We start from the raw sequence: 56,998 nt of genomic DNA, 5'->3' as shown, positions 1-56,998 counted from the left end.
AACGTCGTGCTGGTCGGCCACAGCATGGGTGGCGTCGTCGCGCTCGAGGTCGCGCAGCATCTGTACGAGGACAGCGACGTCCGCGTGACCGGAATCGTGTTGGACTGCACGCCCCTCGACCTGCACGCCGTGCGCGCAGGCAGTCGAGACGCAGGTGAGAACCTGTTGCGGTGGATCGGCTGGCTGCCGGGAGCGCGTGAGAGTCGCACGCTACGCACCGTCGTCGAGATGGCCGCTCGCTCCGAGAGATTCGTCGACCTGCATTCGTCGTGGTACCCGAGAATCCACTGGGACGACGCCGTCGACGCGTTCGACGAAGTCATGCGGGACAAGATCCTGAACCCCTCGGCCGCGAGCAACGGTTTCATCGAGTCGCAGTTCAGGACCATCGTCGCGTCCGGCGCACTCGACAACCTCGATGCGCTGAACCGCCCGGTCGACGGAAAGCCCAGTCCGGCAATCGTCTTCATGCGTCCCTCGATCGGACGCGCGGACGGCGTCGTCGACGTCGACTATTCGCAGTCGATCCTGTTCGACCGGGTAGGTGGATCCGACGGGCAACTACGTGTCGTCCGCATGCCGGGAACCGGTCATGCGAATCCGCGCCAGGAACCTCAGCGGTACAACGATGCCGTCGTCGACCGTGTACTGCCGTTTCTCGAACCACGCGTGTTCTCGTCGGGCCGCTCGGCGCTCCCGGTGAGCGGCGACGTCACTCGTCGGACGACGTCGCCGGGGTGACCGACGCTGCGGCGGCCCGCGACGCTATGTTCATGACGGACACCCAGCGTGGATCCATCCGAAACCCCTCAGGAGTTATCCGATGCCCCACCCGTATCCGGTGCGCGAAATCGCGAGGCAAGCCGGCGTCAGCGAGGCGACCGTCGATCGCGTCCTGCACAAACGCCCAGGTGTGCGTGCCGGTACCGTCCTGCAGGTGGAACAGGCGATCGCCGACCTCGATCGTCAGCGCACGCAACTGAGGCTCTCCGGCCGGACGTTCATGGTCGACGTCGTGATGGACACACCCAATCGATTCTCCCGTCTCGTGCGCGAGTCCCTCGAGGCCGAGCTTCCGGGCTTGCGGCCCGCGGCCATCCGCGCACGGTTTCATCTGAAGGAGGGTTGGCCGGTCGACGACCTCGTCGCGACCCTGGACTCCGTCGCCGCGAAGGGCAGCCACGGCGTCATCCTGAAAGCTCCGGACACACCTGCCGTGGCTGCGGCGATCGATCGAGTGACGGCCGCGGGCGTTCCGGTTCTGACGCTCGTGACGGACGTACCCGCGAGCAATCGGATCGCGTACGTCGGGATGGACAACCGCGCCGCGGGAAGCACTGCGGCATATCTGGTGTCGCAGTGGCTACGGCAGTCCGACGCGGCCGTCCTGGTCATGACGAGCCGCAACTTCTTCCGCGGCGAGGAAGAACGAGAGATGGGCTTTCGTGCCGCGATGCGAGCACGAGACCCAGGTCGCCGCATCGTGGAGATCTCGGACACCGACGGCCTGGACGACACGTCTCGGGTTCTCGTCGCAGCCGAGTTGCAGCGAGGCCAGGACGTCCGCGCTGTCTATTCCATAGGTGGCGGCAATTCCGGTGTGATCGACGCATTTTCGGCTGCCGGACGCGAGTGCGAGGTTTTCGTCGGACACGACCTGGCCCAGGAGAACCGCGCACTTCTGCACACCGGCCACCTGACGGCGGTGTTGCACCACGACCTGCGCGAGGACATGCGGCACGCGGCCCGGTCCATCATGACGTTCCACGGGGCGCTCCCCGGCTCGGTCCGTACCGTCCGCTCCAAGATCGACGTCATCACCCCGCACAACATGCCGGGGCGATGACGCGTTCGGTGTCAGTTGTTCTCGGGGAGACCGCTGATCCAGGACGTGCTGCGGACACCGTCGGTGATCGCGAGGACATCGGCGAGCAATTCTTCGTCGATGGGCGCCGAGACGGCGTCGACCGCTGCAGCGAGGTTCTTGGCTTTGGTCGTACCGATTACCGTTGTCGCACAACCGGATCGCTGTATCGAGAACTGGTTGGCGAGGAAGGACACGTCCACGCCGCGGGTAGCGCACAGTTCCGAAACCGCGCGTGCTGCGTCGAGGATCTCTTGTGGAGCCGGCAGATCGATCTTCAGCCCTGCCGGCGTCAGCAGACCGAGACCGACTGCGGCCGCGTTGATCACAGCGGTGTCGTTGTCGCGGCATACCGGAGCCAGTATCGTCTCGAGTTCGGTGTTCAGCAACGTGAAGTGGGCGTAGGAAAGAATGACGTCGAGGTCCGTCTCGGTCACCGCGCGGGTCAGCGTGTGCATCGGATACCCGGTCATGCCGATGTACCGGCACTTGCCTTCGTCGCGCAGAGAGGCGAGTTCCGCGTAGGCGTCGCCGAACACGCCGTCGAGCGAGACGAACTCGATGTCGTGAAGTTGAAAGACGTCGACATAGTCGGTGCCCAGTAGCTCGAGGCTGCGCTCGAGGCTCGTGCGAATCCCGCTGGGCGAGAAGTCGAAATCGTTCGCACCGTTACGTCCTGCCTTGGTGCCGATCAATACCTCGTCGCGTATTCCGGCGACGGCGCGACCGAGCCGGCGTTCGGCCAGCCCCTGTCCGTAGTACGGGGACGAGTCGAAGAAGTTGATGCCGGCGTCTACTGCGCGATGAACGGCATCGAGCGCCGCCGTTTCGTCGGCATTTCCGAACATGTCGCCGAGGGGCGCCGTTCCGAACGAAACGGCGGAGACCTTCAGCCCGGTGCTACCGAGAGTGTTGTACTGCATGGATTTTCGCGACTCCAGTCAGGTGAGGTGGTGCACCCGATTATTCAGGGCGCGTGGCGGCTCCGACAAGCGACCTTCCCATCAATTGTCCCTCGAGGTCACGAGAGCACCGTTGCGGCGCTCGAAGCCCTTGCGGTCGTAGAGGCGAACGACGACGAGACCGACCAGAAGACCGATCGCCATACCGATCGACGTCATGGTCACTCCGTGTCCGAGGCCTGCGTCCCATCGGGCGTCGAAGTATAGGATCGCGCGCACCGCGAGGTAGACCTGGTGCATCGGCTCGAACTGTGCAAGCCATCCGAAGATCCTCGGTGCGGCGCTGATCGGGACGGTTGCGCCCGCCGACGGTAGCCCCAGAACGACGAACAGGATCAGGTTGATCAAGAGGCCCAGCGTGCCGAACACCGACACGATGGACACCGCCGTCACGCCGACCGCGGTGATGGCCAACGCCCCGTACATCCACAGCAGCAGCGAATGCGACGACGGCATACCCAGCGCGTGGGAGATCAGCAGATACAAGGCCGACACCACCAGGCCGACGATGGCCATGAGCGCCCACTTGATCAGCATGGTCTGCAGGCGGGATATGGGCGCGGCCGCCGTGTGACGGAAGAACGGCCCGTACTCGGTCGGCGTGAATCCCAGGACGCTGTCGACCAGAGAGCTGACGACCATCGCGCCCGTGAAGCCGGCGAGAAGGAGCAACAGCGCATAGTAGAACGCAGAAAGGCCGAGGCCGGTTCCGTCCGGGAGTGGATCGTGCGGAGTGACGATGATGTCGATCGGCTCGGCGAGCGTCAGTGCAGCGGCGCCCGAGATCGGCGACGCTTCGGTCGCACCGAGCTGTGCCTGCACCTGCTCCGTGAGCTGTTGTCCGACCTTGGCATTGGCTTCACCGAGCGCCTGATCGCCGATCGCGCTGAACAACGACGAGCCGAGGGTTCCTGCGCGCGGGTTCGTGTAGACGGTGATGACAGGCTTGTCGACGTCGCCTGCAACGACACTGGCCTGCGCCAGTATGGACAGGCGTTTCGTGAAGTCGCTCGGAATGACGATGGCGCCGAACACGTCTCCACTGTCGAGTTGGTCGTGCGCCTGCGCGATCCCCATCTGCCTGAGGTCGACGGTGTTCGGGTCGATCCCTGCAACCAGTCCATCGCGAATCTGGTTGCCGAAATTCGCCAGTTCACCCGTCGGCAGAACGTCCCCTTCATCGCTGACGACGAGAGCGATCGGGAAGTCGTGCAAGCTCTTCTTCGGATCGAGGATGCCACCCATGTACACCGCAGCCAGCACGGACATCAGCACCGACACCACGAGGATAGGTGCGATCCACAGCCGAGGCCCGCGAAGCGCACCTGCACCGGATCGCTCGTGCTGCCCGTGCTCGGGCTTCTCGTCTGTCATCCACGACTCCTCGAACGCAGTGAGAGGTCCGTCGCGTGCACCACGCGGCAAACCCTTGCCGGTCGGCGACACCGATCGCCGATCACCGGAAGCCTACTTCCGCCCCTCGTAGAGCGGGTGCGCCCAGGGTCGTCGTCCACGACGGCACATCCTCCGGAGCGACGCCTCCTGCTTCGCCGTAGATCACGGCGAGCGTGTCGCGTTCGAAGTCCGAGCCTTCGTAGGCACTCGGCAGTGCAGCGTCGGACACCGCGGGTACCGCGGAGTACTGCGGCGCCGGCAACTCCGGAACATCCTGCGGCCCCGGGTTTCTCGACGGGACCTGGTACGAACCGTCGTTCACGGAACCGCCCGGGTACTGGCCGAAGAATTCACCGGCGGCGGTATCGGCAGGTTCGAAGCACCGGGGCCCGCGGTTGTCGAGGAACCGCGGCTCGTCCTGGTTCGGCAGGTAGCGGCCCTTGGGGTTCACGATCGGCATCGTGACGTTGATGCCGCGGTATTCGTCGCCCACGCCGATGACTTTCTGCGCCTCGGCAACTGTCGGAACGAACTGCGCGAACGTACATCCGAAGGAAGGCGAGTACTCGGCCAGAAGCTCGAGCGCTTGACGGGAGTCCGCAGCGATGCCGACGAGGTTGTCCGAATTCGCTTGCAGGAAGTCCGAAGTCGTGCCGCCCGTCGAGGTGAGTGTTGCGATCAGTGTGTCCACCGCAGGTCGCTGTTCGACCACCGTGTTCCCTGTCACAGCGAGATTGTCGAGGGCGTCCACCAACTGCGGGGCCGCGTCCGCATAGGTCTGCGACAGATCCGCGAGGCCACGCAGATCGTCCTGAATGGTGGGCAATTCGGTGTCGAGAGCGGCGAAGATGCGCTCGAGTCGGTCGATCGTCAACCCGAGATCGCTGCCGCGCCCGGTCAATCCCTGCGCCAGCGCTCCGAGCGTGTTCGCGAGGTCCTGTGGCGGAACGGCTTCGAGCAACGGAAGCAGGTTGTCCAGCAGCTGGCCCACCTCGACAGCTGCACCGCTCGTGTCCTGCTTCAGCACGGAGCCGTTCGTGATCGGCTCTCCCCCCGCGCCTTCTGGCACGATCAGCGACACGAAACGCTCGCCGAACAACGTCTTCGGCAAGAGACGAGCCGTCGTGTCCGACGGGATGAGGTCGGCCTTGTCCGGATCGATGGCCAGACGGGCGGTGACCACACCGTCGGCCGTCGACGTGGATCGCACTTCCCCCACGATCAAGCCACGAACCTTCACGTCGGCGTTGGCGGGCAGTGCGTTTCCGACGGAGTCGGTGACCAGATCGACGTCGACGACCGTCTTGAACGTCTTGGTGTACGACGTGATCGACCACGCGACGAACACGATGATCATGAGGAACAGGAGCATGCCGAGCAGTCGCCGCTTCAGCGGTGACGGAGATTCGATCATGCGGCGACGCCCGGCCGCGACCCGATTCCGACCGAGCGTCGTGCGGACCGACAGGACGACACGAGGAGAGGGTGTTCGCTCATTCCGCGAATCTTAATGTAACGCTGGGTCACAGTTACAAGAGAATGTGACGCACACGATCACCCGTCGGCTGTCACTCCACGCGACGTCCGGTGACCAACAGATACTCCCATTCCATCGACGTTCCGTCGTAGAACTGCTCGGCCAGTTCCCGCAGGGCTGCGTCCAGTGCCCGAACCTTGTCCGGCTCGGCCTCGATGCGGGAGTACACCGCGATGGTCGGACCGTACTTGGCCTTGAAGTAGTCGAGGAAGCCGTCGGGCTCCGCGAACATGTCGACGACCAACTTCTTCCTCGTGCACTGCAGGTCGGCGACTCGATCTCCGAACAACTCTCGCACGTGAGCCTCGTCACCCCACAGGGGCGGAGGCTGCGCTCCGGGCGGGGGCGGTGCCGCGTACGGCTTCAGTGCGGCGAACATGCGGCCGATGAAGCCCGTGGGGGTCCAGTTGACCATCCCTATCGACGCGCCTGGCCGGGCGACGCGAATCATCTCGTCGGCTCCCGCTCGATGGTGCGGCGCGAACATCACCCCGATGCACGACAGCACCGCATCGAACTCGCCGTCCTTCCACGGCAGCGCCTCGGCGTCGGCCTCACGCCACTCGATGTCGGTGAGTCCGCGTTCTGCCGCGAGTCGCCGTCCTTCGTCGAACAATTCCGGTGTCAGGTCCGAAGCCACGACGTGCGCGCCGCATGCCGCAGCGGCAAGCGCCACGTTGCCACTGCCCGCAGCCACGTCCAGTACTCGTTGTCCTGGCGATATCGAACACGCATGGACGAGCATCGGTCCCAGTTCGCCCACTACCTCGGCTGCAATGGCCGGGTAGTCACCCATCGCCCACATCGAGCGATGAGCCGCCTTCAGCGCACGGTCGGCGGCGATGGTGTCGATCGAGTCGGTCATGACATCCTCCTCTCGCGATTCGTTACCTCGACATGCTGTCTTCGAATGGTAAAAGCACTGCTCCCACTGCCTCCAGTACTGAATCTGTACCGCCTCGGGCTTCGGGCGAACAGGACCGGACGACTCTGTCGGTCCCGGCCGACCCGTCGTAACATCCGGCACATGGGGGCGACCTACCACCAGTTGTGTCCCGCGGCGAAAGCGATGGAACTGTTCGACGAGCGCTGGACACTCCTCGTCGTCCGCGAACTCGTTCTGGGAAGCAAGCGGTTCAACGAACTTCGACGGCAACTTCCGACTATGTCGCCGACGCTGCTGTCCAAACGACTGCATCGGTTGTCCATTGCCGGGATCGTCGAGAAATGCGTCGTCGACGACGACGTCCACTACGCACTCACCGAGTCCGGGCGAGATCTGCGCACGGTCGTCGACGCGCTGGGAGCATGGGGTGCACGCTGGCTCGACACTGCCGACGATGCGCACGCGCTGACGTGACGACACCTCGCACTGCACCGCGCGCGCTGACCCGTTTTCTCGGCTGCGTACGGAATGATCGGGATGGTGTCCGCATCGGTGCGGGCGGTGACGTGACTTCTGGAGGTATGGGTGGCCGAGCATCGGGTGTTCGATGTGTCCGTTCGCGGCGACGAGGAGGACGCCCGGCAACTACTGAACGACCCCACCATCGCGGTTCTCGACACCGTCGACCAGCAGCGGCGATCGCTGGCAGAGCTGCTCCCGAGGCCGGTGACCGAGCTCGAGGAGCAGGCGCGCTGGGTGCACTACCCGTGGCGCCGGACCGTCGCGCGAGTTCTCGGCCCCGACGGTTTCCACCGGCTTCGCTTGGACCGCAACCGGGACAAGATCACTCTCGACGAACAACGGACGTTTCGGGGTCTGAAGATCGGAGTCGTGGGGCTGAGCGTCGGGCACGCGATCGCCCATACTCTCGCTCTCGAGGGGTTGTGCGGTGAGCTGCGGCTGGCCGACTTCGACGAACTCGATCTGTCCAACCTCAATCGGGTTCCGGCGTCGGTGTTCGATCTCGGCGTCAACAAGTCCGTTCTCGCCGCCCGTCGCATCGCCGAGATCGACCCTTACCTGCCGGTTGTGGTGTTCACCGACGGCATCACCGAAGCGTCGATCGACGAGTTCGTCGACGGGCTCGATCTGGTGATCGAGGAATGCGACTCGTTGGAAGTGAAGCTACTCGTCCGCGAGCACGCACGCCGACGGCGTATCCCGGTGGTCATGGAAACCAGCGACGGCGGAGTGCTCGACGTCGAGAGGTTCGATCTCGACCCGGACCGACCGCTGCTGCACGGACTTCTGCCGGATCTCGGACCCGCCCGGTTCTCGGCCATGACTACCGAGGAGAAGACGGCAGTAGCTGCATCGATCCTCGACCCCGCGAAGATCACCGCCCGGATGGCGGCATCGGTACCGCAGATCGGATCGACTCTGTCCGCGTGGCCGCAGCTCGGCGGCGATGTCGCGCTCGGCGGGGCGGCCGTGGCCGCGGCAGTACGGACGTTCGGACGCGGTGAGTCACTCCCGTCCGGTCGCAGACGTATCGATCTCGACGCACTGCTGCGCGCCGGTGAGGATCCGCTGGCCCGACAACGTGATTCCGCGGCACGCGCCGCCGTGCCGTCGCAGTCCGCATCGGGTGACGACGCCGACACCGCGTAGCGGACTAACTTCGTGCGTGTGATCTCTAGGTAGTGTTCGTTCGGTCCACTTCCCGATTCGAGGGTTTCGACGATGAATGTGTTTGCCCGGTTGCGCCCGCGTTCGTGGGTGAGCTCGTGGCGTTCGCATGTCGACACCCGCACGTCGATGGTGATCCTCAGCGCGACCGGCGCCGTGCCGCTTCTGGTCATCGCGATGATCTCGCCGACGTTCCTGCGACCGAATGCCTTTCCGCTTCTGATCGGTGTGCTCCTCTTCACCGCGGTGACAGTGCTGTTCGCGGCACGGGTGGGGCGGCTGACCGAACAGCAGTTCGCCGTGCTGGGTTTCGGCGGGATGGCCGGTGTCGCAGTGTGCGCCTACCTCATCGCCGACCCGGCGGGCATGCGGGCAGTGACGTCGATGTTGGCGATCGTGCCTGCCATCGCGGCGTCGGGGTCGCCGCCGCGCGTGACCATTGCCTTGACCGCGGTGTCGGTCGCCATGGCCACGGCGTTGTCGATCGAGGGCATGGGGTCGTCGGGCTGGGCGGTCACCGCTGTGGCGATCGGTGCTGCCGCAACCGCTGTGCTGGTTCCCGTCGTCCTCATCACCGGTCTTCGCCGTGCCCTGCATGTGATCAACGAACAGCTGCGAGTACTGGCGAGCACCGACCCGCTGACCGGGTTGGTCAATCGCCGTGGGTTGCTCACGCTCACCGAGGAATTGCTGGACACGGCCGCCCGACACGACTTCCCGGTGTCTGCATTGGTGGTGGACATCGACCTGTTCAAGACCGTCAACGACACCGACGGGCACGCGGCCGGTGACCGCGCTCTGACTGCAGTCGCGCAAGCCCTCGTCGATGCCGCGGACGACGCCGGAACACCGAACGCGATCGTCGCGAGAATCGGCGGAGAGGAGTTCCTCGTCCTCGCCCCGAGTCGACCTGGTACGAACCTGGCGGACAAGGTGCTGCACCGGGTTCGGTCCGACTGCACGGTCACCGTCAGCGTCGGAGCTCTCACCGTCGACCTGCAGCAGGCCTCCCCCGGCACGAAACCTCGCCCACCACGGTCGAGCGGCACCGAACGGGATATCGACGCGGTCCTCGACCAGGTGGTCCGTGCGGCCGACATCGCTCTGTACGCAGCGAAGAGCGCCGGCCGCGACCACGCCTGCCACGCAGGTGTCCTGCGCATTCCCTGGGGAGCCGACTCGGTGCGCGGCACACGCATCAGAGCGTCCGCCGACTCTCGTACTGCGACCGGTGAGAGATCACGCGGCGACGGCAGCCGCAGAGTGTCGTAGGGCCCGCGCGTCGCGATACATGCGGGACAGCACGTCGGGCCGAGCGTCGACCTGGATGCTCCGGCGATCCCACCACATGATGCGGGTGCGGTACCGCTCGTCTGGATACGCGGCGTAGGGCACGTGCTCTGCGACGCGGCCACCCGACGACTCCCACCGTCGCAGAACGTGTTCCGCTGCGGTCGCCATGATCCATCGCACGTTCATCGCATCCATCGTCGGCACCGCGACGCGAGCGAGCGCACCTGCGACGGCGCCTGCGTCGGCGAAATCGGCGTTTACCCAGGCAGTTTTCATCTCGACGACGCCGTCGCGCAGCCTCGAGTCGATCATGTCGCGGACCTGTTCGCGGCCGATGTTTCCCGCCCACTCCGTCATCGCATGCGACTGGTCGGCACTCGTGTATGCGCCCTGGCCGCGAACTCCGCCGACGACGGCGCCGGTTCCGTCGATCGACACGAAGAACAACGCCGTTTCGGATGCAAGGTGCCGCGAGTCGGCATCCAGGACGACCTCGACGCCATGCTTCGCGTACGAGATGTGCGCCCCGCGGAGGTATTCGGACCACAGGTCCGGGTCGTCGAGAGGTGTCGTGCGGACGAGGGTGAGACCGGTGAGGGCGTCGTGCACCTCGGCGCGCCCGACGTACCGCCAGGAGCGAGCAGGTGCTGTGTCGACTGTCGAGAAACTCATCTGTGGACCTTTCGAGGAACCGCTCCGAGCGGATCGGTGGGAAAAACGTGTGAATGTCGGTGCTTGCCCATGAAAACAGGCACCGCGGTCAATTCTCTGTGCCGGGACCACCTTGTACAACGTGCGCGCGCAAGATGCCTGTCCATCGAGTATCCGCAGAACGGGTACGAGAGGCCGATTTTCGCCGGTGCCGGTCCCGAGGCCGCACGAATCGCATTGCTGTTCAGGGTATTCCGACCCCGCCGCGCGAGCGCCGGCGCTAGACTCTCGCATTGTCGGAGTCTCGTGTCACCGCACCCCACCAGGTCCGACCCGGAAAGGGCGCCATGGGCATGCAGGACACAGACGGGGCTGTCTCCCAGCGCAAGCCGTGGCGAGCTGCGTCGATCGCCCTGCTCGTGGTCGCGCTGTACGTGGTCGTGGTGACGATCTACGGTCTCGGAGACCGCGCGCGAGCGCTCGATACCCGAGAACCTTCCGCGTCGGGCGCCCTCGTGTATCTCGACTTCGTCGGGGTGGACGGCGCGAATTTCTCGATCGACGCCAGAGTGACCGTCTATCCGGGACAGGATCTCGTGGACGACGACGGTTACCTGAAAGACGACCTCGTCGTCGACGTCTCGCCGCTTGCCGCGGGTGATCGGCTCGAGTACGTCGCGGGAACGACGCCGGGGGCTGGACCGGTGACGCTGTACGCGGACGGTGACATCACTCGGTGGCCGTTCGACGTTCACGACGCCGCCGACGTCGCAGTTCGGGTGACCAGCGAATCCGTCCGCGGCAGCATTCCGATCGCCACCGACGTCGCGGTCACCGATTCGCTGTCCGGATGGAATGTTCGAGCGGACGATCCCGATCGGTTGTCCCCGCAGTCGTTCGGCGTCACGGCGAACAGGACCGCAGGCTCGGTGATCTTCGCCCTCGCGCTGTGCGTCGTTCTACTCGTGCTGCCGGTGTGCGCGTTGTTCGTGACCGTGCAGACCGTCCGTGAACGCAAGAAGTTCCAGCCGCCGATGGTGACCTGGTTCGCGGTCATGTTGTTCGCGGTTCTGCCGCTGCGCAACCTGTTTCCCGGTAGTCCGCCGATCGGATCGTGGGTGGACTACACGGTGGTGCTGTGGGTCGTCGCAGGTCTCGTCACCGCGATGGGCATGTACGTACTCGCGTGGTGGCGTCAGGCTCCCTAGATCACGCCCGGCTCGGCGCCGGTGCCTACTGTGGACCGCAAGGCAAAGCATCGACCCGTTTCACGGCTTGGGAGGGTGAATGGTTGCGTCAGCGAACCTCGAGACTCTGACGGCGATCGAACGACGCGTCCTGTGGTTGTCGACATCGATGATCCATCACGCCAACCGCATTCGACCCAATCCGTCCGGCATGAAGGTGGGCGGGCATCAGGCGTCGTGCGCGTCCATGGTCACCATCATGACGACGTTGTGGTTCGAGCAGCTGGGTCCCGGCGATCGGGTGTCGGTCAAACCGCACGCGTCGCCGGTGTTGCATGCCATCAACTACCTGCTCGGCGACCTCGACGAGAAGTACTTGACGACGTTGCGCCAGTTCGGCGGTCTGCAGTCGTACCCCAGCAGGATCAAGGATCCCGATCCCGTGGACTACTCGACGGGTTCCGTCGGAATCGGTGCCACTGCACCGATCTGGGGCGCGATCGCGCGTCGCTACGTCGACACGGCGTTCGGCGACACCGGCAGTGGACGGCAGTACTCGCTCGTCGGAGACGCAGAACTCGACGAAGGCGCGATCTGGGAAGCGGTGATGGACACCTCGGTGGCCGAGCTCGGCGAGATCGTGTGGATCGTCGACCTCAACCGGCAGTCTCTCGATCGCGTCGTCCCCAACATCGCGGCCGACCGGCTGAGCCGCATGTTCGACGCGGCGGGCTGGCAGGTGATCGTCGTGAAGTTCGGTGCGCTGTTGGAGTCGCTGTTCCAGCGGCCGGGAGGTGATGCGCTGCGGACTCGCATCCTCGACATGCCCAACCCCGAGTACCAGCGTCTGCTGCGCTGCACGGCCGAACAGGTCCGTCAGCGACTCCCCGGCGCGGGTGCCGATGCAACCGACATCGAGAAACTGATCGTCGATCTGGACGACGACACGCTGCTCCGCGCGATTCGCAATCTCGGTGGCCATGACATCGATGCGATGAGGCTCGCCTACTCGCAGATCGACGACACTCGGCCGACCGTCGTCATCGCGTACACCATCAAAGGGCATGCACTGCCGACCGAGGGTCACCCGCAGAACCACTCGTCGCTGCTCACCGTCGAACAGTACGACGATCTGGCACGCGAACTCGGCACAGACGTCTCCGATCCGTGGCGGCGCTTCGACGACGGCAGCGACGCGGCCGCGCTCTGCACCGCCCGTGCGCAGACCCTGCGACGGGACGACGTTCGCCCGACTCCCCCGCCCTCGGTGCCCGTCGACATGGGGAGGACTCCGTCGGGCACCTCGACCACACAGGCGGCGTTGGGCCGAGCGCTGCTGGATCTGACGCGCGAGGCCCCCGACGTCGCCCAGCGGGTGGTGACGGTCAGCCCCGACGTCACCTCGACGACCAACCTGGCGGGGTGGCTGAACAAGGTCGGGGTCTGGTCACCCACCGAGCGACGTGACTGGTTCGACGACGACGCGGAGACGATCATGCATTGGCGCGAGAATCCGACGGGCCGACACATGGAACTCGGAATCGCCGAGACGAACCTCGTCGGACTGATCGGCGAGCTGGGTGCCACATGGAGCCGATGGGGTCAGCCGCTGTTTCCGATCGGCGTGCTGTACGACCCGTTCGTCGAACGCGCGCTCGAACCGTGGTCGTACGGTATCTACGCCGGAGGACAGTCGATCCTCGTCGGGACGCCTTCGGGCGTCACTCTCGCTGCCGAGGGCGGCGCGCATCAGTCCATCACCACGCCGTCGATCGGGCTCGAGCAACCAGGTTGCATCAGCTACGAACCCGCGTTCGCCATCGACACGGAATGGACGTTGTTCGCGAGCATCTCGCGACTCGGCCGTCCGGACGGCATCTCGTCGTACCTGAGACTGTCGACGCGTCCGGTGGATCAGACACTGGCAGCGGTGCCGACCGACCGCGCGGCCCGCGAGCGACGACGGCGCCACGTCGTCGCAGGCGCATACGTGCTGCGGCACAGTCCCGATCCCGCGGTCGTCCTCGTCGGAATGGGCGCGATGATGACCGAAACCCTCGTCGCTGCAGATCGTCTCGCCGAGATGGGAAAGGCGGCCTGCGTCGTGTGCGTCACGAGTCCAGGGCTGCTGTTCGACGCCGTTCAGGCTCGGCGCGGGCTGTCGGACGCGCCGACGTGGATCCTGGACCAGGTCTTCCCCGCGTCGCGACAGGCCCCGATGGTGACGGTCCTCGACGGCCACCCGCACACGCTCGCGTTCCTCTTCGGCATCGGCGGAGTGCGCGGAACGTCGTTGGGTGTGACCGGCTTCGGCCAGGTCGGATCGCTCGACGATGTCTACCGCTACCACGGGATCGACGCCGACGGCATCGTCGGCGCCGCTCTGGACCTCGTCGGCTGAGAACTACGCGTTCACTCAGTGGACGGAACGGAGGCAGCAGACCACGGCATGAGCAGAATGCCGACCAAGTAGGTACTGCCCTACCCCTGCGTGGCATCCAGTGCCACACTGGGTGGCTACGAACACAGTTGGACATCCATCTTTTCTGGAGGAGATTTCGTGACTACATCTGTCATCGTCGCCGGTGCTCGCACTCCGGTCGGTCGACTGTCCGGAGCGCTCAAGGATCTGTCCGGATCCGACCTGGGCGGCATTGCCATCAAGGGCGCCCTCGACAAGGCAGGTGTCGCACCCGAATCCGTCGAGTACGTCATCATGGGCCAGGTCCTCACCGCGGGTGCGGGCCAGATCCCCGCCCGCCAGGCCGCCGTCGCCGCCGGTATCCCGATGGATGTTCCGGCGCTGACCATCAACAAGGTGTGCCTGTCCGGCGTCGACGCGATCGCACTCGCCGACCAGCTGATTCGCGCCGGTGAATTCGAGGTCGTCGTCGCAGGCGGCCAGGAATCGATGACGCAGGCTCCGCACATGCTCGAGAAGAGCCGCGCCGGCTTCAAGTACGGCGACGTCACGATGAAGGACCACCTCGCCTACGACGGGCTGTACGACATCTTCACCGACCAGGCGATGGGCGGGCTCACCGAATCCCGCAACGACGGCCCGACCGCGTCGACGCGCGAGGAGCAGGACGCGTTCGCCGCGGCATCGCACCAGCGGGCGGCGTCGGCATGGAAGAACGGCGTGTTCGACGACGAGGTCGTGCCGGTGTCGATCCCGCAGCGCAAAGGCGATCCGATCGTCTTCTCCGAGGACGAGGGCATCCGCGCCGACACCACGACCGAGACGTTGGCGAAGCTGCGCCCCGCGTTCAGCAAGGACGGCACCATCACGGCAGGCAACGCCTCGACCATCAACGACGGCGCTGCAGCGGTGATCGTGATGAGCAAGGACAAGGCCGAGAGCCTCGGACTGTCGTGGATCGCCGAGATCGGTGCACACGGCGTAGTCGCAGGCCCGGATTCGTCGCTGCAGTCCCAGCCCGCCCGCGCGATCGTCAAGGCGTGCGCCAAGGAAGGCATCGATCCGGGGGATCTCGACCTGATCGAGATCAACGAGGCGTTCGCTGCCGTCGGGATCGCGTCGACGCGCGAACTGGGCATCGACGAGTCCAAGGTCAACGTCAACGGAGGCGCCATCGCGATCGGGCACCCGCTCGGCATGTCGGGTGCACGCATCGCTCTGCACCTGGCGCTCGAACTGAAGCGTCGCGGCGGCGGCGTCGGCGCGGCGGCACTGTGCGGTGGCGGTGGCCAGGGCGACGCCCTGATCGTCCGAGTCCCGAAGCAGTAACCACCCTCGAACGACTCGAACGAGCGGCGCGAACCGGAATGGTCGCGCCGCTCGTTCGCGTTGCACCCGAGGTACATGTATCGAGGGAAAGGCGTTCGTATGACAGAGAAGGTGTGGTTCATCACCGGCACGTCACGCGGTTTCGGTCGAGAGTGGGCGATCGCTGCGCTCGACCGAGGTGACAAGGTTGCGGCTACGGCACGCGACACGTCGACGCTGTCCGATCTCGTCGACCGATACGGCGACTCCGTGTTGCCGATTCAGCTCGACGTCACCGACAGGGCAGCCGATTTCGCGGCAGTGAAGCAGGCACACGACCATTTCGGGCGTCTCGACATCGTGGTCAACAACGCGGGCTACGGCTTGTTCGGTTTCGTCGAGGAGGTGAGCGAACTCGAGGCCCGAGATCAGTTGGAGACCAATGTGTTCGGCGCGTTGTGGGTCACTCAGGCCGCGCTGTCGTTCATGCGTGAGCAGCGGAGCGGACACATCCTCCAGGTTTCGTCCATCGGCGGCATCAGCGCGTTCCAGAATGTCGGGCTGTACCACGCGTCGAAGTGGGCATTGGAAGGATTCTCGCAGTCCCTTGCGCAAGAGGTGGAGTCGTTCGGCATCCACGTCACGTTGATCGAGCCGGGTGGTTTCACGACGGACTGGGCTGGTTCCTCCTCCAAGCGGGCGACGGAGCTTCCCGCGTACGCCGACGTGCACGAAGCGGCGAACGCTGCACGCGCACAGCGCACGTCGAAATCGGGAGACCCGAAAGCATCGGCCCGCGCGCTCATGAAGGTCGTCGATGCAGAAAAGCCCCCGCTTCGGGTGTTCTTCGGTGAAGCGCCGCTGGCCATCGCGAAGGCCGACTACGAAAGCCGCCTCGCACTCTGGGAGGAATGGCAGCCGGTGTCGATCGAGGCCCAGGGCTGATGCGGGGACTAAGATCGGCGATCGATGTGGATTGGATGGATTGAACTCGATTTTCTACTCGGTGACGTGCACTCCTTGAAGGAGAAGCGCTCGGTGGTACGTCCTATCGTCGCCGAAATGCAGCGCAAGTTCTCGGTATCGGCGGCCGAGGTCGATCATCTCGACTTGCACCGCCGCGCGTCCGTCGGAGCGTCCGTGGTGGCAGCCGATGCGGCGCACGTGTCCGAGATCCTCGACCGGCTCGAACGGCAGGGGGCGGCTCGGCCGGAAGTGCAACTCGTCGGCGCTCGTCGGCGCGTCATTCGCGCCGACGACATCTGAGGACGCGGACCCCGACGAAAATGGCGCCCAGTGCAGATGCACTGGGCGCCATCGTGTTTCGATCGGATCAGATGGACGAACGCGACACCATCTCGACCGCGACGCGCTCACCGGTCTCGAGCGACTTCACACCGGCTTCACAGACGGCGGCAGCAGCGTATCCGTCCCAAGCACCGGGCCCGTCGATGTAGTTTCCGGTTTCGGCGCCGGCGACCACCGCGTTGACCCAGCGCTGGATCTCCGTGTCGTAGGCCTGTCCGAAACGCTCTTTGAACGACGGCGTGATCGTGCCGCCCCACGAGCCCGGCTTGCTCTTGCGAACCAGGCCGACGTCCAGACCGATCTGAGCGCTGCCGAGTTCGGCGACGACCTCGGTGCGTACCTCGTAGGCGACGCCGGTGGTCACGAAGACCTCGGCGTCGACGTGGCGGCCCGACTCGGTCGCGAAAATCGCGATCTGCGGATCCTGCAGCCCTTCGGGCGCGTTGGCGTTCGCCGACGGCTTGATGATCTGGACCGACGTGATTTCCTCGTCGAGCAGGAAGCGGGTGACGTCGACCTCGTGAACGAGCGAGTCCTTGACGATCATCTCGCTGCTGAAGTTCGGCGGAACCGCAGGATTGCGGTGTGCGCAGTGGACGACGAGCGGACGGCCGATGTCACCGGAATCGATGAGCGCCTTGAGCTCGGCGTACTCGTTGTCGAAGCGGCGCATGAAGCCGACCTGAATGAGCGTCTTGCCCAACGCGGCTTCGGCCTTGACGACGGCGAGCGACGTCTCGACCTCGGTGGTCAGTGGCTTCTCGCACAGGACCGGCTTGCCGTGCTCGAGGCAGGCGAGAAGCTGCTTCTCGTGCGTCGGGCCGGGGGTGGCCAGGAGGACCGCGTCGACCTCGGGATCGGCGATGGCCTCGAAGGGATCGGCGATGGCGCGGCAACCGGGGATCGTCGCGGCAAGTTCTTCGGCCTTCTCGGCGAAGAAATCGTTGACGACGGCGACGCGGGCGCCTGCGATCTTGCTGGTGATACGGGCGACGTGGTCGGCGCCCATCATTCCGACGCCGAGTACGGCGATACGGAGGTCGTTCGACATGTGCAAGGCCTCTTTACTTGAAGGTGACGGACGGGATGCCACAGGAGCTGAGGTACTTCTGGGTGCGCTGTGCGATCGGCAGCGGCACATCGGGGGCGCAGGGGTACATGTCCTGCTCGACGATCGCGAAGATGTCGGCGGTCAGCTTGCCCTCGTCGGCGAGGCGCTCGATGGTGCCGAGCAGCGGAGGCATGTCCGGGATGCCCAGCGGCGGCTCGGTCATGGCGCCGAGCTTGCATGCCTCACCGAACGGCAGATCCTCGGCTTCGACCTTGGCGCGAACCTCGACGTTGACCTGCTTCAGGTGCAGGTACCCGATCCGCTCGGGGGCGCGCTCGATGATGGCGATGTTGTCGCCGCCGCAGTAGCTGATGTGCCCGGTGTCGAGGCACAGGTTGACGAACTCGCTCGACGTGCCGTCGAGGAAGCGGTACACGTTCTCCTCGGTGTCGACGTGGCTGTCGGCGTGCGGGTGGTACTGCGCCTTGACGCCGTACTGCTCGAACATGCGCTTGCCGAGTTCGTTCATGCCCTCGGTCTTCTTGCGCCACTGGTCGGCAGTGAGGTTGCGGTCCTCGAGGACCGCACCGGTGGCGGGGTCACGCCACATCTCGGGGATGACGACGACGTGCTTGCCGCCGACCGCTGCGGTCAGCTTGGCGACGTCCTCGATCTGCGTCCAGACGGCGTCCCACGCGTCGTCCTGGTGCAGGTGCTCGAACACCGTGCCGGCGGACAGTTTCAGGTTGTGGGCGGCGAGTTCGTCCGAGAGCTGCTTCGGATCGGTGGGCAGGTAGCCGTAGGGACCGAGTTCGATCCACTCGTAACCCGACGCCGAGACCTCGTCGAGGAATCGGGTGTACGGCGTCTGCTGTGGGTCCTCCGGGAACCACACGCCCCACGAATCCGGTGCAGATCCAACGCGGATCACGCTCATGGCCAGTCCTTTCGACGGTCTCGGAATGTGCACACGATCGGTCGTCGGTGCCCGAGCAGTTATAGAGTCTGACGCGCGTTACTGACGCGCTTCAGTCGCATACTATTGTGACTCGATGTGTGATTGTCAAGACAATCTGTCGGGTCGCTGATGACGATCACGCACGACAGGGAGGGCACGTGCAGAAATCCACCGAACCACCTGAATTGTCTCCTCGACGACGTGCCACGATGGCCGACGTCGCCGAGCGTGCGGGGGTATCGCGCACGTTGGTGTCGCTGATCTTCAGCGACAAGCCCGGCGCTTCCGAGGAAACGCGCCAGCGGGTTCTTCGGGCCGCGGACGACCTGAGATATCAGCCGGACCGTGCGGCTCAGCTGCTCGCGCGTGGACGCAGCCGCACGCTCGGTGTGCTGACCGACGTCAAGCAGACCTTCCAGGCCGAAATGATCGGGACGGTGTACGACGCCGCCGAGGAGGCCGGATACGACGTGCTGTTGTCGGCGAGCGGTCCGACGCGTGACGAACGAAACGCCATCGAGGCGCTTCTGAGTCATCGGTGCGAGGGTCTGATCCTGTTCAATCCGATGTCGGATTCCGACTATCTGCGCTCGGTGGGCACACGCGCTTCACTGACGATCGTCGGCCGTACAGTGTCCGGCTCGTCGGTCAACACCGTCCGCTCTGCGGACAGCAAGGGAATTCGGCAGTCCGTAGACCACCTCGTCGAGCTCGGCCACCGCGACATCGTGCACGTCGACGGCGGCGAGCACTCGGTGTCGACGGACCGTCGTCGCGCGTACGTCGAGGCGATGCACGCGCACGGCCTGGAGACCTACGTGCGCGTCGTACCCGGTGCGCACGACGAGTCCGCGGGCGCAGCCGCGGCGTCGTTCCTTCTCGGGGGGTCGACGCTGCCGACGGCGATCATGGCGGGCAACGACCGCAGCGCGTTGGGCATCATGGACGTCCTGACCAAAGCCGGCGTCTCCATTCCCGGCGACGTCTCGATCGTCGGTTACGACGACGCTCCCCTGTCCCGGCTGTCCCGCATCGATCTGACGACAGTGCGTCAGGACAGTGCGCAACTGGCTCGAAAAGCTCTGGAATTCACCATAAATCGATTGGACGATCCCGAATCGACGGTCGGAGACAGCGTCATAGAGCCGGAATTGATCGTTCGCGGCACGACGGGTCCCGCACGTTCCACGTGAGCGCGCAGGTACGGCCGCCTGCAGGAGCGAAGCCCGCGGAGCGACCAGAGGGCGCTATACGTTCGCACCCACGAGGGGTTCGACGCGCACCAGCGCGGACGTCGCCTTCTCCGTCTCGATCTGCATGTACAGCGTGTCGCCGTCGCAGTAGGACTGCACCGTGACGTCGTCGCCCTGCAGCACGGCGCCGACATGTTCGACGATGGCACGGTGCGGCCTCTCGACGAACGCCGGGTCGCCTGCAAGTTCGTCCTCGACCGGCTGCCAGTAGATCGCGTTGTTGACGTGGCCCAACCGGTCGAAATCCGTCGACCGCGTCGGAAACGCAGTTCTCCGCGTCTCGCGCGACCCGTCGAACGGACTCAGGTGCGCCTTCCACCGCAGCCTGTGCACGGTGGTCTGCTCGAGCATCGGCGCCATGAACCGGTCGGTCATGCGACTGGGACCGCCCGTCGTCGGGTCGATATGAATGAAGAACGCTTCGGTCTCCACGAGACCGCCACGGTCGCCGACGATCTGTACACGAATGTTGCACCAGCGGTTGGACAACCCCGACGACCATCGCCGCAGCGTGACGTTCTCTCGGAACACTATCGGGCGGAGAACGTCGACGACGGTCCGTCGCACGATCCAGGCGCCGTGGAGGTGGCCGTCGTCGGACACGTCGAGATGGTCGAATGCGATGTCCTGCAAGTACCGCGCGACGGCGTCCAGCCTCAGCCGGTCCTTCGTGTCGGTGTCGCCGAGGCGCACCGTCCACGTCCGTTCGAAGGCGGGCGTGTCGGGACCGAGCGCAGGCAGGGGCATCCGGGACGCGATGTAGTCCTCGCTCGAGACTGAAATTCGAATTCCTCCTGTGTCGGGTGGCTCACAGGCTAGCAAACGCAGCCCGCTGAAATCGCCTGCCGAACAATTGCTTGGTTGTTACAATCGCCGCATCCCGAGACCGCGAGGAGTCCCATGCCCGAGGCCTACGTCGTCGACGCCGTGCGTACCCCTGTCGGCAAGCGCGGCGGGGCGCTGTCGTCGATGCACCCGGCCGACCTCGGAGCGTGCGTTCTACGCGCGTTGCTGGACCGAACCCCGGTCGACCCCATCGATGTCGACGACGTCGTGTTCGGCTGCGTCGACGCCATCGGGCCACAGGCGGGGAACATCGCCAGGACCTCCTGGTTGGCAGCGGGCTATGCGGAGGAGGTACCTGGCGTCACGGTCGACCGTCAATGCGGATCAAGCCAGCAGGCACTGCATTTCGCAGCGCAAGCCGTCATGAGCGGCACCGCCGATCTGGTCGTCGCCGGGGGCGTGCAGAACATGTCCGCGATCCCGATCGCCGCGGCTATGACGGCGGGCCGCGCCTACGGATTCGACACTCCGTTCGACGGGTCGGCAGGCTGGGTGCACCGGTACGGGAAACAGGAAGTCTCGCAGTTCCATGGCGCGGAGATGATCGCCGAGCGGTGGAACATCGCACGCGAGGACATGGAGTCATTCGCTCTCTCGAGCCACGAGCGTGCGCGTCATGCCATCGCGACCGGGCGTTTCGACCGCGAGATCGTCGCGGTCGACGGGTTCGCCGTGGACGAGGGTCCTCGCGCCACCACGCTCGAGAAAATGGCCGCCCTGCCCACGCTCGTCGAGGGAGGACGACTGACTGCGGCGCTCGCGAGCCAGATCTCCGACGGCGCCAGCGCCACGCTGGTGGCGTCCGAGGCGGCGGTTCGCGAGCATGCGTTGGTTCCGCGCGCTCGGGTGCATCACCTGAGCGCACGGGGAAGCGATCCGATCGCGATGCTCAGCGCGCCCATTCCGGCCACACGCCACGCGTTGAAGCGCACCGGATTGGCGATCGACGACATCGACGTCGTGGAGATCAACGAAGCGTTCGCCTCGGTGGTGCTGGCCTGGATGAAGGAGACCGACGCAGACCCGGCAATCGTCAACGCCAACGGCGGCGCGATAGCTCTCGGCCATCCGCTCGGCGCGACGGGCACGAAGTTGTTCGCGACGATGCTGTGCGAACTCGAACGCACCGGTGGCCGTTACGGATTGCAGACGGTATGCGAGGGCGGCGGCACCGCGAACGTCACGATCATCGAACGCCTGGGGTAGCGTCGTCCGATCGGTCCAACATGGCACCGAGCCGTTCGATCGCCGCCACCGCGTCGTGCACGATGTGCTCGATCAACTGCTCGACCGTCGGAACGTCGTCGAGCACTCCGACGACCTGACCCGACGCCAACACTCCTGCGTCCGTATCACCCTGGACGAGACCCGACTTCAGCATCATCGGCGTGTTCGCGGCCATCAGCACCTGCGCCCAACTCAGGTCACGACTGCGGCGCATCTCCACGCCGTCGCGCACCATGGCGCGTAGCGACATTCCGGTCATTTTCCTGAACCGCACAGCACTCCGCACAGCGTTCACGAATCCCGTTGCATGCGAACCATTCTCCAGAGATTCGACCAGCGGGGTCCGAAGAACTCGGTGCGGCATGCCGTCGACGCGGGTCGACACGACCGTCCCGTCGAGCCCGGACTCCAGGTACTTTCTCTTGACGGCGTCGGGCACCGTGGATTCCTGCGTCAGCAGAAAACGTGTCCCCATCGCGACTCCCGCTGCACCGTAGGACAATGCGGCCGCCAACCCCCTGCCGTCGAAGAATCCGCCGGCTGCGACGACAGGGATGTCGACCGCGTCGAGCACCGACGGCAACAGCAACGTCGTCGCCACCGGACCGGTGTGTCCGCCGCCCTCTCCCCCTTGCACGACGACGGCGTCAGCACCCCACTGCGCGACCTTACGGGCATGCTTCGCTGCCCCGACGGAGGGAATCACCACTACCCCAGCCTCTTTCAGGGTAGCGATCAAGTCGGGTCTCGGTGCGAGCGCGAAGGACGCGACGCGGACGCCCTCTCGGATCAGTAGATCGACGCGCTGCCGCGCGTCGGTGGCGTCGGCACGGATGTTGACACCGAACGGGCACGACGTCGCGCGTTTGGTCTTCGCGATCGCTGCCGCCAGTTCGTCGTACGTCATCGTCGCCGACGCCAGGATGCCGAGACCACCCGCGTCGGCGGTCGCTGCCACGAGACTCGGTCCGGCCACCCACCCCATCCCGGTCTGCACGATCGGGTGACGCACTCCGACGAGTTCGGTCAGCGGCGTGGACAGCGTCGTCACGACGACGGCACCTCCTTCTCGCGCAGTGCGCGCGGATCGAGCACGTCTCGGATCAGGTGCAGTTCCTCGTCGGTCGGGATCCGCGTTTCCGCCACGTCGGTGCAGGCGAGCTCGAAACCCGTGGCGGCGCACACGTCGTCGACGGACACTCCCGGATGCACCGACGACAACCGCATCGAGCGACCGGGTCCCCCGAAGTCGAGGACACCGAGATCGGTGACGACGCGGTGCACGTCGAGGAAACGTGCAGCCGGATCGTCGCCGACTCTGTCGTAGCCGACGCCGGACACCATGTCGACGGCGTCGACGAAGACCCGGGTGGAGTGCTTCGGTACCCAGTAGCTGGTCCGGTGATTGATCGTGTTGCCCGGTCCGCCGCGCACCCCGAACATCTGACGCGTCGGCCGTGCATGATCGCCGAGGCACGAGATGTTCTGGTTGCCGTGACGATCGAGTTGGTTGGCACCCATGACGACGTGGCGTCGCCCGCTTGCGACGACGTCGAACACTCTGCGGTACGGAATCCAGCCTTCGATCGCGCCGCTGCCGCCGAGCGCGGGCGTGTCCGCGAGCAGATACGCCTCGCCGTCGGACAGCAACAGATCGGGTGCGGTGGTCAGTCGTGCGAGCCGTGCACCGAGGGCCGGAACGAGCGCCATCGGGCTGGCGAGTATCTCCCCCGCGCCGAGGAAGAGGTCGGCGCACGCGGCAGTGCAGATCTCCGCGCGCGTCGCCGTCGTGGTCACTGTCGTCATCGCACTGCCTCCTGTCGCGCATCGACACCGTGCGCGAACCGCTCGACGAATCGTCTCCCCTCGGCGACGTCACTCGCCGCGCGCACGTAGTCCTTCTGCGTCTCCTCGTCGCGTCCGTAGTCGGGCACACACGACGTGAAACGAGCTCCCCCAGGCACTTCGACGACGGCGTCGACCATCATGCGGTTGGTCAGCAACGCCTGCGGTGGCACCGCATCGACGAGATCCGCTGTCGATACAACCCGTTCGCACGTCAGGTAGCGTCGTTCGGACGCAAGCAGATACAGATCGTCGAAGTACGGGTCGGGCCCGAGGTACGCGCCGTTGCCGCTCGCATCCGCGAGATTGAGGTGCACGAATGCCGCGTCCAGGTTCAGCGCGGGCATGGCGACGAGTTCTTCGTGTGTCGACGTTCCGGGAATCGGATACGGCGAGAGCACGGTCCGCAGTTCCGGGTAGTACGCCATGACGTCCGATCCGAGCCCCGCGCGAATGGGCAGAAACGGCAGGCGTGCAGCCGCGGCCCGAAGACCCGCGTTCAACATCCCCTCGTCGAGTTCGCGTACCTCGATTCGACCGGACGTGCGTGCTCGCGCGAACCACGGGTCGTACGGCACGGAATCCAGCGAGACGAACCCGAACACCACGCGTCGCACTTTCTCTGCAGCACAGAGCATTCCGACGTCGGGTCCACCGTACGACACCACTGTCAAGTCCTTCAGATCCGACCGCAGGATCGCCTGGACCGCCGCCATGGGCTTGCGTCGCGAGCCCCATCCCCCGAATCCGACGGTCATTCCGTCGGACAGTTCGGCGACCAGTTCGTCGAGAGTGGTCGTCTTGTCACGCCGAGTCGGTACGGCCATGTCCGTCATCCCTTCTCGGTCGGCGCGCGGAAGTTGTTGTCGAGCGATGCTCGCCGGGCCTCGTCGGCAGCGCCGGACAGATTCAGCTCGAACGTGAATCCCTGCTCGAATCTGTAACTCCGATGCACCTGCTGCGGGTCGATTCCGTTGAGCGCTTCTTTCGCGGCGCGAATGACGCGCGTGTCCTTGGCCGCGATCTCGCGCGCGACGCGAAAGGCTGCCTCGACGAGATCGTCGCGGGGCACGACGTCGTAGATCGACCCGAAGTGCTGCAGCGTCGCGGCGTCGATCTGCCGAGCCGTGTAGTAGAGCGTGCGCATCAGATGCTGCGGCACCAACCGCGCCAGGTGCGTTGCGGCTCCGAGCGCGCCGCGGTCGACTTCGGGCACTCCGAACGTCGCGTCGTCGGAGGCGACGACGACATCCGCATTTCCGACGAGACCGATTCCACCGCCGAGGCAGAAGCCGTGCACCGCAGCGACAACGGGCACCTCGCAGTCGTAGACCGCGGAAAATGCTGCGGCGCAGCCCTTGTTGGCGCCGATGAGATGGTCGTAGCCCGAGAACTTCTCGATCTCCTTGATGTCGACGCCGGCGCAGAATCCGCGATTCTCGGCGCGAAGTACGACGACCCGCACGTCTGCATCGCGACCCGCGGCGCGCACCTCGTCCGCGAGGTCGAACCAGCCCTGCACGGGAAGCGCGTTCACCGGCGGGTAGTCGATGGTGACGACGGCTATTCCCGGCTCGGGTTCGGTTGCAGTGATTGCCACGATCGATCCTCACGTTCGACGCCAAAGCAAGCATGTGCTTGGTAAGTTAACACGGAGATCCAACGAACTCGGACGGTTCGGCGATTTCTCAGCCCGACGGGAGACAGACGTGGAATCAGCTCGCATCGGCAAGGTTGCCCTGGTCACCGGCGGCGCACGCGGCGTGGGAGCCGGAATCGCACGCGCATTTCTCCGAGCGGGGTATGTCGTCGTCACGTGTGCGCGACGCGAACCCGAATCCCCGGTCCTGGACGGCCTGGCACACGCGGAGTTCCTGCGATGCGACGTGCGGCGGGAGGACGACGTGCAGCATCTCGTGTCCACGATCGTCGAACGGCACGGCAGCCTGGACGCGGTCGTCAACAATGCGGGCGGTTCCCCCTACGCATTGGCCGCCGACGCGAGTCCGAATTTCCACCGGTCGATCGTGGAACTCAACCTCCTTGCCCCACTGCTCGTCGCGCAGACTGCGAATCACGTCATGCAGCAACAGGATTCGGGCGGGTCGATCATCATGGTGAGCAGCGTCAGCGCGCGACGCCCGTCGCCCGGGACGGCCGCGTACGGAGCGGCGAAAGCCGGCCTGGAGAATCTGACCGGATCGCTCGCCGTCGAGTGGGCTCCCAAGGTTCGCGTCAGCGGTCTGACCGTGGGGATGGTGGCCACGGAACGGAGTGCGCTGCATTACGGCGACGCGGACGGCCTCGATGCCGTGGCGCATACCGTCCCACTGGGGCGGCTCGCGACGCCCGACGACGTGGGGGCGTCTGCCGTCTTTCTGGCGTCCCCGGCCGCGTCGTACATCACCGGAACGATGCTCGCAGTACACGGAGGCGGTGAGCGGCCCGCATTCCTGGGCGCGTCGAATGCCGACAGAGATCGAGAACCCGAGGGAGGACCTTCATGACAGGGTTGTGCCGAGACCGCGTCGTCGTCGTGACCGGGGCGGGGCGGGGTATCGGGCGTGCACACGCGCTTGCGTTCGCGGCCGAGGGCGCCAAGGTCGTGGTCAACGATTTCGGCGTCGCGCTGGACGGGTCGACGGCGTCCGGGGGTCCGGCGCAGGCCGTCGTCGACGAGATTCGCCTACGCGGAGGCGACGCCGTCGTCGATACCAGCGACGTCGCGGACTGGGCAGGCGCTCGCACGGTGATCGACACGGCGATCGAGACGTTCGGGTCACTCGACGTGCTCGTCAACAACGCCGGCTTCCTCCGTGACCGCATGCTGGTGAACCTGGAGGAAGCCGAATGGGATGCCGTCGTTCGCGTGCACCTCAAGGGTCACTTCGCGCCGCTACGCCATGCGGCCGCGTACTGGCGGTCGGAGTCCAAGGCGGGACGACCGGTCGACGCGCGCATCGTCAACACGAGTTCGGGTGCCGGGCTGCAGGGAAGCGTCGGGCAAGGCAATTACGCGGCCGCCAAAGCCGGCATCGCGGCCATGACGTTGGTTGCGGCGAGCGAACTCGCGCGATACGGAGTCACCGTCAACGCCATTGCGCCTGCGGCACGCACACGCATGACGGAAGGGGCCTTTGCCGACGACATGGCCGCGCCGACATCGGGATTCGACGCCATGGCGCCCGAGAACGTCTCACCCCTCGTCGTCTGGCTGGGCAGTACCGAGTCGAAGGACGTGACGGGACGCGTGTTCGAAGTCGAAGGCGGAATCATCCGACTGGCCGAAGGGTGGCGTCACGGCCCGTCGGTCGACAACGGCGCACGGTGGGCCCCGGCGGACATCGGGAAGGGTGTGCACGAGATCCTCACGGCCGCAGCCGATCCGGTTCCCGTCTACGGCGCTCGTTGACGGACCGGTCACGCCCGCTGACTGGACACCGACACGACTTCGCCCGTCAGATACGTCGAATAGTCGCTGGCGAGGAATGCGATCGTGCTCGCGATCTCCCACGGCTCGGCGGCGCGCCCGTACGCCTCGTCCGCTGCGAGCCGATCGAGCAGTTCCTCCGACGTCACCTTGGCCAGGAATGCATGAGCGGCGATGCTGGGCGCGACGGCATTGATGCGCACCCCGTATTCGGCGGCCTCGACCGCACTGCACCGAGTCAGGGCCATGACCCCGGCCTTGGCCGCCGCGTAGTGCGCTTGACCGTGCTGTGCACGCCACCCGAGAACACTGGCGTTGTTGACGATCACGCCGCCGTGATCGACTCCCCGGAAATAGTTCAGCGCCGCCCGAGTGCACCGGAACGTCCCGTTCAGCGTCACGTTCAACACGGTCGACCATTGATCGTCCGTCATGTCGACCACGGGCGTCTCACCACCGAGCCCGGCATTGTTGACGACGACGTCGATCCGCCCGAACGCGTCGACTGCGCCGTCGATCAGCGCGTCGACCTGACCGGTGTCGGTCACGTCGCAGACGACCGCTGCCACCGCGCCGAGCGCCAACCCCGCGAGTTCGTCACGCGTGGCCTCCAGTCGCCGGGGATGCACGTCGGAGACGACGACGTCGGCCCCTTCCCACAGGGCGCGACGCGCCGTGGCACTTCCGATTCCGGTGCCCGCGGCGGCGGTGACGACCACGACACGATCCGTCAGCAGACCGTGACCGGGCGTTTCGACGGGAGCGATCGAGAGGGGGCCGGGTGGGCGTGTGGTCAACGTCGTGCCTCTCGTGGAAGTCCGAGCACTCGCTCGGCGATGATGTTTCGCTGTATCTCGTTGGAGCCGCCGTAGATCGTGTCGGCGCGGCTGAACAGGTACAGCCGCTGCAGTCGGTCCAGGTCGTCGTTCGGAGCCATCGCCGACGGCGCACCGACGACCTCCATGGCCAATTCGCCGAGTCCGCGATGCCAGGTCGCCCACAGCAGCTTCGAGACCGACGCCTCACCGTGCTCGCCCGATCCCCCGAGCGTCGACGACGCATAGGCCCGCATCACCTTCAGCCCGATCCACGCGCGAATCAACTTCTCGCGCACCACAGGGTCGTCGGCGGTCCCGTTCCGGTGCGCGATGTCGACGATGTCCGACAATTCCCGAGCGAATCCGACTTGCTGACCGAGGGTGGAGACGCCGCGCTCGAATCCCAAGGTGGCCATCGCTACCGCCCAGCCGCGCCCGGGTTCCCCGACGACGAGGTCGCCGTCCGTTCGCGCACCGTCGAAGAACACCTCGTTGAACTCCGATGTTCCGGTCAGTTGTCTGATCGGCCGAACGGTCACACCGTCCTGCTTCATCGGCACGAGCAGGTACGAAAGACCGGCATGTCGACGAGATCCCTTGTCCGTCCTGGCGATCACGAACGCCCAATCGGCGACGTGAGCGAGCGAGGTCCAGATCTTCTGTCCATCGATCACCCAGTCGCCGTCGATCAGAGTGGCCGACGTCGACACCGCTGCCAGGTCGGATCCGGCGCCCGGCTCCGAATAGCACTGACACCACAGCTCGTCGACGCTCGCGATGCCAGGAAGGAATCGAGCACGGTGCGCGTCGGTTCCGAAGGCGATGAGGGTGGGCCCCAACAATTGTTCTCCGATGTGCGCGACGCGGGCAGGCGCGTCGGCCCGCGCGTACTCCTCGTGGAAGATCACCTGCTGTTCGAGGCTCGCGCCGCGTCCTCCGTACTCGACGGGCCAGCCGATGCACGTCCACCCGGACCGAGCGAGGTGACGCTCCCACGCCACTCGGTCGTCGAACGCCTCGTGTTCGCGCCCTGGACCTCCCATCCCTTTCACCGCCGCGAAATCGCCTGCGAGGTTGTCGCGCAGCCAGTCTCGGACGCGACGGCGAAATTCGCCGTCGGAGGTGTCCTCGAATCCGCCGAACCTTCCCGCGACGTTGTCCATTCGGGTACGTTAACAAACCAAGCCCTTGCTCAGCCAGGAGTCGACATGACCGAAACCAGCGACAGCCAGGTAGTCACGTACGAGACCCGCGGACGGGTCGCGCTCGTGACGATGAACCGACCGGAATATTCCAATGCACAGAATTCGGCGATGACCTACGCGTTGGACCGCGCATTCACCACGGCGGTCGAGGACGACGACGTCGCAGCAATCGTATTGGCGGGCAACGGAAAGCACTTCTCGGCCGGACACGACATCGGTACGCCGGGCCGTGACGTCGACGCGCACTACGAGAACCGAGCGGTGCTGTGGTGGGACCACGTGCGCAAGGCGGGCGGCGACCAGAGGTTCGCACGGGAGATGGAGGTCTACCTCGGAATGTGCAGGCGGTGGCGGGAGATACCGAAGCCCACCATCGCTGCCGTGCAGGGTGCCTGTATCGCCGGCGGTCTGATGCTGTCCTGGGTCTGCGACCTGATCGTGGCGAGCGACGATGCATTCTTCTCGGATCCCGTCGTGCGGATGGGTATCCCCGGCGTCGAGTACTTCGCGCACCCGTGGGTCCTCGGGCCACGTCGAGCGAAGGAGATTCTGTTCACCGGCCAACGGTTCACGGCCGAGCAGGCACTCGAGTGGGGAATGATCAACCGGGTCGTTCCTCGCGCCGAGCTGCACGACGCGGCGTCGACGCTCGCCGAGCAGATCGGCGAGATGCCCGGATTCGGGTTGGCGCTCACGAAGAAGGCCGTCAATCAGTGCGAGGACATCATGGGACTTCGCGCCGGGATGGATTCGGTGTTCGGTCTGCACCACTTCGCGCACTCGTACAATGCCGAGGTCGATTCGGATTCGTTGGGCGGTATGGATGCCAGGTCCATGAAGACGTCGGCAGCTGCACGCGAAAGGACGTGAGCGCATGGACCTCGACTTCGATTCCGACACAGTTCGTTTTCGCGAGGAGGTGCGAGAGTTCCTGCGGGACAACATCCCCGAACGGCCGTTGCGGTCGATGGACACGGCCGACGGTTTCGAGGCCCATCGCGAATGGGAACGAATGCTTGCCCGACATCGCTATTCGGTGGTCTCGTGGCCGCGAGACCTGGGCGGCCGGGACGCGTCGGTGCTCGAATGGCTCCTCTTCGAGGAGGAGTACTACGCGGCCGAAGCTCCGGGCCGCGTCTCCCAGAACGGCATCTTTCTTCTCGCTCCGACGTTGTTCGCGCACGGCACCGACGAACAGCTGCGACGGATTCTCCCCCGGATGGCAGCTGGCGACGACATATGGGCACAGGCGTGGTCCGAGCCCGAGGCAGGCAGCGACCTGGCCGGAATCCGGTCTTCTGCGCACCGGACCGACGGCGGCTGGCTGCTGCGCGGACAGAAGACGTGGAGCTCGAGGGCCGGGTTCGCCGACAAGGCCTTCGGGTTGTTCCGGTCCGACCCGGCGGCCGAGCGCCACCGCGGTTTGACGTACTGCATGTTCTCGCTGACGGCCGACGGCGTCACCGTCCGACCGATTCCGCAGTTGAACGGCGAATCCGGTTTCGCCGAGATCTTTCTCGACGACGTGTTCGTCCCGGACGACGACGTCCTCGGCGCAGTGCACGACGGCTGGCGCGTCGCGATGAGCACGTCCAGCAACGAACGCGGAATGTCCCTGCGCAGCCCGGGACGCTTCGTCGCCGCGGCCGATCGATTGGTCCGGCTGTTTCGTGAGCACGGCGATGCGTCGGACACCGCCGTGGCCCACCGCGTCGTCGACGCGTGGATCGGTGCCCAGGCTTATCGGCTGCACACGTTCGGGACGGCGACGACGTTGACCGACGGCGGCAGCCTCGGCGCGGAATCCTCGCTCACCAAGGTGTTCTGGTCCGAACTCGACGTCGCGCTGCACGAAACCGCGCTCGACGTGCTCGGTACGGACGCAGAGGTACGCGGACCATGGACTGACGGCTTCGTGTTCTCGTTGTCCGGCCCGATCTACGCCGGCACCAACGAGATTCAACGGGGTGTCATCGCCGAGAGACTGTTGGGCCTGCCGAAGGCACACCGATGAGATTCGTTCTCGACAACTCGCGACTCGATTTCGCGGCCTCGCTCGATTCGATGCTCGCCGCTGCCGACGTACCCCGCGTGTCCCGGGCTCTGGCGGCAGGTGACACCGGGCCGGTGCGACGGCTGTTCCGGTCACTTGCCGCGCTTGGGGTCACGGGCCTTGCGATCGACGCCGATCACGACGGCGTCGGCGCGGACCCCGTCGACATGGTGGTGGCGATGGAACGACTCGGTCGGTGGGCGGTCCCCGGGCCGCTCGTCGAATCGATCGCCGTCGTGCCCGTGCTGTTGACACACACGACATTCGATCGGCGCGATTCCTGGCTGACCGCACTCGCGTCCGGTGAGCTCATCGCCTCGTCGGCACTGTCGCCGTCGATGCCGCGTGCCGCCGACCCTGGCGTCGCCGATCTGCTGTTTCTCGTCGAGAACGGCAACGTCCGGACGGCCGTCGTCGACGCCGCGGTCCAGTCCGTCGATCCGTCGCGGACGCTGGGACACCTCCGCGCGTCCGACACCGTGTCGGCGCTCGACGACGGGGCCGAGGACGTCGTAGGCCTGCACGGGTCACTGGCGTGCGCCGCGCAGTTGGCGGGCGCAGGCCGGGCGCTTCTCGACACCACGGTCGAGTACGCGAAGTCCCGACGGCAGTTCGGCCGTTCCATCGGCACGTTTCAGGCCGTTCAACATGCGCTGGCGGACGTCGCGATCGAGATGGAGATGGCTCGTCCGCTCCTGATGGGGGCAGCGTTGTCCGTCGGGTCGGGATCGGTGGACGCACGCCGCGACGTCTCTGCCGCCAAGGTCGCTTGCACCGATGCCGCGTACCGGGCGAGCCGGACCGCGCTGCAGGTTCACGGCGCGATCGGATACACGAGGGAATGCGACCTGTCGCTCTGGATCGGCATGGTCCGGGCGTTGCGTTCTGCGTGGGGAACGCCGTCCGCGCATCGACGGATCGTGCTGGAGTCGTTGTGAACATACTGAACGACGATCGGACGATGCTCGCGAAATCCGTGCGCGCGTTGCTGTCCAAGAGGTCGGGATCGCCGGATGTGCGTGCCGCGACAACGACCCCCGACCGATTCGACCGCGACCTGTGGACGACGTTGTGCGAGCAGATCGGAGTGGGCGGTCTGCTGATCGACGACGAGCACGGCGGTGCGGCGGGCTCGTTGATCGATGCGGCGGTCGTCGCCGAGGAACTGGGACGCATGCTCACCCCGTCCCCCATGCTCGGAACGGCGTGTCTTGCAGCAACTCTCCTGGCCGCCACGACGGACGACGACGCTCGGGCGCGACTCCTCCCCGGGATCGCAACAGGAGCGACCGTCGTGTCGGCGTGCCTCGCCGACGAATGCGGCCGCTGGTCCGGCGCACGCCTCGGGGTTCAGGCGAGGCTCGAGCACGAGTGGACGCTGACGGGTACCGCCCACTACGTCCTGGACGCCGGTGCTGCCGATACGTTCGTCGTTCTCGCGACGAACGACGGCGATCCCGGCCTGTTCGAGGTCGGCGCCCACACCCCCGGTGTGGCCGTATCCGACGGCGGCACACTGGATCCGACGCGAGCTCTGTATCGAGTCACGTTCGACGACGCGAACGCTCGGCCCATCGCCGCCGCCGATCCGGTGCGAGCCGTCGATCATGCCCTGTCCTGTGCGACGGTGCTGCTCGCCGCCGAGCAGGTCGGAGCTGCGGCTCGGTGCCTGGAACTCACCGTCGACTACACGACGTCGCGCACCCAGTTCGGACGGCCGATCGGCAGCTTACAGGCCCTCGCTCATCGGATGGCGGACCTGCACGTACTCGTCGAATCGGCCAGAGCCGCAGCCTATGTCGCGGCGCAGTCGATGACCGAACACGGTGCGTCGAACCCGGACGTCTCGGTCGCCAAGGTCTGGTGTTCCGACGCGTTCGGAGCCGTCGCCGCCGACTGCGTGCAATTACACGGCGGGATCGCGATCACCTGGGAGCACGACATGCACCTGTTCTTCAAGCGAGCTCATGCGAGTTCTCTGCTGTTCGGTTCGCCGGGGACACACGTCGCGGCGCTCGCCGAGGACGCAGGCTTCTCATCGGAACTGCCCCCAAGCTAACGCTCGGGCGGGGAGAGTGGATAATTTGCGCATGGCTGCATCGACCGAACCCTCGCGGAGCCCCGCGGCACCGCGGCGCCGCAAGAACGGGCGCGCGACCGACCCGGCATCCCAGGGTTCGACGCGTCGTCGGGCTCTCGTCGACATCGCAGCAGAACTGTTCGCCGAGCGCGGCTTTCGATCGACGACCGTGCGCGAGATCGGGGACGCGGCAGGCGTGCTGTCGGGCAGCTTGTACCACCACTTCGATTCCAAAGAAACCATCATCGACGAGATACTGACGAGCTATCTCGACAGTCTCATGGCCACCTACCGGGACATCGCCGGACGCGATCTCGATCCGAAAACGACACTGCGCGAACTGATCCTCGCCGCGTTCGTCTCCCTCGGTCCGCACCGAGCAGCCATCACGGTCATTCAGAACGAACGCAACTACCTGTCCCAGTTCCCTCGCTTCTCGTACCTCACCAAGGCCGAAACCGACGTCCGGCAGATCTGGGTCAAGGTGATAGAAGACGGAATCGCGCAGGGCGACTTCCGCGACGATCTCGATCCGATCATCGCCTACCGCTTCCTGCGCGATTCGGTGTGGGTAGCCGTCCGATGGTTCACCCCGTCGGGAAAGCTGTCGGCCGAGCAGCTCGCCGACCAATACCTCCGACTCGTTCTGGAGGGGCTGGAATCACCGACGAAGACCCGCCGACAGCGATGACCTAGCGGTCCGACGCGCCCACGAGCTGCAATTCCTGCCGCACCGTCACGTCCGCCGTGGCGTCTGCGGGACGCCTGCACACTGCCATCGTCTGGTCCCACCACGACTGCACTGCGATCGTCTCGGACCCCGACCTGCTGTTCTCCACCGATCTCCTCCACGTGTTCGTATCATTCGGCTCGCGCCTGAGCAGGTGATACCCAGCTCGTCTCATCTTCAATCACATTGCCGACGAGGCGCCGCGTATGACGTCAGACCCGATAGGTATGCCCGTCGGCCTTGCGCACCGAATGTCGCTTGGCAGGATGTATCGGCAGACACCTCGGCAGCGCCGAGACCACGACATCTCTCCACGGAAGGCGTGATACGTGCACGGCCATGAGGTTTTCGACTTGCGCGACAAGGTCGCACTGGTCACCGGATCGAGCAGAGGCATCGGCCGCGCGCTGGCCACCGGGCTGGCGGAGGCGGGCGCGCGCGTCGTGTTGAACGGGCGCGACGCCGACGCACTGTCTCGCACTCGTGACGAAGTCGCCGAGGCGACCGGAGCCGACGTCCGCGCCGACGCATTCGATGTCACGGACTCGGCCCAGGTCGCGGCGGCAGCAGTGCGTATCGAGTCCGAGGTGGGCCCGGTCGAGATCGTCGTGAACAACACCGGCGTTCAGCATCGCGCTCCGCTGCTCGAGTTCGCCGACGACGATTTCCGTCGGGTACTGGATACGAACCTCACCAGTGCCTTCTACGTCGGCCGTGAGTTCGCACGCGCGATGGTCGATCGCGGGCACGGCAAGATCGTCAACATCTGTTCGGTCCAGAGCGAACTGGGACGGGCAGGCATCGCACCCTACGCGGCGAGCAAGGGCGGGTTGAAGATGCTGACCCGCGGTATGTGCGCGGATCTCGCTCCGCGCGGTATTCAGGTCAACGCTCTCGCGCCCGGTTACTTCGACACCGAGTTGACGCGCGCGCTCGTCGACGACGCCGAATTCACTGCCTGGCTCGCCGCGCGCACGCCTGCCGGTCGATGGGGCCGTACCGAGGAACTGGTCGGTTCGCTGCTGTTCCTGTCCTCGCCCGCATCCGATTTCGTCAACGGCCAGATTCTGTACGTCGACGGCGGCATGACCGCCGTCGTCTGACACACACCAACCGTTTCGTCCAGAAGAAGTGAGATCTCTCGTGGCACCCGTACGTATACACCTCGGCCCGACGCACAATGCCGAACTGGCCGACGCGATCACCTGCGCGGGAGGCGTCCTCGCACCGCTCGACGACGCCGACGCGGTGGTGTGGACGGCGGGTCCCGATTCGTTCCCGCGTGATCTGCCCGACTCGATCCGTTGGGTGCAGCTCTCGTCGGCCGGCGTCGAGTCCTGGTTGGACGCAGGGATCGTCGACGACAAGAGGACGTGGACGTCCGCCGCCGGCGCCTATTCCCGCACGGTCGCACAACACACCATCATGCTGCTGCTGGCCGGTGTCCGACACCTGCCCGAGCAGCTGAAGGCAGACTCCTGGCGGAAGGACGAATTCGACCCGCGAGTCGGAACGCTGGACGGAAGCACCGTCGCGATCGTCGGGTGCGGCGGCATCGGCCGGGCACTCATCCCGTTCCTGCACGCAGCGGGCGCGAAAGTGCTGGCGGTGACGCGCTCGGGGGTTCCGGTCGACGGCGCCGCGCTCACGCTGCCCGCCGACCGTGTCGACGAAGTCTGGTCCAACGCAGATCATTTCGTGATCGCCGCGCCTGCGACGAGCGAAACCGCGCATCTGGTCGACGCGTCCGCGTTCGCCCGCATGAAGCCGTCGTCGTGGGTGGTCAACGTGGCGCGCGGGGCACTGGTCGACACCGGTGCTGCCGTCGACGCAGTGAAGAACGGAGTGATCGGCGGAGTCGCGTTCGACGTCACCGATCCCGAACCACTCCCCGACCAGCACCCGTTGTGGTCGCTCGAGAACGCAATCATCACACCTCACGTCGCGAACCCAGCGTCCGGATTGTCGACGGCGCTGGCTGCACACATCGCACGTAACGTCGAACTTCGCTGCGCTGGAAGCGAATTGGTAGCCAAGATCGACCCGAACCGGGGCTACTGACCTCGTTCGGGCGGACGGGTGTTGGCGGCGACGTACTCCGCCAACACCGTCCGTAGCACCTCACGGACCGCTTCGGCGGGTTTGGACAGCGGCTGGTTCGCGGGTGTCCCCAACGACACCTGCACTTCGATGACCGGTTCGATCCGTCGCAGCTCCAGCCCCTGAACGTTCATCATTCTGCGCGCCACGGACAGCGGTAACACCGTCGCGCCGAGGCCACTTCTGACGGCTTGACCCATCAGGGTCACCGATTCGACCTCCGCCACGATCTTGGGTTGTGCCAGAGCGGATTCGAACGCTGCTCCGACGACCTTGCGGATCGTGTGCATCCGGCCGGGAAGCAGCAGCGGCACTTCGAGCAGGTCGAGCAACGACACGGCGCTACCGGCTTCGCCGGGAAGACCGGTTCCCGACGGCGCGACCACCATCAACTCCTCGGTCAGCAGCCTCTCGAACGTGACGCCCTTGATCGGGCCCGCGTCGTAGAGCAGAGCCATGTCCATGCGGCCGGTCATCATTGCTTCACTGAGCACACCGCCGAAATTCTCGTTGATATGCAACAGAATCGACGGGTACCGCGCACGGACCGCCGTCAGCAGCGGTAGCGCGATCGCGGCGACGGTGCTGTACGGAGCAAGCCCCACCGACACGCCGCCGGCCAATTCCCTTCCGACGACACTGACTTCGGCCTGTGCGCTCTCCACCTGCCGCAGAATCACCTGCGCGTGTCGGTAGAGCGCCTTTCCTGCGTCGGTCGGTTCGACGCCCTGTTTGCTGCGAATCAAGAGCTGCTGCCCGAAGTGCGACTCCAACGCCGTCATCTGTTGACTGAGCGCCGGCTGGGCGATGTGGAGGATGTCCGCTGCGCGCGTGATGCTGCCGGCATCGACGATCCGAACGAACGAGTACAGCCGTCGTGTGTCCACTGTTTGTTCTTCTCTCCTATCGGTTCAGCACAAGGTTTCCTCACCGTTTCAGATGAGCTACAGCGCTGTAGCGATTCACGTGCATCCGACACGCGGGTCCCGCATATTCCCAGGTGAACCAGCATAAGCCTTTGCTATTACATCACTGCGAACGGGTATTAACGCTCGATCGTCGTTCCTGCGTAGCGTCCGTTCCAACGAGATGCGGCACCGGGCGTACAGCCCACCGTCACCTGACGTTCCACTTCGACAGGCAGAAAGGCAGGAAGCGATGGTTTCCAGAATCGACCTCGTCGCCGATCTGGGCGAGAGCTTCGGCGCATGGACCATGGGCGAAGACGAGGCGCTGCTCGATCTGCTCACGTCGGCGAACGTTGCCTGCGGCTTCCATGCAGGCGACCCGCGCACGATGGATCTGACCGTTCGGCGTTGCGTCGAACGTGGGATCGCCGTCGGCGCGCACCCGAGCTTCCCCGATCTGGCCGGATTCGGCCGTCGCGCAATGGATCTGACGCCCGACGAGGTACGAACGGACGTCCTGTACCAAATCGGTGCCCTGCAGGCGTTCGCGACGGCGCACGGTACGTCGGTCACGCACGTGGCTCCGCACGGCCGGCTCGGCAATCTCGTCGCGACCGGACCGGATTACGCCACCGCGGTCGTCGACGCCGTCTGCGCTCTCGACCCGAGCATGATCGTCATGGCGCAGGACGGCTGCCTCGCGGACGAGGCCCGTACGCGAGGTGTACGTGTCGGAATCGTCGGAATCGCCGATCGCGCGTACCGACCGGACGGCACCCTGGTGCCGCGCACCGAGCCGGGAGCCGTGATCGAAGACCTCGACGAATTGGTGGCTCGCACGGTGCGCATGGTGGTCGACGGTGTTCTCGACGCGGTCGACGGCACACCGATCGCCATCGCGGCCGATACCGTTCTATTGCACGGCGACAACCCGGGTGCAGTCCGCACCGCCGCAGCCATTCGAGCTGCTCTCGACGCGGCAGGCGTCGAGATTCGGGGGTTGCATTCGGACACCGTGCGCCGCGATCGCTGTCCGGCATGACGGGCTTGACCATCACCGACTGCGGCGACTCGGCACTGCGAGTCACGTCGTCGGCGGCGACGACGGAAGAGAAGTGGGCCCGGGTACACGCCCTGGCGGCCACCCTCGACGCTCGCAGTCCATCAGGCGTGTTCGGCGCGATCGTGACCTACGACGCGCTGCTCGTCGAATTCGATTGCGTGACAACCTCACACGACGCAGTACGGAGGGCCGTCGAGTCCGCAGCGCAGGCAGGTGGCGACACCGAGCATCGCGCACCGCGGTCCTTCGTCGTTCCGGTCGTCTACGGAGGTGTGCACGGTCCCGATCTGGAGCTCGTCGCCTCGGTACTCGGAGTGAGCACGGACGAGGTCGTCCGTATCCACTCCTCCGAGCCGCTCACCATGCGTTGCTTCGGGTCTCCGGGCGGAGCGCCCATGCTCGACGGGCCTGCGTTCGAACTTCCCATTCCTCGACGGTCCAGTCCACGCCCGAGTGTTCCGGCCGGAGCGGTCGCCGTCGCGGGGCGTCAGGCCGTCGTATCCGCCCGACCGGCACCCGGCGGGTGGCAGGTCCTGGGCCGCACACCTGTCGAACTGGTCGACCTCACGTCGAGCCCGTTGTCGCCTTTCGCCCCGGGAGACACCTTCAGCTTCGAACCCATCGACGCTGCGGAGTGGGACGCGTACGCAGGAGGCATCGATGGCTGAGACCTTGACGATCCTGCAGCCTGGGATCTCCGCCGTCACCGACCTCGGACGGCGACGCGCGAGCCGTGTCGGGCAGATGACCGGTGGCGCGTCGGATCAGTACAGCGCCGAGGTCGCGAACGCTCTCGTCGCGAGCGAACCCACTGCACCGTTGGTGGAACTCATGGCGTTGGACTTCGCCATGGTGCCGAGCACCGACATCCTCGTCGCTGTCACCGGCGCTCCGGCCGAGGTTCGCGTCGACGGCGTTCGGGCCGCGCAGTGGGAACCCCTCGTGGTTCCGGCGGGCGCGACGCTGTCCGTCACACGCATCCGTCAAGGGCTGCGCGTCTACATCGCCGTGCACGGTGTCGTGCACGCGCGGTCGTTGATGGACAGTTGCGCACCGGATTCCGTGCTCGGGTTCAGCAATCACCTCGCACCAGGAGACACGATCGAGATCGATGTCGACTGCCCTCCGATACGGCACCCCCATTTCGACATCCCCGTCTTTCGTCTCGGCGCCGACCGCCCCCGGTTCGGCGACCACTGGGACGTTCCCGTCACCGACGGTCCCGACATCGGGGACTTCGGTGGCACCGAGACACGGCTGTTCGACACCACCTTCACCGTCGGTGTCGCCAGCAATCACATCGGACTTCGCCTGGCCCCACCCGACGGCCACCGGCTTCCCGAACGCACCGCGGCGACGGAGATGTTGTCCCGCGGTGTTCCGATCGGAGCCGTCGAGGTTCCCGCCGGTAACGAACTTCTCGTCCTCCATCGGGGACGCGGGGTCACTGCCGGTTACCCGGTGCTCGCCGTCGTCACCACGATCGGCCTGTCACTACTCGGCCAGGCTCGACCCGGCCACACCGTCCGTTTCACCCGTACCGGCATCGACAACGCGGTCGCTGCGCACCGACGACGCCAATCCGACATCGATGCAGTGCGGTCGAGAGTCCACACGGTCTTCACCGCACTCGGAATTCCGACTCACGTCGGCCCTGGACCACTACCCAGATCTGCACTCACACTGGAGTCAGCATGACAAACGCACTCACCCCGGACACAGGCACTGCACCTCCGGCACCGGAGACGACCAAGGTTCGCAAGGTTGTCCTGGCCGGATGTGTCGGCATCTTCGTCGAGCTGTACGACAACGGCATCTTTGCCTTCATGGCGACGGCGCTGGCCATCGTGTTCTTCGACGTCTCGAAGTCGTCGGATGCCCTGATGCTCGTGTTCGCGGGCTACGCCATCTCGTTCTTCATTCGACCGCTCGGCGCCGTGGTCTGTGGCATCCTCGGTGACCGCATCGGCAGACAGAAAATGCTGGTGTTCGTCATCATGCTGATCTCCGTCGCCACCGCAGGTATCGGTTTGCTTCCGACCTACCAGGCCATCGGAATCGCGGCCCCCGCGCTGTTGATCCTGCTACGCATCATGCAGGGCTTCTCGGTGGGCGGCGAGGCTGCAGGCGCGATGACGTTCCTCGCCGAGCACGCTCCGGACAACAAGCGCGGTCGAATCACCAGCTACGCCCAGATCGCATCGTTCCTCGCTCTGCTGACCGGCACGCTCGTCGCCTTCGCGATGTCGCCCTGGCTGAACGAGGCAGCGATCGACGGCGGAGGCGTCGCGAGTTGGGCATGGCGCGTTCCGTTCCTCGTCGCAATTCCGATGGGCATCGCCGGGTGGTACATCCGTCGTGCAATCAGCGACACCCCCAACTTCGAGAAGCTCAAGGCCGAAGGCGGTCTGTCTCGGAACCCGCTCAAGGAAGCATTCGCGACCCCCGAGCACCGCAAGGCAATGCTGTTGGCCCTGTTCATTCCGCTGATGAACGGCTCCGGTTACTACGTCCTGTTCTCGTACATGCCCACGTTCCTCAAGGGTGAGAGCATCGGATTCTCCACCGGCACCGCGCTGCTCGTCACCGCCGCATCGCTGGTCGCGATCTGCATTGCAATCCCGTTCATGGGCGCGCTGTCGGACCGGATCGGTCGAAAGAACGTCATTGCCGGAGCGGCTGCGGCCATGGCCGTCGCGGGCATCCCGTGCTACGCACTCATCGCTACCGGCAACGTCGCCCTCGCCGTCCTAGGCGCCTGCGTCATGGCCGTCATCTTCGCCGGACACACTGCTGTCATCCACATCCTGATCGTGGAGCTGTTCCCCACCCGCGTTCGCTACTCCGCGTACGGCCTCGGGTACAACATCTCCTCCGCTCTGTTCGGTGGAACGGCTCCGCTGCTGATGACCTGGCTCATCCCCCACTTCGGAATCTACGTCCCTGCCTACTACGCGGTGATCACCGCGATCGGCACGCTCATCGCCGTCAGCACCATCACCGACCGCGCCCACGAACCGCTTCGGGACACTCTCTAAGGACTCTGTCATGCCATTCAGCGACTACAGCACTGCCCTCGTCACCGGAGCGAACACCGGAATGGGCGCCGCCGCCACCGAACTGCTCACCAAACGCGGAATCACCGTGTACGGCCTCGCCCGCGATGCTGCCAAACTCGACGACGTCGCATCACGGACCGGAATGATTCCGCTCGCCGTGGACGTCACCGACACAGCCGCATTGACTGCAGCTGTCGGGGATCTCGACATCGACATTCTCGTCAACAACGCAGGTGTGTCGGCGACGGGCAACATCCTCGACGCCAGCGAGGAATCCGTCGACGCGATGGTCGACGTCAATCTCCGCGCCGTGCTCCATCTGTGCCGGCTGCTTCTGCCGGGCATGGTCGAACGCGACCGCGGACACGTCGTCAACATCAGCTCCATCGCCGGTCTGTACAACTTCTACGGACACACCGCCTACCACGCCACGAAGGCTGCGGTGCACCAGATTTCGCGCCAGCTCCGCAACGACACCAAGGGCAAGCGCATCCGCGTCACCGAGATCTGCCCCGGCCGCGTCGAGACCGAGATCTTCGGTCGCAATCTCGGCGGAACACCGGAAGCCATGAAGGAAGCGTGGGACACGTTCTACGAGGGCTTCGAATCGATCACCACCAAGGACATCGCCGACGCCATCGAGTTCGCACTCGATGCACCGCGCCACGTCAACATGGGCCTGATGGAGATCATGCCCACGTTCCAGGTCCCCGGCGGCCTCGACTTCGTGCGGCGCAATGACTGAGACGACACTCGGCGTGGTCGCACACGCAGCCGACGACCTGCGCGTCGAACAGGTGCCGGTTCGCCGTCCTGCTGCCGACGAGGCCGTCGTCGAGATCGCGTTCGGCGGAATCTGCGGATCCGATCTGCACTATTGGACGCACGGCGCCGCAGGCGAGTCCATCCTGAAAGCTCCGATGCTTCTGGGCCACGAAGTGGTCGGCACGGTCACCGCGGCGGCGGCCGACGGAAGCGGTCCCGCCGCCGGGACCCGTGTCGCGGTGCACCCTGCCACCCCGAAGCCCGGCACCGTGCGTCATCCCGAGGATCGGCCGAACCTGTCACCAGGATGCACCTATCTCGGTAGCGCGGCCCAATTTCCCCACACCGAGGGAGCTTTCGCGAAGTACTCGGTGCTGCCGAGTCGCATGCTGCGCCCTCTGTCCGACACTCTGGACTTCCGCACGGCTGCCATCGCGGAACCGGCTGCGGTGGCATGGCACGCGGTTGCACGTGCCGGCGACGTGACGGGAAAGAAGGCGCTCGTCGTCGGATGCGGCCCCATCGGCGCACTCGTCGTCGCGGTGCTGGCACGCGCCGGTGCCGCCGAGATCGTCGCGGTCGACCTGCACGAGACGCCGCGCGAGATCGCCCGGTCGGTGGGTGCAACCCGCACCCTCGACGCCTCGGACTCCGAATCGATTGCCTGCGTCGATGCCGACGTTGTCATCGAATGCTCAGGCAATCGATTCGGTCTCGAGTCGGCCATCCGCGGTGCGACGCGCGGTGGCCGAGTGGTCATGCTCGGGCTGCTTCCGACCGGAATGCAGCCTGCTCCACTGTCTCTCGTCATCACACGCGAACTCGAGCTGGTCGGTTCCTTCCGATTCAACAGCGAAATCGACGACGTCCTCGAGGCGCTCGCCGACGGTTCGCTCGACGCGAGCGCCGTGGTCACCCATACCTTCGGCGTCGACGATGCTCTCGAAGCATTCGCCGTCGCCAAGGATTCCGCACACTCCGGCAAGGTCCTGCTCGAGTTCTGAGCCTGCGCGTCATCGCCGATCGTTATATCCCGAGAACGAACAGGTCTTGGGCATCAGGAACATTCGACGCTAGCGTCGATGTCGACACCACCATATTCACCCGAGGAGATCACATGTCTTCGCCCCTTCTCGCCTCGCGTGTCACCCGCATGCGTGAGTCTCCGAGTGTTGCAGCTGCACAACGGGTTCGGGAACTGAAGGCCGAGGGGCGATCGATCCTCGATCTCACCGTCGGTGAACCCGACTTCGACACACCGGACCACATCAAGGCGGCCGCGATCGCGGCGATGCAGTCCGGATTGACCAAATACACTGCCGTCAACGGTATTCCAGTACTGCGCGAAGCGATCTCCAAGCGGTTGATGGAGAAGACAGGTCTCGACTACGACGCGTCGCGCATCACCATCGGCGGTGGCGCGAAGCAAGTCATCTTCCTGGCGTTGATGGCGACGGTCGAAGCCGGCGTCGAGGTTGTCGTCCCCTCCCCGTACTGGGTCTCGTACCCGGACATGGTCGAGGCGCACGACGGCACCCCCGTCGTCGTCGACTGCCCCGAGTCGGACGGATTCCTGCTGACGCCGGAACGTCTCGAAGCTGCCATCACACCCGCCACCCGCTGGGTCATCCTGAACACCCCGTCGAACCCAACCGGCGCGATCTACGACGCGGACAGGTTGGCGGCGTTGGCCGCGGTGCTCGACAGGCACCCGCATGTCCACGTGCTGTCCGACGAGATTTACGACGAGATCTGCTATCTCGACGCCCCCGCTCCCACGCTGCTCGGCATCGCACCCCACCTGCGCGATCGCGTCTTCCTCACCAACGGCGTGTCGAAGTCGTACGCGATGACCGGCTGGCGGCTGGGTTACGGCGTCGGCAATCCGGAGCTGGTCGGCGCGATCAACAAGTTGCAGTCTCAGTCGTCGTCGTGCCCGTCGTCGATCAGCCAGGCTGCTGCCGCCGAGGCGCTGTCCGGTGATCAGAGTTTCGTCACGGAGTCGGTGGCGAGTTATGGACATCGACGCGACGTCGCGTTCGAGCTGCTCGACGCCGTGGACGGGCTCGACCCCGTGCTCCCGCAGGGTGCGTTCTACCTCTTCGTCGGCTGCTCTTCCCTGATCGGCGCGCGCACACCCGAGGGTGTCGAACTTTGCAGCGATCAGGATGTCGTTCTCTACCTGCTCGATCACGCTTCGGTCGCGACGATCCAGGGGTCCGCGTACGGCGCGGACGGGTACTTCCGGGTCTCGTTCGCCACGTCCGAGGACGTTCTACGTTCCGCCGCGGCCAGTATCTCCGCAGCCGTCTCGTCACTGACTCGATAGGAATTCTCATGGTCCACGTCACCACCAAGATCGACCGCCCCGCGAAGGAACTCGTCGACGAGCTCGGCGCTTTCTCGGCCGCAACCATTCACGAGGCCCAAGGGCGTTCCGGCGCATTCGATTCCGGCATCAAGCCCATCGATCGCGACATGTCGTTCTGCGGACCGGCTTTCACGGTCGTGTGCCATCCCCGCGACAACATCATGCTGCAGGTCGCCATCAGCTACGCCCAGCCGGGTGATGTGCTGATCGTGTCCTCGGGCGACCAGCCCGCGGGCCAGTTCGGCGACGTGCTCGCCAATGCCTGTGTTGCACGCGGTATCGCAGCACTCGTCACCGACGGCGGTGTCCGCGACTCCCGTGAGATACGCGAACTCGGCTTCCCGGTCTTCAGCAAGCATGTGTGCATCCAGGGAACCGTCAAGGAATCCCTCGGGCCGATCAACCAGCCGCTCGTCTTCGGCGGACAGCTCGTCCGCCCCGGAGACGTGATCAAGGGCGACTGCGACGGTGTCGTGCTGACGCGTAGGGAAGAAGTCCGATCGGCGATCGACGCCTGCCGCGAACGCGACGCCGCCGAGGCGGAGTACATCGAACGCTACAAGCGAGGCGAGACGCCCATTCAGGTCAGCAATCTCGCAGCAGTTCTCGAGAGCAAGGGTCTCACCGTCGACGTCTAGAGACGCTTACCGCGACGAGATCGTCCTGGTCAAGGCCGCGAGATCGACGTCGACGGCACTCGGTGCGCGTAGCGAGGTCACGGTTGCCCATTTACGACCGATGAGCCCGGCATCGCTGTCGTCGTCGCTCTCCGCGACGATCTCGTCGAAGCGCACGGTCACGAAGCCCTCGCCTCGGTCGCCGATCTCCGCCTGCACCGCGCCGAATTCGGCCAACGGCGCAGCGGCGACGCCCTCGAGTTCGTGGAGTGGCACGTCGGGAATGTTGACGTTCAGCACGGAGTCCGGCCTGCCGTTCTCCATCGTCCACCGCACCGCATCGCGTACCACGAGCTCGGCGGTGTCCCAGTGCGTGGGGTTCGTCGTCGCGAGCGACGCCGCCATTGCCACGACGCCGTGTGTCGACGCCGTCAGGGCCGCGCCGACGGTTCCCGAATGCAACACGGCCGAGCCGGTATTGGGGCCGTGGTTGATGCCCGACAGCACCAGGTCGGGTGGATCCCCGAACGCGCCGCGTGTGGCGACGAACGCGATCAGGGCCGGCGACGCCTTCACGGCATACACCGGGACGTCGGCCAGACCGTCAATGGACCGAGTTGTGACCGCCAGACGCGAGTCGCTGCCCATCCCCGTCAGCGACGCGCTCGCACCGCTGCGCTCCTCGTGCGGGGCGGCGACGACCACGTCGAGACCAGCTTCGACGGCGATACGCGTCAACAACGCGATGCCGTCGCTGAAGACGCCGTCGTCGTTGGTGACCAGCGCCCTCATGACGCGGATCCGAACGGGCGGACATCCACGGTTTCCGTCAGTCGCAGGACGAGATCGCGCCGACCGCTGCCGAGGCCACGTCGGGTGACGTTGGCGCTTCCCGCACCGCCACCCAGTTGCAGAGCGTCCCTCATCGACATTCCTCTCGCCAGACCGGTCGCGATACCGGCACTCATCGAATCGCCTGCGCCGTGGTGGTCGACCTGACTCAGGTCGGGGGTCACGATTTCGAGGACTTCGTCGTCCACCAGAGCGAGCGCGGGTTCCGCAGCACGGGAGATGACGACTACCTGGGCGCCCTCGTCGTGCAGCGCTCGCATGGCCTCGATCAGCGCCTCCGGTCCCTCGGAATCGGCTCGGCCGTCCTCGATCAGATCCTCGTGACTGACCTTGAGCACGGTGAGCCCACCTGCCAGTGCGGCCGTCATCGTCGGTCCGGACAGATCCGCCACGATCGGCACCCCGAGCGCAGTCAGATCGGCGGCCAGTCGGGTGTAGAGCTCGGGTGGGACGACGTTCCCGGAGTGGGGTCCGCCGAGAATGGCGATGTCGCTCTTGCTTCCGACTGCAAGTGACAAGCCGAACAAGTCGTCCAGTGCGTGGCGCGCCAAGGGCGGCGGGTCGACGGTCGCGACTTCCTTCCGTTCCCCGTCGCGGCGGTCGTGCACGTACGAACCGCTTTCCTGGCCGATTTCGACGGCCTCGACCTTGATGCCCTCGCGTTCGATGAGGTCACGCAGAACGCCACCGATCTCACCACCGAAGACCCCGCACAGCGTCACATCCAGGCCGAGCACCGAAGCCATCCGGGAGATCCAATGCCCTTGGCCACCCGCATGCACGTGCAGTTCCGGGTCACCGCTGGGCGAACAATCCAGCGTCACCGTCAACAACGGCGAGGGGGCGAATACGAATGCGGTCGGACTTTCGCGAATGTCAGGCACCGCGTCGGAATGCCCGATACACGCGCGGGCCAAACGGACGTTTCGGACGTCGTCGACGCCGGCGGCACCGCCGTCGTGCATGTTTCGCGGGGCGACGGTTCGGCAACACCGAAGAGGTGTGGCCCTCTCGCGCGCCTCGCCCGAAGCGCGGTGTGAACCAGGCACACGACCACCGAAAGGGCTCGCACACGTGCACTTCGACATCGTCATCATCGGCGCTGGTTCGGGAAACATGGTCGCGGACAGCCGCTTCGACGACAAGTCCGTCGCCATCGTCGAGGAAGCCGCCTTCGGTGGTACCTGCCTGAACGTCGGATGTATCCCGTCGAAGATGTTCGCGTACACGGCCGATGTGGTCGACACCGTCGTCGGAGCGCCGAGTTTCGATGTACCTGTCGATCAGGACTCGGTGTCGGCCCGGTGGCCCGACGCTCGCGATCGCATCTTCGGTCGCCTCGATCGTGACGCGCGCGACGCGCGTCGGGGGCGTGAGGAGACCCCCAACATCACGGTCCTGACCGGAACCGCTCGGTTCGTCGGTGAGAAATCCTTACGCGTCGAACTGGCGGACGGATCGACGACCGATGTCAGCGGCGATCGCATCGTCGTCGCGGCGGGAAGCAGACCCGTCGTCCCCGACGCTCTCGCCGGCGACGACATCGGCTGTCACACATCGGATTCCATCATGCGCATCGACGAGGCCCCGACGCGCCTCGCCGTTCTGGGCGGCGGGTACATCGGAGCCGAATTCGCACATATCTTCTCGCGCTTCGGGTCGGCCGTGACGATCATCGAACCGTCGAAGACTCTGTTGTCGGGCCACGACGAGACGATCACCGACACCTTCACGACAGTGTCCTCGGGCCGCTTCGATCTTCGACTGGAGAACTCGGTGACGGCGGCACGCCGCACGGCCGACGGCATCGTCCTGTCACTGGAGAACGGCGACACACTGACCGTCGACACCGTGCTGGTCGCGACGGGGCGCACACCCAACACCGATCGACTCGACTGCGCCGCAGCAGGACTCGACATGGACGACGACGGGCACCTGCTCACCGACGCGCAACAACGCACCAACGTCGACGGCATTTTCGCGCTCGGCGACATCTGCGCGTCCGTTCCACTCAAGCATGTCGCCAACCGTGAAGCGAAGGTGGTGGCACACAACCTGGCCGACCCGGACCATCCCCTCCGGATGGACGACGACCTCGTGCCGTCGGCTGTCTTCACCATTCCCCAGATCGCCAGCATCGGGAAGACGGAACAGCAACTACGAGACTCGAACACCGCCTACGTGGTCGCACAGAAGAAGTACTCGGACGTCGCCTTCGGGTGGGCCATTCAGGACGACACGGGTCTGTGCAAAATTCTGGCCGATCCGGACAGCGGTCGAATACTGGGCGCCCACATCCTCGGACCGCAGGCGGCGACGATGATCCATATCCTCTCCGTCGCAATGCAATTCGACATCTCGGCGCAAGACCTCGCCCGACGGCCGTTCTGGACACATCCGGCGCTCCCGGAATTGATCGAGAACACGCTGTTGGACATTCAGTGACCATCATTTCGAACGAAAGGACATGCACATGACCGACCCGACGACCAGGTTTCCGATGCCCGAACGGAGCGGACAGCCGGAACTGCCGCATCCAGGGCTGACCCAGGACATGGTGACCGCTCCCGACCACGGAGAGAACAGCTACCGCGGATCCGGGCGACTGGACGGGCGCAAAGCACTGATCACGGGCGGCGATTCGGGGATCGGCCGCGCGGTCGCGCTGGCGTTCGCAAGAGAAGGCGCCGACGTCGTCATCGCGCACCTCGAAGCGGAGGCTGCCGACGCCCAGGCGACCGTCGAACTGATCGAATCCGCGGGACGGTCCGGGCGCGCGATCGCATGCGACATCACCGACGAGGCGCAGTGCGCTTCTCTGGTATCCGCGGCGGTCGACACACTCGGCGGCCTCGACATTCTGGTCAACAACGCCGCGTACCAGATGGCCCAGAACGGCGGTATCTCCGACATCACTACCGAACAGTTCGATCGGGTGCTGAAGACCAACCTGTACGCACTGTTCTGGATTTCGAAAGCCGCTGTGGGAGTCATGAAATCTGGGTCCGCGATCGTCAACACCACGTCGATTCAGGCGTCGAATCCCTCGGCGGAACTGTTGGACTACGCCACCACGAAGGCCGGTATCGTCGCCTTCACCAAGGGTCTGTCCGCTGATCTCGCCGAGCGCGGAATTCGTGTGAACGCTGTCGCTCCGGGACCGATCTGGACCCCGTTGATACCGGCGACCATGCCCGCGTCCAAGTTCGAGAAGTTCGGTGAGACGGTCCCTCTCGGGCGCCCAGGACAACCTGCCGAGCTCGCGCCCGCGTACGTGTTCCTGGCCTCGGACGATTCGAGCTACATCACGGGCGAGACCATCGCCGTGACCGGTGGGACGCCGATGACGTGAGGCGGCTCCGTCGTCGTCATCGGGTGCACGGGGCCTGCCACAACCCGACGATCGCGTCGATCAGGTCGGTGCCGCACCGATTCCACTCCTCGACGGGGTCCGCGCGCGAGTCGGCGATGTCCCGTTCCGTTTCGGCGACGAAGTGTGTCATCAGGTTGCGTGCCATCGCCCCGCGCGAGCTCCTGACGTCGGCGGGCAGGTCGGGCTTGCGCGCGTCGAGGCCCGCGACGATGCGACGCAGCGATGCAGAGGCGAGTGCTTCCTCGTACACGATCGGACGGAGCACGGGATCGGTAATCACCTGCGCGGCGAATCGTGCGTACCACGTCGGACGTCCGAGCTGCGCCAAATAGTCGGTCGACGGCCTGACGAGAAGCGTGATCCATGTGCGCAGATCGTCTCGGTCCGAGTCGTCGTTCGCATCCGATTCCAGCAGGTCTCGCCGGATTCGCTCTATACCGCGAGCGTGTTTGACGACGATCGCGCGCACCAGGTCTTCCTTCGTACCGAAGTGGTAGCCGACAGCCGTGTTGTTCCCTTGGCCCGCAGCTTCGCTGACCTGACGGTTCGACACTGCGAACACGCCCTGTTCGGCGAACAGGCGTTCTGCGGCAGTGAGAATCACCTCGCGCGTCTCTGCCGCGCGAGGTGATCTGCTCTTCGAATGCGTCACTGCACCATCATCGGGCCGAGACCGACTCGTCGTCGTCGGAGACCGCCACCGACCGGCTCGCATCTGCGTCCGGTCGTGCCGGAACGAACCGCGGCAGGAAGGCTGCGATCACCAATGCGACAACCGACGCGCCCGCGGCGACACCCATGACGACCTTGAAACCGTCCTGCGACGGCAACGACACCGAGCCCATCGACATGGTCATCTGCGCGAGGATCACGCCCGCGACCGCACTTGCGAACGACGTTCCGAGAGAACGCATCAGCGTGTTGAAGCTGTTCGCCGCGGCGGTCTCCGACGCGGGGACGGCTCCCATGATCAACGCAGGCATCGCACCGTAAGCCAGTCCGGTGCCCGCACCGATGACGAGCGAGACCAGAACGAGCTGCCACACGGCGCCCATCAGGAAGACGCCGCCTCCGTAACCGATTGCCACCGTGATAGCACCCACCATCAACGTCACCTTCGGACCCATGGTGGTCGTGATCTTCGACGAGAGCGGCGCCACCACCATCATGACGAGACCGGACGGCGCCATCACGAGACCGGACATCAGCATCGACTGCCCCAATCCGAATCCGGTCTCCTTCGGCATCTGCAGAACCTGCGGAAGAACGAGCGTCATCGCGAACATGGCGAAGCCGAACACGATGGACGCGAGGTTCGTGAACAACACCTGCTTGCCGACACTGACGCGCAGATCGACGAGCGGCTGCGCCACTCGGAGTTCCCACCAGGCCCACACCGCGAACGCAGCTGCCGCGACGACGAAGCACGCCAGCGTCGTGCCACTGCTCCAGCCCCACGTTGCGCCCTTCGAGATCCCGAGGAGCAGCGTGACGAGGCCGATCGACAGCGAGGCCGCACCACCGAAATCGAACCGACCACCCGTGCGGACGGCCGATTCGGGGACGACCGTGACGACCAGCACCGTGACGACCGCACCCAGCCCGGCCGCGGTCCAGAACAGGAAGTGCCAGTTCGTGTATTCGGCGATCAAGGCGGCTGCAGGCAATCCCAGTGCACCGCCGACGCCCAACGATGCGCTCATCAAGGCGATGGAGCCGGGCAGTTTGTGCACGGGCAGGACGTCCCGCATGACGCTGATCCCCAGCGGAATCACGCCCGCTGCAAGTCCTTGCAGCGCGCGCCCTGCGACGAGCGGAACGAGGCTGCTGCTCATCGCGCCGACCACGGACCCGGCAATCAGGAGCCCGAGGCTGACGAGGAGCATCCGTCGCTTACCGAACATGTCGCCGAGACGACCCATCGTCGGCACCGCGACTGCTCCGGCCAAGAGCGTCGCCGTCACCACCCACGCGGTGTCTGACGCCGGCGCGTTCAGCAGCGACGGCAACTGCGGGATCAACGGAATGACGAGGGTCTGCATCAGTGCGACGACGATGCCCGCGAACGCGAGTACGGCGACGACCGGACCCGTTGCGGGCGCGTGCTGCTCGTCGTGCGCAGCGTGCGTAAAGCTCATGAGAACTCCAGAAATAGGGGACGTGCGACCGCCATGTGGTTCAGTCGACTGACTTAAACTACGAACGTTGCTTGTATCCGTCAACTAATTTGCGCTCGATGTGTCCTCTATCACGCGACGGGCTGACGCAAGATGGTGCGCAGTTTCGACGCGTCCACGCGGCGTGGGTCGTTCAGATAGATCTCGTGATGCTTGCCGGTCATCGTCAGCCCCGCTTCGGGGAGATAGCGGTGATGCAGTTCTGCGAGCACAGGAGCCTCGTCGTCGTAGGGGCCCACATGGAGCGTCTGAACACACCGTCCTTCTCGAAGCGTCTCGACACGCACCGCGTCGATACTCCGCGGGTTGCTCTTGCCCCTCACGGCGACGACGGCCGCGTCGAACATCGACGCGTCGATCCAGTCCGGCACCATGATCATGACCGTCCAGTGCCATGCCGTTTTGTCCCGAGCGGTCGTGAACGAGTCCATGTCCGGCGCCCACCACAGCGCCTCCAGCGGCGGTACGACATAGTCGCGTGTCAGATCGCGTTTGCTGGCGAACTTCAGCGTGTACGCCACCGGGTACAGCGCGGCGAGCGCATCGGCGTATGCGGATGCAGTGTTGGGGTCGCCCTGACCGTCGATCATCGCGTACTGCATCGGCGGCATGTCGACGACACGAAACTCGCCGAGACGCGCGACGTATCCGTCGAGTGTCGTCTTGAAATCGACCTTCACGCCGGGCCCCGTCCGTCGGTTCAGGCAATCACAGTACCGCTGACCGCCTGAACGAGGACTCGACCGAGCACGCCACGGCGCCCGAATCGTCCATTTCGTACAGTGGATGCAGTGAACCACGTATCGAGCATCGCTACATCCGAGAACGAGCTGGGTGGACTGGCCGGTTGGGCCGTCGGATTGATGGAGGCGATCGGCGGCCCGGGAGCGGGCATCGCGGTCGCGGCGGAGAACTTCTTCCCTCCCCTGCCGAGTGAGATCATCCTGCCGTTGGCGGGGTTCACCGCGTCGCAAGGCGGGATGACGCTGTTCAGCGCGTTGTTCTGGACCACAGCAGGCTCGGTGATCGGCGCGCTCGTTCTGTACTGGCTGGGCGTGAAGCTCGGGCGTGACCGGATGTACGCGATCGTCGACCGCATGCCGTTCGTCGACACGAACGATCTCGCGAAGGCAGAGGATTGGTTCGCGCGCCACGGTCGATCGGCGGTGTTCTTCGGTCGCATGATCCCGATGGTGAGATCGGGCATCTCCGTACCTGCAGGCGTCTCTCGAATGCCCGTCCTGCAGTTCACCCTCTACACCACGCTCGGCAGCCTGATCTGGAACTCGATCTTCGTCCTCGCCGGCTACTTCCTCGGCGAGAACTGGCACTACGTCGAGAATTACGCCTCGGTCTTCCAGTACGTCGTCATCGGGGTCGTCGTCGCTCTGGTCGTGTTCTTCGTCGTGAAGAAGAGGAAGAAGCGCCGCCAGCCGGCCTCCTGACGAAGACCGGCTGGCTGCGTCGAACCGTCTAGGCCTGGTGACGAGCGAACAGCGCTCGTGCCGCCACGTCGAATTCCTCGACGCTCATGCGGCTGTCCACGGCGCGCTTCACCAGTTCCGCATGGGTCTCCCCTGCCAATCCGGTGATCGGCTGGTCGAGATCCAGGTTCGACGGAAATGCGTAGCCCTCGGCGGATGCAGCGATCACGTTGTCGACCTCGCGGTCCCGACCCTGCTCGGTCCAGTCGAGCAAGATCGGGTACAACGCGGAACCGATGACCTCACGGTCGACGCTGTCGAGCGCCCTTCCGAACGGGGACGAGACCTGCAGCAGGTTCGCCATGCGATAGATGTCGCTCGACGTGTTGTGACCGGCGGCATGGAACAGGGCGGGATTGAAGAACACCGCGTCGCCCTCCTCGAGGGGCAGCTGAATGTAGTTGTCCGCGAAGTACTCTCTGAACTTCGGAAGGTTGAACGCGATGTAGCCCGCTTCGAACTTCTGCGAGTACGGAAGGTACATTGTGGGGCCGCTCTCGATCGGCATATCGCAATGTGCCACTGCCCCTTGCAGCGTCAGGGCCGGTGACAGTCGATGGATGTGTGCCCGGAATTTCGCCGCGGTGTCCGTCGACATGAAGCCGAGATGGTAGTCGCGATGCGGATTCTGCGCGGCCCCACCGGGATTCACGACGTTGATTGCCGACGTGACCTGGTACATCGGGCCGAGCCACGCCTCGGACACCAGTGCGAGAATGTCGTTCGAGTAGTAGCGGGCGAACTGCTCGGGCTCGGCGATCGCGAGCTTCTGCAGCGCAGACCAGATGCGGTCGTTCGCACCCGGCTTCGCGAAATGATCGCCGCCCACCACACCGCTCTCGTGCTGCCGACGAATGATGTCGCGGAAGGTCGAGGTGGATTCTTCGATCGCGTGTTCCGACGTGAAAGCCTTCTTGAACACCACGATTCCGGGCCCGTTCAGCAAAGCGTCCGCGAGTTCGTCCTGAATCTCGGCACGAACAGCCGCATCCGAGCCCTTGTCGGTCAGCGCAGCTGCGTCGTAGATCAACACGTTCTTCAGTACGTCGAACGCGTACGGGTAGTCGGCCAACGCCGTCTCCTGCGACACCAGAGCTCGGAATTCGTCGATGTCGCAATCCGACTCGCGAAGTCGGTCGGTGCGGGGGGTCTGCTGGATGTTGCTGGTCATGACACCGTCCTCGGCTGTGGAATGGGTGGAGCCGCGAATGACGGCTCCGGCGGAGTGATTCCGAGCTTGCCGAACGCAGCAGGCTGGACACAACCCACAAACCCCTCAACTTTCCCTCAGTTCATTTGCGAACCCAAGCGCAGAGACGGTCGTGAACTTGCAGGTCGCCAGGCCGTGCTCGAGGGAAATTTGAGGGGTCTCGGCGTTGATAATGCGGTGCGATGTTCGTAACACTCAGGTGCATGAGTGCCGAGATGATCGCCGCCTGCTGGACGTCCGCAGGCAACGTACGCCCCGATGCGTCCCCCGCCCGCAGCCCGATACCGATCGAGGAACGAATCGATACCGTCGCCGCAGCGGGTTTTGCCGGGATGGGCATCGTCGCAGCCGATCTGGCCGATATCGAGGCGACGATCGGACTGCAGAAACTCCGCACGCTAGTCGATCGATCAGGATTGACCTACGTCGAGATCGAGATGCTCGAGAAGTGGTGGATCCCCCGAGACGAGGAGTCGAACACCTACCGAACCCGCGACCTGTTGTTCCGGGCAGCAGATGCGTTGGGACCGACGCACATCAAGATCGGCTCGGAGGAAGGGCCGCCCCGTGACCTCGAGCCGTACACGGAAGCCCTCCTGGAACTGACACGCGAGGCAGCGTCGCACGGAACCCGGATCGCCATCGAACCCATGCCGTTCTCCATCATCTCGACGATCCCGGTCGGCGCCGAACTCGCGCGCGCCACGGGCCATTCCGACTGCGGCATCATCGTCGACGCGTGGCACGTCTTCCGTGCCGGTACGACACTCGACGAACTGCGATCGTCTCTGACGCCCGATGTCGTCTTCGGCATCGAACTCGACGACGCGGACGACGAAATCGTCGGCTCCTTGTTCGAGGACACCATGAACAACCGACTCTTGTGCGGGGAAGGGTCGTTCGATCTCACCGGCCTCGTGTCGGTGCTGCGGGATATCGGGTACGAGGGAACCTGGGGCATCGAGATTCTCTCGACAGAGTTTCGGGAAACGCCGCTCGATCGAGCACTCGCGAGGGCCATCGCCTCGGCGCGTCCGTTCGTGGACACCGTCGATGTCGCTGACTAGCCCCTGTCGGTGGCAGCGTCGGCATGCTGGACTGCACGGTTGAGCTCCGCCGCGGCGACGACGATGGCGGCCGCCTGAGCGGGACTACACGTGCCATCGGTCGTCACCGCCACCGCCTCTCGTAGTCGCGCGCACATCTCGGTCACCTCGGAGTCCGAGGACTCGTCCGCGTCGGCAGGTTCCGGCTCGTCGACAAGCGAGAGCCGCGGCAACGAAACATCGTCGACGGTCGGCGTGGTCTCACCCTCGCGGTCGGCTGTCTCGTCCGCGGTCTCCGGACGGTAGTTTCTGGCATTGCCGTTCAGTACCGTCCGCTCCCCCCTCGACAGTGCGACGAAGGTCGCTCGTCCCGCGTCCGGATCGCCGCTCACCCGGAACGCCGACGATGGCGCTGCCACCTTGCGCACCACCATTCCGTCTTCGACGCCGTTGGGGTTGCGGCGTGTCCACGCCATATCGGTCACCTCCGGATGCTCTCGACAGGGTTCGTCTCCCGTTTCAGACTTGCACACGGCCGATCGAGCGTCGACTTTCGCGGTGCCCGATCACGTGCACCGCCACCGAGCTCAGACGGACCCGTCGAGGAGCCACCGACCGGCCCGGTGAAACTTCCATCGAGCCGGGTCGTGGGTGCTGTGCGTGCGCACGTCACGCCAGTAGCGGTGAAAGTTCAGCGAGTCCGACGTCGACCGGGCGCCGATGAATTCGAACAGCTCACTCGCCGCTCGCTCCGCACTCTCGCTCGCGAAGGCACTGGCTTCGGCCACCGTGACGGCTGCCCGTTCGTAATCGTGCTCGGTGCGCACGACGTCGGCATGGTCGAGTCGTCGAGCGGCTTCGTAGAGCAGCTGCTCCGCGGCGTGTACGTGCGTCCCGAGCTTGCCCACTCGGTACGCGGTCAGCGGGTCGTCGACCGCGCGGTCGACGTGCGCTGTACGCCACGGTCGAGCGACGTCGCGCAGTAGTTCGGCACCCCGGTGCAGGACGCCGAGCCCTATTCCGACGTCGACGGCGGCATGGATGACGGTTGCGTAGGGCGGGAACGTGTTCTTTCGATGATGCCCGTCGAAAGGCCTCAGCGAGAACAGTTCCGGTACTTCCACCCCGCTCAGCCGGACCGTTCCACTGTGAGTACTGCGCTGCCCCATGGCGTCCCAGTCGTCGACCACGGTCAGTCCCGCTGCGTCGCGCGGCACGTACGTCAACGAGAATTCGCCGGATTCGGTGGCGGCCTGCACCGGTATCCACTGCGCGGTCAAGGCCCCGGTCGAGTAGTGCTTGACGCCGTCGAGCACGACCGTTCCGTGGCCGGTCTCGGTCAGCGTTGTCGTCGGCAGTGACAGCACGGGCCGAGACCCACGTTCGGCTTGAGCGTTCCCGAACCGGTGTCCTGCAAGGATTTCCGCCGCGAAGTGACGCTTCTGTTCGAGTGTTCCGTCGGAGAACAACGGTTCGATCAGGTGGAAGTGGTTCTGCGGTACCTGACCGAGCGATCCACTGGCGCGGGACAGAACGACGAACACCCGGACGACGGTTTCGTAGGAGACGCCGGCGCCACCGAACTCGCGAGGCACGCGGATTCCCAGAAGACCACTCTCTGCAAGAGAGGTCAGTTCCTCGACCGGGACCTCCCGAGAGCGGTCCAATCGATCCGCCGCCGCACGAAAGACGTCGGCCAATTCATGGGCTGCCGCGAGAGCCTCGTCGGCGTCGCGTAGAACGGCGACCTTTCCGATCGGCAAAGCGGTGTCCGCGGTCATCGATTCTCCTACCATTCTCGGGGAATTACCCGCCGCTGCAGCATTGCGAGGGGCGCGGGCAGACTCAATCACCGGACCGAGAAAGCTGTCAACCTGCGGTAACGTCCATCTGTGATGTACGTCACCACTCTCCCGGCATGCGGTCGACAGGAATGCCCTGTGGTCTGGCGAACTTTAAAACCAGCGTGAATTTA

Annotated in this window: 56 protein-coding genes and 1 pseudogene (1 of these 57 running past the window's edge); 33 read left to right on the top strand and 24 right to left on the bottom strand. The window is 65.4% G+C overall.

Features of this window, described 5'->3' with window-relative positions; genetic code table 11:
• Window positions 1-741, top strand: the 3' portion of a protein-coding gene (locus DK926_RS14205; RefSeq protein ID WP_114330958.1) for an alpha/beta hydrolase. Its footprint begins 417 nt before the window's first position; 741 of the gene's 1,158 nt are visible here — the last part of the coding sequence; the start codon falls outside the window, past its left edge; the stop codon is at window positions 739-741.
• Window positions 742-823: 82 nt separating this feature from the next.
• Entirely contained in the window at window positions 824-1,846 is a 1,023-nt protein-coding gene (locus tag DK926_RS14200; protein WP_114330957.1) for a LacI family DNA-binding transcriptional regulator, read from the top strand.
• An 11-nt stretch (window positions 1,847-1,857) separates the two neighbouring features.
• On the opposite strand, the gene DK926_RS14195 is transcribed toward DK926_RS14200, so the two are convergent.
• From DK926_RS14195 to DK926_RS14180, 4 genes are all read right to left on the bottom strand, one after another.
• Window positions 1,858-2,787, bottom strand: a complete 930-nt coding sequence (locus DK926_RS14195; protein ID WP_114330956.1) for an aldo/keto reductase — start codon at window positions 2,785-2,787, stop codon at window positions 1,858-1,860.
• Window positions 2,788-2,868: 81 nt separating this feature from the next.
• Window positions 2,869-4,200, bottom strand: a complete 1,332-nt coding sequence (locus DK926_RS14190) for a DUF3533 domain-containing protein (RefSeq protein ID WP_114331015.1) — start codon at window positions 4,198-4,200, stop codon at window positions 2,869-2,871.
• Window positions 4,201-4,282: 82 nt separating this feature from the next.
• A complete protein-coding gene (locus DK926_RS14185) occupies window positions 4,283-5,635 on the bottom strand; it encodes an MCE family protein (RefSeq protein ID WP_114330955.1) in 1,353 nt (450 codons plus the stop codon).
• Between the two features lie 154 nt (window positions 5,636-5,789).
• A complete protein-coding gene (locus DK926_RS14180) occupies window positions 5,790-6,623 on the bottom strand; it encodes a methyltransferase domain-containing protein (RefSeq protein ID WP_114330954.1) in 834 nt (277 codons plus the stop codon).
• Window positions 6,624-6,785: 162 nt separating this feature from the next.
• Between DK926_RS14180 and DK926_RS14175 the strand changes: the two are divergent.
• The 3 genes and pseudogenes from DK926_RS14175 to DK926_RS14165 form a co-directional block, all read left to right on the top strand.
• Window positions 6,786-7,085 (top strand): annotated as a pseudogene (locus DK926_RS14175) (helix-turn-helix domain-containing protein); the annotation flags it as partial.
• Window positions 7,086-7,229: 144 nt separating this feature from the next.
• On the top strand, window positions 7,230-8,315 hold the full coding sequence (locus DK926_RS14170) for an Rv1355c family protein (protein ID WP_114330953.1): 1,086 nt from the start codon (window positions 7,230-7,232) through the stop codon (window positions 8,313-8,315).
• Window positions 8,316-8,387: 72 nt separating this feature from the next.
• Entirely contained in the window at window positions 8,388-9,605 is a 1,218-nt protein-coding gene (locus DK926_RS14165) for a GGDEF domain-containing protein (RefSeq protein ID WP_114330952.1), read from the top strand.
• Here DK926_RS14165 and DK926_RS14160 read toward each other — a convergent pair.
• On the bottom strand, window positions 9,573-10,298 hold the full coding sequence (locus tag DK926_RS14160; protein ID WP_114330951.1) for a hypothetical protein: 726 nt from the start codon (window positions 10,296-10,298) through the stop codon (window positions 9,573-9,575). The genes DK926_RS14165 and DK926_RS14160 overlap by 33 nt on opposite strands.
• 272 nt (window positions 10,299-10,570) lie before the next feature.
• On the opposite strand from DK926_RS14160, the gene DK926_RS14155 reads away from it, so the two are divergent.
• The 5 genes from DK926_RS14155 to DK926_RS14135 all read left to right on the top strand — a co-directional run bounded on the left by DK926_RS14155 (window position 10,571) and on the right by DK926_RS14135 (window position 16,460).
• On the top strand, window positions 10,571-11,485 hold the full coding sequence (locus DK926_RS14155; protein ID WP_243636802.1) for a DUF4436 family protein: 915 nt from the start codon (window positions 10,571-10,573) through the stop codon (window positions 11,483-11,485).
• Window positions 11,486-11,564: 79 nt separating this feature from the next.
• Window positions 11,565-13,865, top strand: a complete 2,301-nt coding sequence (locus DK926_RS14150; protein ID WP_114330950.1) for a pyruvate dehydrogenase — start codon at window positions 11,565-11,567, stop codon at window positions 13,863-13,865.
• Window positions 13,866-14,024: 159 nt separating this feature from the next.
• On the top strand, window positions 14,025-15,215 hold the full coding sequence (locus DK926_RS14145) for an acetyl-CoA C-acetyltransferase (protein ID WP_068431253.1): 1,191 nt from the start codon (window positions 14,025-14,027) through the stop codon (window positions 15,213-15,215).
• A gap of 99 nt (window positions 15,216-15,314) precedes the next feature.
• On the top strand, window positions 15,315-16,139 hold the full coding sequence (locus DK926_RS14140) for an SDR family oxidoreductase (protein ID WP_114330949.1): 825 nt from the start codon (window positions 15,315-15,317) through the stop codon (window positions 16,137-16,139).
• A 24-nt stretch (window positions 16,140-16,163) separates the two neighbouring features.
• Window positions 16,164-16,460, top strand: a complete 297-nt coding sequence (locus DK926_RS14135) for a DUF503 domain-containing protein (protein ID WP_068431487.1) — start codon at window positions 16,164-16,166, stop codon at window positions 16,458-16,460.
• A gap of 67 nt (window positions 16,461-16,527) precedes the next feature.
• Here DK926_RS14135 and DK926_RS14130 read toward each other — a convergent pair whose 3' ends face one another.
• Both DK926_RS14130 and DK926_RS14125 read right to left on the bottom strand, forming a co-directional pair.
• Window positions 16,528-17,559, bottom strand: coding sequence for a Gfo/Idh/MocA family oxidoreductase (locus tag DK926_RS14130; protein ID WP_207890820.1), 1,032 nt, complete (start codon window positions 17,557-17,559; stop codon window positions 16,528-16,530).
• A gap of 7 nt (window positions 17,560-17,566) precedes the next feature.
• Window positions 17,567-18,490, bottom strand: coding sequence for a sugar phosphate isomerase/epimerase (locus DK926_RS14125; RefSeq protein WP_114330947.1), 924 nt, complete (start codon window positions 18,488-18,490; stop codon window positions 17,567-17,569).
• A gap of 230 nt (window positions 18,491-18,720) precedes the next feature.
• Here DK926_RS14125 and DK926_RS14120 point away from each other — a divergent pair, with 230 nt between their 5' ends.
• On the top strand, window positions 18,721-19,704 hold the full coding sequence (locus DK926_RS14120; RefSeq protein ID WP_114330946.1) for a LacI family DNA-binding transcriptional regulator: 984 nt from the start codon (window positions 18,721-18,723) through the stop codon (window positions 19,702-19,704).
• Between the two features lie 54 nt (window positions 19,705-19,758).
• On the opposite strand, the gene DK926_RS14115 is transcribed toward DK926_RS14120, so the two are convergent.
• On the bottom strand, window positions 19,759-20,511 hold the full coding sequence (locus DK926_RS14115) for an acyl-ACP thioesterase domain-containing protein (RefSeq protein WP_114330945.1): 753 nt from the start codon (window positions 20,509-20,511) through the stop codon (window positions 19,759-19,761).
• Window positions 20,512-20,664: 153 nt separating this feature from the next.
• Here DK926_RS14115 and DK926_RS14110 point away from each other — a divergent pair, with 153 nt between their 5' ends.
• Window positions 20,665-21,816 carry an acetyl-CoA C-acetyltransferase gene (locus tag DK926_RS14110; protein ID WP_114330944.1) on the top strand — a complete coding sequence of 384 codons (1,152 nt, stop codon included), beginning with the start codon at window positions 20,665-20,667 and terminating at the stop codon, window positions 21,814-21,816.
• On the opposite strand, the gene DK926_RS27040 is transcribed toward DK926_RS14110, so the two are convergent.
• From DK926_RS27040 to DK926_RS14090, 4 genes are read right to left on the bottom strand one after another with little or no spacing between them, the layout of a single operon-like run.
• Entirely contained in the window at window positions 21,797-22,888 is a 1,092-nt protein-coding gene (locus DK926_RS27040; RefSeq protein WP_114330943.1) for a nitronate monooxygenase, read from the bottom strand. The two genes, DK926_RS14110 and DK926_RS27040, sit on opposite strands and share 20 nt — an antisense overlap.
• A complete protein-coding gene (locus DK926_RS27035; protein ID WP_114330942.1) occupies window positions 22,885-23,643 on the bottom strand; it encodes a CoA-transferase in 759 nt (252 codons plus the stop codon). Before DK926_RS27035 ends, DK926_RS27040 begins: the two co-directional genes overlap by 4 nt.
• The gene (locus DK926_RS14095) at window positions 23,640-24,509 is read right to left on the bottom strand and encodes a CoA-transferase (protein ID WP_114331013.1); all 870 of its coding nucleotides are present in this window, start codon (window positions 24,507-24,509) and stop codon (window positions 23,640-23,642) included. The genes DK926_RS27035 and DK926_RS14095 overlap by 4 nt, the downstream gene beginning before the upstream one ends.
• A 5-nt stretch (window positions 24,510-24,514) precedes the next feature.
• The gene (locus DK926_RS14090; protein ID WP_165839576.1) at window positions 24,515-25,282 is read right to left on the bottom strand and encodes an enoyl-CoA hydratase family protein; all 768 of its coding nucleotides are present in this window, start codon (window positions 25,280-25,282) and stop codon (window positions 24,515-24,517) included.
• Between the two features lie 109 nt (window positions 25,283-25,391).
• Between DK926_RS14090 and DK926_RS14085 the strand changes: the two genes are divergently transcribed.
• A complete protein-coding gene (locus DK926_RS14085; RefSeq protein ID WP_068431281.1) occupies window positions 25,392-26,189 on the top strand; it encodes an SDR family oxidoreductase in 798 nt (265 codons plus the stop codon).
• Complete coding sequence (locus DK926_RS14080) at window positions 26,186-27,094, top strand: SDR family oxidoreductase (RefSeq protein ID WP_114330941.1); 909 nt, start codon at window positions 26,186-26,188, stop codon at window positions 27,092-27,094. Before DK926_RS14085 ends, DK926_RS14080 begins: the two co-directional genes overlap by 4 nt.
• Window positions 27,095-27,102: 8 nt before the next feature.
• On the opposite strand, the gene DK926_RS14075 is transcribed toward DK926_RS14080, so the two are convergent.
• Both DK926_RS14075 and DK926_RS14070 read right to left on the bottom strand, forming a co-directional pair.
• A complete protein-coding gene (locus DK926_RS14075) occupies window positions 27,103-27,909 on the bottom strand; it encodes an SDR family oxidoreductase (protein WP_114330940.1) in 807 nt (268 codons plus the stop codon).
• On the bottom strand, window positions 27,906-29,093 hold the full coding sequence (locus tag DK926_RS14070; protein ID WP_114330939.1) for an acyl-CoA dehydrogenase family protein: 1,188 nt from the start codon (window positions 29,091-29,093) through the stop codon (window positions 27,906-27,908). Before DK926_RS14070 ends, DK926_RS14075 begins: the two co-directional genes overlap by 4 nt.
• Window positions 29,094-29,138: 45 nt before the next feature.
• On the opposite strand from DK926_RS14070, the gene DK926_RS14065 reads away from it, so the two are divergent.
• The 5 genes from DK926_RS14065 to DK926_RS14045 are packed head-to-tail and all read left to right on the top strand — an operon-like array spanning window position 29,139 to window position 33,959.
• A complete protein-coding gene (locus tag DK926_RS14065) occupies window positions 29,139-30,005 on the top strand; it encodes an enoyl-CoA hydratase (protein WP_114330938.1) in 867 nt (288 codons plus the stop codon).
• Window positions 30,006-30,009: 4 nt separating this feature from the next.
• On the top strand, window positions 30,010-31,149 hold the full coding sequence (locus DK926_RS14060) for an acyl-CoA dehydrogenase family protein (RefSeq protein WP_114330937.1): 1,140 nt from the start codon (window positions 30,010-30,012) through the stop codon (window positions 31,147-31,149).
• On the top strand, window positions 31,146-32,126 hold the full coding sequence (locus DK926_RS14055; RefSeq protein ID WP_114330936.1) for an acyl-CoA dehydrogenase family protein: 981 nt from the start codon (window positions 31,146-31,148) through the stop codon (window positions 32,124-32,126). Before DK926_RS14060 ends, DK926_RS14055 begins: the two co-directional genes overlap by 4 nt.
• The gene (locus DK926_RS14050) at window positions 32,123-33,247 is read left to right on the top strand and encodes an acyl-CoA dehydrogenase family protein (protein WP_207890818.1); all 1,125 of its coding nucleotides are present in this window, start codon (window positions 32,123-32,125) and stop codon (window positions 33,245-33,247) included. The genes DK926_RS14055 and DK926_RS14050 overlap by 4 nt, the downstream gene beginning before the upstream one ends.
• Window positions 33,248-33,278: 31 nt before the next feature.
• Complete coding sequence (locus DK926_RS14045) at window positions 33,279-33,959, top strand: TetR/AcrR family transcriptional regulator (RefSeq protein WP_114330934.1); 681 nt, start codon at window positions 33,279-33,281, stop codon at window positions 33,957-33,959.
• Window position 33,960: 1 nt separating this feature from the next.
• On the opposite strand, the gene DK926_RS26650 is transcribed toward DK926_RS14045, so the two are convergent.
• The gene (locus DK926_RS26650; protein ID WP_165839575.1) at window positions 33,961-34,107 is read right to left on the bottom strand and encodes a hypothetical protein; all 147 of its coding nucleotides are present in this window, start codon (window positions 34,105-34,107) and stop codon (window positions 33,961-33,963) included.
• A gap of 220 nt (window positions 34,108-34,327) precedes the next feature.
• On the opposite strand from DK926_RS26650, the gene DK926_RS14040 reads away from it, so the two are divergent.
• On the top strand, window positions 34,328-35,101 hold the full coding sequence (locus DK926_RS14040) for a glucose 1-dehydrogenase (protein WP_114330933.1): 774 nt from the start codon (window positions 34,328-34,330) through the stop codon (window positions 35,099-35,101).
• 85 nt (window positions 35,102-35,186) lie between these two features.
• Entirely contained in the window at window positions 35,187-36,059 is an 873-nt protein-coding gene (locus DK926_RS14035; protein ID WP_243636814.1) for a D-isomer specific 2-hydroxyacid dehydrogenase family protein, read from the top strand.
• Here the strand turns inward: DK926_RS14035 and nac are convergent.
• The gene (nac, locus tag DK926_RS14030) at window positions 36,053-36,985 is read right to left on the bottom strand and encodes a nitrogen assimilation transcriptional regulator NAC (protein ID WP_243636801.1); all 933 of its coding nucleotides are present in this window, start codon (window positions 36,983-36,985) and stop codon (window positions 36,053-36,055) included. The two genes, DK926_RS14035 and nac, sit on opposite strands and share 7 nt — an antisense overlap.
• A 271-nt stretch (window positions 36,986-37,256) precedes the next feature.
• Here nac and DK926_RS14025 point away from each other — a divergent pair, with 271 nt between their 5' ends.
• The 8 genes from DK926_RS14025 to DK926_RS13990 all read left to right on the top strand — a co-directional run bounded on the left by DK926_RS14025 (window position 37,257) and on the right by DK926_RS13990 (window position 44,902).
• Window positions 37,257-38,048, top strand: coding sequence for a 5-oxoprolinase subunit PxpA (locus tag DK926_RS14025; RefSeq protein WP_114330931.1), 792 nt, complete (start codon window positions 37,257-37,259; stop codon window positions 38,046-38,048).
• Window positions 38,045-38,737: a carboxyltransferase domain-containing protein gene (locus DK926_RS14020; protein WP_114330930.1), complete on the top strand. Its 693-nt coding sequence runs from the start codon at window positions 38,045-38,047 to the stop codon at window positions 38,735-38,737. Before DK926_RS14025 ends, DK926_RS14020 begins: the two co-directional genes overlap by 4 nt.
• Window positions 38,730-39,767: a biotin-dependent carboxyltransferase family protein gene (locus tag DK926_RS14015; RefSeq protein WP_114330929.1), complete on the top strand. Its 1,038-nt coding sequence runs from the start codon at window positions 38,730-38,732 to the stop codon at window positions 39,765-39,767. The genes DK926_RS14020 and DK926_RS14015 overlap by 8 nt, the downstream gene beginning before the upstream one ends.
• The gene (locus DK926_RS14010; protein WP_114330928.1) at window positions 39,764-41,107 is read left to right on the top strand and encodes an MFS transporter; all 1,344 of its coding nucleotides are present in this window, start codon (window positions 39,764-39,766) and stop codon (window positions 41,105-41,107) included. Before DK926_RS14015 ends, DK926_RS14010 begins: the two co-directional genes overlap by 4 nt.
• 10 nt (window positions 41,108-41,117) lie before the next feature.
• On the top strand, window positions 41,118-41,873 hold the full coding sequence (locus DK926_RS14005; protein ID WP_068431317.1) for an SDR family oxidoreductase: 756 nt from the start codon (window positions 41,118-41,120) through the stop codon (window positions 41,871-41,873).
• Window positions 41,866-42,897 (top strand): L-idonate 5-dehydrogenase, encoded by a 1,032-nt coding sequence (locus DK926_RS14000; RefSeq protein ID WP_114330927.1) that lies wholly within the window; start codon window positions 41,866-41,868, stop codon window positions 42,895-42,897. The genes DK926_RS14005 and DK926_RS14000 overlap by 8 nt, the downstream gene beginning before the upstream one ends.
• Window positions 42,898-43,010: 113 nt before the next feature.
• Window positions 43,011-44,222, top strand: coding sequence for an aspartate transaminase (locus tag DK926_RS13995; RefSeq protein ID WP_114330926.1), 1,212 nt, complete (start codon window positions 43,011-43,013; stop codon window positions 44,220-44,222).
• Window positions 44,223-44,230: 8 nt separating this feature from the next.
• A complete protein-coding gene (locus DK926_RS13990) occupies window positions 44,231-44,902 on the top strand; it encodes a 4-carboxy-4-hydroxy-2-oxoadipate aldolase/oxaloacetate decarboxylase (RefSeq protein WP_114330925.1) in 672 nt (223 codons plus the stop codon).
• A gap of 6 nt (window positions 44,903-44,908) precedes the next feature.
• On the opposite strand, the gene DK926_RS13985 is transcribed toward DK926_RS13990, so the two are convergent.
• Window positions 44,909-45,673, bottom strand: a complete 765-nt coding sequence (locus DK926_RS13985) for a 5'/3'-nucleotidase SurE (protein WP_114330924.1) — start codon at window positions 45,671-45,673, stop codon at window positions 44,909-44,911.
• Window positions 45,670-46,698, bottom strand: coding sequence for a PfkB family carbohydrate kinase (locus DK926_RS13980; RefSeq protein ID WP_114330923.1), 1,029 nt, complete (start codon window positions 46,696-46,698; stop codon window positions 45,670-45,672). The genes DK926_RS13985 and DK926_RS13980 overlap by 4 nt, the downstream gene beginning before the upstream one ends.
• A gap of 109 nt (window positions 46,699-46,807) precedes the next feature.
• Between DK926_RS13980 and DK926_RS13975 the strand changes: the two genes are divergently transcribed.
• Entirely contained in the window at window positions 46,808-48,178 is a 1,371-nt protein-coding gene (locus DK926_RS13975; protein ID WP_243636800.1) for a mycothione reductase, read from the top strand.
• Between the two features lie 28 nt (window positions 48,179-48,206).
• The gene (locus DK926_RS13970; protein ID WP_114331010.1) at window positions 48,207-49,085 is read left to right on the top strand and encodes a glucose 1-dehydrogenase; all 879 of its coding nucleotides are present in this window, start codon (window positions 48,207-48,209) and stop codon (window positions 49,083-49,085) included.
• Between the two features lie 16 nt (window positions 49,086-49,101).
• Here DK926_RS13970 and DK926_RS13965 read toward each other — a convergent pair whose 3' ends face one another.
• From DK926_RS13965 to DK926_RS13955, 3 genes are all read right to left on the bottom strand, one after another.
• Window positions 49,102-49,758, bottom strand: coding sequence for a TetR/AcrR family transcriptional regulator (locus DK926_RS13965; protein WP_243636799.1), 657 nt, complete (start codon window positions 49,756-49,758; stop codon window positions 49,102-49,104).
• Between the two features lie 7 nt (window positions 49,759-49,765).
• On the bottom strand, window positions 49,766-51,244 hold the full coding sequence (locus DK926_RS13960; RefSeq protein ID WP_114330920.1) for an MFS transporter: 1,479 nt from the start codon (window positions 51,242-51,244) through the stop codon (window positions 49,766-49,768).
• Between the two features lie 110 nt (window positions 51,245-51,354).
• The gene (locus DK926_RS13955; protein WP_068431331.1) at window positions 51,355-51,963 is read right to left on the bottom strand and encodes a GyrI-like domain-containing protein; all 609 of its coding nucleotides are present in this window, start codon (window positions 51,961-51,963) and stop codon (window positions 51,355-51,357) included.
• Window positions 51,964-52,146: 183 nt separating this feature from the next.
• Between DK926_RS13955 and DK926_RS13950 the strand changes: the two genes are divergently transcribed.
• Complete coding sequence (locus DK926_RS13950; protein ID WP_114331009.1) at window positions 52,147-52,728, top strand: DedA family protein; 582 nt, start codon at window positions 52,147-52,149, stop codon at window positions 52,726-52,728.
• Window positions 52,729-52,756: 28 nt separating this feature from the next.
• On the opposite strand, the gene DK926_RS13945 is transcribed toward DK926_RS13950, so the two are convergent.
• Window positions 52,757-53,938, bottom strand: a complete 1,182-nt coding sequence (locus DK926_RS13945) for a phytanoyl-CoA dioxygenase family protein (protein WP_114330919.1) — start codon at window positions 53,936-53,938, stop codon at window positions 52,757-52,759.
• A gap of 242 nt (window positions 53,939-54,180) precedes the next feature.
• On the opposite strand from DK926_RS13945, the gene DK926_RS13940 reads away from it, so the two are divergent.
• Window positions 54,181-55,044: a sugar phosphate isomerase/epimerase gene (locus DK926_RS13940; RefSeq protein WP_243636798.1), complete on the top strand. Its 864-nt coding sequence runs from the start codon at window positions 54,181-54,183 to the stop codon at window positions 55,042-55,044.
• Here the strand turns inward: DK926_RS13940 and DK926_RS13935 are convergent.
• The gene (locus DK926_RS13935; RefSeq protein WP_114330917.1) at window positions 55,041-55,499 is read right to left on the bottom strand and encodes a hypothetical protein; all 459 of its coding nucleotides are present in this window, start codon (window positions 55,497-55,499) and stop codon (window positions 55,041-55,043) included. The two genes, DK926_RS13940 and DK926_RS13935, sit on opposite strands and share 4 nt — an antisense overlap.
• A 111-nt stretch (window positions 55,500-55,610) precedes the next feature.
• Entirely contained in the window at window positions 55,611-56,804 is a 1,194-nt protein-coding gene (locus tag DK926_RS13930) for an acyl-CoA dehydrogenase family protein (RefSeq protein ID WP_165839574.1), read from the bottom strand.
• Between the last annotated feature and the right edge of the window lie 194 nt (window positions 56,805-56,998).

Origin of the sequence: Rhodococcus sp. Eu-32 (assembly GCF_003336925.1) — a bacterium.
In the GTDB taxonomy this organism is placed as follows: domain Bacteria; phylum Actinomycetota; class Actinomycetes; order Mycobacteriales; family Mycobacteriaceae; genus Rhodococcoides; species Rhodococcoides kyotonensis_B.
This window is presented reverse-complemented; position numbering and strand designations above follow the sequence as displayed.

What these genes read in the sequence shown, in the direction of transcription:
- DK926_RS14065 (WP_114330938.1), top strand. Translation starts at nt 29,139, where the DNA reads ATGACCGAAACCAGCGACAGCCAGGTAGTCACGTACGAGACCCGCGGA.
- DK926_RS14015 (WP_114330929.1), top strand. Translation starts at nt 38,730, where the DNA reads ATGGCTGAGACCTTGACGATCCTGCAGCCTGGGATCTCCGCCGTCACC.
- DK926_RS14150 (WP_114330950.1), top strand. Translation starts at nt 11,565, where the DNA reads ATGGTTGCGTCAGCGAACCTCGAGACTCTGACGGCGATCGAACGACGC.
- DK926_RS14180 (WP_114330954.1), bottom strand. Translation starts at nt 6,623, where the DNA reads ATGACCGACTCGATCGACACCATCGCCGCCGACCGTGCGCTGAAGGCG.
- DK926_RS13940 (WP_243636798.1), top strand. Translation starts at nt 54,181, where the DNA reads ATGAGTGCCGAGATGATCGCCGCCTGCTGGACGTCCGCAGGCAACGTA.
- DK926_RS14070 (WP_114330939.1), bottom strand. Translation starts at nt 29,093, where the DNA reads ATGGACAACGTCGCGGGAAGGTTCGGCGGATTCGAGGACACCTCCGAC.
- DK926_RS13995 (WP_114330926.1), top strand. Translation starts at nt 43,011, where the DNA reads ATGTCTTCGCCCCTTCTCGCCTCGCGTGTCACCCGCATGCGTGAGTCT.
- DK926_RS14005 (WP_068431317.1), top strand. Translation starts at nt 41,118, where the DNA reads ATGCCATTCAGCGACTACAGCACTGCCCTCGTCACCGGAGCGAACACC.
- DK926_RS14140 (WP_114330949.1), top strand. Translation starts at nt 15,315, where the DNA reads ATGACAGAGAAGGTGTGGTTCATCACCGGCACGTCACGCGGTTTCGGT.
- DK926_RS13980 (WP_114330923.1), bottom strand. Translation starts at nt 46,698, where the DNA reads ATGCACGACGGCGGTGCCGCCGGCGTCGACGACGTCCGAAACGTCCGT.
- DK926_RS14135 (WP_068431487.1), top strand. Translation starts at nt 16,164, where the DNA reads ATGTGGATTGGATGGATTGAACTCGATTTTCTACTCGGTGACGTGCAC.
- DK926_RS13950 (WP_114331009.1), top strand. Translation starts at nt 52,147, where the DNA reads ATGGAGGCGATCGGCGGCCCGGGAGCGGGCATCGCGGTCGCGGCGGAG.
- DK926_RS14080 (WP_114330941.1), top strand. Translation starts at nt 26,186, where the DNA reads ATGACAGGGTTGTGCCGAGACCGCGTCGTCGTCGTGACCGGGGCGGGG.
- DK926_RS14060 (WP_114330937.1), top strand. Translation starts at nt 30,010, where the DNA reads ATGGACCTCGACTTCGATTCCGACACAGTTCGTTTTCGCGAGGAGGTG.
- DK926_RS14095 (WP_114331013.1), bottom strand. Translation starts at nt 24,509, where the DNA reads ATGGCCGTACCGACTCGGCGTGACAAGACGACCACTCTCGACGAACTG.
- DK926_RS14020 (WP_114330930.1), top strand. Translation starts at nt 38,045, where the DNA reads ATGACGGGCTTGACCATCACCGACTGCGGCGACTCGGCACTGCGAGTC.
- DK926_RS13945 (WP_114330919.1), bottom strand. Translation starts at nt 53,938, where the DNA reads ATGACCAGCAACATCCAGCAGACCCCCCGCACCGACCGACTTCGCGAG.
- DK926_RS14055 (WP_114330936.1), top strand. Translation starts at nt 31,146, where the DNA reads ATGAGATTCGTTCTCGACAACTCGCGACTCGATTTCGCGGCCTCGCTC.
- DK926_RS14200 (WP_114330957.1), top strand. Translation starts at nt 824, where the DNA reads ATGCCCCACCCGTATCCGGTGCGCGAAATCGCGAGGCAAGCCGGCGTC.
- DK926_RS14120 (WP_114330946.1), top strand. Translation starts at nt 18,721, where the DNA reads ATGGCCGACGTCGCCGAGCGTGCGGGGGTATCGCGCACGTTGGTGTCG.
- DK926_RS14025 (WP_114330931.1), top strand. Translation starts at nt 37,257, where the DNA reads ATGGTTTCCAGAATCGACCTCGTCGCCGATCTGGGCGAGAGCTTCGGC.
- DK926_RS14000 (WP_114330927.1), top strand. Translation starts at nt 41,866, where the DNA reads ATGACTGAGACGACACTCGGCGTGGTCGCACACGCAGCCGACGACCTG.
- DK926_RS14185 (WP_114330955.1), bottom strand. Translation starts at nt 5,635, where the DNA reads ATGATCGAATCTCCGTCACCGCTGAAGCGGCGACTGCTCGGCATGCTC.
- DK926_RS14165 (WP_114330952.1), top strand. Translation starts at nt 8,388, where the DNA reads ATGAATGTGTTTGCCCGGTTGCGCCCGCGTTCGTGGGTGAGCTCGTGG.
- DK926_RS14190 (WP_114331015.1), bottom strand. Translation starts at nt 4,200, where the DNA reads ATGACAGACGAGAAGCCCGAGCACGGGCAGCACGAGCGATCCGGTGCA.
- DK926_RS14160 (WP_114330951.1), bottom strand. Translation starts at nt 10,298, where the DNA reads ATGAGTTTCTCGACAGTCGACACAGCACCTGCTCGCTCCTGGCGGTAC.
- DK926_RS14195 (WP_114330956.1), bottom strand. Translation starts at nt 2,787, where the DNA reads ATGCAGTACAACACTCTCGGTAGCACCGGGCTGAAGGTCTCCGCCGTT.
- DK926_RS14110 (WP_114330944.1), top strand. Translation starts at nt 20,665, where the DNA reads ATGCCCGAGGCCTACGTCGTCGACGCCGTGCGTACCCCTGTCGGCAAG.
- DK926_RS14045 (WP_114330934.1), top strand. Translation starts at nt 33,279, where the DNA reads ATGGCTGCATCGACCGAACCCTCGCGGAGCCCCGCGGCACCGCGGCGC.
- DK926_RS14010 (WP_114330928.1), top strand. Translation starts at nt 39,764, where the DNA reads ATGACAAACGCACTCACCCCGGACACAGGCACTGCACCTCCGGCACCG.
- DK926_RS13970 (WP_114331010.1), top strand. Translation starts at nt 48,207, where the DNA reads ATGACCGACCCGACGACCAGGTTTCCGATGCCCGAACGGAGCGGACAG.
- DK926_RS13935 (WP_114330917.1), bottom strand. Translation starts at nt 55,499, where the DNA reads ATGGCGTGGACACGCCGCAACCCCAACGGCGTCGAAGACGGAATGGTG.
- DK926_RS13990 (WP_114330925.1), top strand. Translation starts at nt 44,231, where the DNA reads ATGGTCCACGTCACCACCAAGATCGACCGCCCCGCGAAGGAACTCGTC.
- DK926_RS14125 (WP_114330947.1), bottom strand. Translation starts at nt 18,490, where the DNA reads ATGAGCGTGATCCGCGTTGGATCTGCACCGGATTCGTGGGGCGTGTGG.
- DK926_RS14115 (WP_114330945.1), bottom strand. Translation starts at nt 20,511, where the DNA reads ATGCCCCTGCCTGCGCTCGGTCCCGACACGCCCGCCTTCGAACGGACG.
- DK926_RS13985 (WP_114330924.1), bottom strand. Translation starts at nt 45,673, where the DNA reads ATGAGGGCGCTGGTCACCAACGACGACGGCGTCTTCAGCGACGGCATC.
- DK926_RS27035 (WP_114330942.1), bottom strand. Translation starts at nt 23,643, where the DNA reads ATGACGACAGTGACCACGACGGCGACGCGCGCGGAGATCTGCACTGCC.
- DK926_RS13930 (WP_165839574.1), bottom strand. Translation starts at nt 56,804, where the DNA reads ATGACCGCGGACACCGCTTTGCCGATCGGAAAGGTCGCCGTTCTACGC.
- DK926_RS13960 (WP_114330920.1), bottom strand. Translation starts at nt 51,244, where the DNA reads ATGAGCTTTACGCACGCTGCGCACGACGAGCAGCACGCGCCCGCAACG.